This window comes from Bradyrhizobium shewense (assembly GCF_900094605.1).
GTDB classification, from domain to species: domain Bacteria; phylum Pseudomonadota; class Alphaproteobacteria; order Rhizobiales; family Xanthobacteraceae; genus Bradyrhizobium; species Bradyrhizobium shewense.
The window spans coordinates 229,376-284,686 of record NZ_FMAI01000009.1 but is presented as its reverse complement, the minus strand read 5'-3'; the positions used below and the strand labels follow the sequence as shown (position 1 = coordinate 284,686).

The 55,311-nt window shown below is 63.5% G+C and carries 53 protein-coding genes and 2 pseudogenes (2 of these 55 only partly in view); 32 read left to right on the top strand and 23 right to left on the bottom strand.

The window, feature by feature from the left end:
- Together GA0061098_RS19580 and GA0061098_RS19575 are read right to left on the bottom strand one after the other, a co-directional pair.
- Positions 1-242: the beginning of an acyl-CoA dehydrogenase family protein gene (locus tag GA0061098_RS19580; protein ID WP_091959443.1), read on the bottom strand. Its footprint begins 1,048 nt before the window's first position; only the first 242 of its 1,290 coding nucleotides appear in the window; it begins with the start codon at positions 240-242; the stop codon falls past the left edge of the window.
- A 12-nt stretch (positions 243-254) separates the two neighbouring features.
- Positions 255-1,052 (bottom strand): alpha/beta fold hydrolase, encoded by a 798-nt coding sequence (locus GA0061098_RS19575; RefSeq protein ID WP_245323433.1) that lies wholly within the window; start codon positions 1,050-1,052, stop codon positions 255-257.
- Positions 1,053-1,265: 213 nt separating this feature from the next.
- Here GA0061098_RS19575 and GA0061098_RS19570 point away from each other — a divergent pair, with 213 nt between their 5' ends.
- The 4 genes from GA0061098_RS19570 to GA0061098_RS19555 all read left to right on the top strand — a co-directional run bounded on the left by GA0061098_RS19570 (position 1,266) and on the right by GA0061098_RS19555 (position 6,664).
- Positions 1,266-2,027, top strand: a complete 762-nt coding sequence (locus tag GA0061098_RS19570) for an SDR family NAD(P)-dependent oxidoreductase (RefSeq protein WP_091959433.1) — start codon at positions 1,266-1,268, stop codon at positions 2,025-2,027.
- Positions 2,028-2,070: 43 nt separating this feature from the next.
- Positions 2,071-2,907, top strand: a complete 837-nt coding sequence (locus tag GA0061098_RS19565) for an enoyl-CoA hydratase family protein (protein WP_091959430.1) — start codon at positions 2,071-2,073, stop codon at positions 2,905-2,907.
- A 99-nt stretch (positions 2,908-3,006) separates the two neighbouring features.
- Positions 3,007-5,358, top strand: a complete 2,352-nt coding sequence (locus GA0061098_RS19560) for a bifunctional salicylyl-CoA 5-hydroxylase/oxidoreductase (RefSeq protein ID WP_091959425.1) — start codon at positions 3,007-3,009, stop codon at positions 5,356-5,358.
- A gap of 55 nt (positions 5,359-5,413) precedes the next feature.
- Positions 5,414-6,664 carry a flavin-dependent oxidoreductase gene (locus tag GA0061098_RS19555; RefSeq protein ID WP_091959423.1) on the top strand — a complete coding sequence of 417 codons (1,251 nt, stop codon included), beginning with the start codon at positions 5,414-5,416 and terminating at the stop codon, positions 6,662-6,664.
- A gap of 9 nt (positions 6,665-6,673) precedes the next feature.
- On the opposite strand, the gene GA0061098_RS19550 is transcribed toward GA0061098_RS19555, so the two are convergent.
- Positions 6,674-7,129, bottom strand: coding sequence for a cupin domain-containing protein (locus tag GA0061098_RS19550; RefSeq protein WP_091959420.1), 456 nt, complete (start codon positions 7,127-7,129; stop codon positions 6,674-6,676).
- A gap of 28 nt (positions 7,130-7,157) precedes the next feature.
- Complete coding sequence (locus tag GA0061098_RS19545) at positions 7,158-8,333, bottom strand: ABC transporter substrate-binding protein (protein WP_091959417.1); 1,176 nt, start codon at positions 8,331-8,333, stop codon at positions 7,158-7,160.
- Positions 8,334-8,585: 252 nt separating this feature from the next.
- On the opposite strand from GA0061098_RS19545, the gene GA0061098_RS19540 reads away from it, so the two are divergent.
- The 3 genes from GA0061098_RS19540 (at position 8,586) to GA0061098_RS19530 (ending at position 11,413) form a co-directional block, all read left to right on the top strand.
- Positions 8,586-9,104, top strand: coding sequence for a MarR family winged helix-turn-helix transcriptional regulator (locus GA0061098_RS19540; RefSeq protein WP_165637473.1), 519 nt, complete (start codon positions 8,586-8,588; stop codon positions 9,102-9,104).
- Positions 9,105-9,241: 137 nt separating this feature from the next.
- A complete protein-coding gene (locus GA0061098_RS19535; RefSeq protein WP_091959414.1) occupies positions 9,242-10,933 on the top strand; it encodes a benzoate-CoA ligase family protein in 1,692 nt (563 codons plus the stop codon).
- 21 nt (positions 10,934-10,954) lie between these two features.
- A complete protein-coding gene (locus tag GA0061098_RS19530) occupies positions 10,955-11,413 on the top strand; it encodes a RidA family protein (RefSeq protein WP_091959599.1) in 459 nt (152 codons plus the stop codon).
- Between the two features lie 38 nt (positions 11,414-11,451).
- Here GA0061098_RS19530 and GA0061098_RS19525 read toward each other — a convergent pair whose 3' ends face one another.
- The gene (locus GA0061098_RS19525; RefSeq protein WP_091959411.1) at positions 11,452-12,180 is read right to left on the bottom strand and encodes a CBS domain-containing protein; all 729 of its coding nucleotides are present in this window, start codon (positions 12,178-12,180) and stop codon (positions 11,452-11,454) included.
- A gap of 211 nt (positions 12,181-12,391) precedes the next feature.
- On the opposite strand from GA0061098_RS19525, the gene GA0061098_RS19520 reads away from it, so the two are divergent.
- The gene (locus tag GA0061098_RS19520) at positions 12,392-14,245 is read left to right on the top strand and encodes a PHA/PHB synthase family protein (protein WP_091959408.1); all 1,854 of its coding nucleotides are present in this window, start codon (positions 12,392-12,394) and stop codon (positions 14,243-14,245) included.
- On the opposite strand, the gene GA0061098_RS19515 is transcribed toward GA0061098_RS19520, so the two are convergent.
- Both GA0061098_RS19515 and GA0061098_RS19510 read right to left on the bottom strand, forming a co-directional pair.
- Positions 14,242-15,213 carry a CHAD domain-containing protein gene (locus GA0061098_RS19515; RefSeq protein WP_091959405.1) on the bottom strand — a complete coding sequence of 324 codons (972 nt, stop codon included), beginning with the start codon at positions 15,211-15,213 and terminating at the stop codon, positions 14,242-14,244. The genes GA0061098_RS19520 and GA0061098_RS19515 overlap by 4 nt on opposite strands.
- A gap of 25 nt (positions 15,214-15,238) precedes the next feature.
- Entirely contained in the window at positions 15,239-16,771 is a 1,533-nt protein-coding gene (locus tag GA0061098_RS19510; RefSeq protein ID WP_091959402.1) for a bifunctional aminoglycoside phosphotransferase/ATP-binding protein, read from the bottom strand.
- A 194-nt stretch (positions 16,772-16,965) separates the two neighbouring features.
- Here GA0061098_RS19510 and GA0061098_RS19505 point away from each other — a divergent pair, with 194 nt between their 5' ends.
- Positions 16,966-17,805, top strand: coding sequence for a universal stress protein (locus GA0061098_RS19505; protein WP_091959399.1), 840 nt, complete (start codon positions 16,966-16,968; stop codon positions 17,803-17,805).
- 66 nt (positions 17,806-17,871) lie between these two features.
- Positions 17,872-20,565, top strand: coding sequence for a bifunctional acetate--CoA ligase family protein/GNAT family N-acetyltransferase (locus GA0061098_RS19500; RefSeq protein ID WP_091959394.1), 2,694 nt, complete (start codon positions 17,872-17,874; stop codon positions 20,563-20,565).
- 11 nt (positions 20,566-20,576) lie between these two features.
- Here the strand turns inward: GA0061098_RS19500 and GA0061098_RS19495 are convergent, their stop codons facing one another.
- Both GA0061098_RS19495 and GA0061098_RS19490 read right to left on the bottom strand, forming a co-directional pair.
- Complete coding sequence (locus tag GA0061098_RS19495) at positions 20,577-21,065, bottom strand: phage holin family protein (RefSeq protein ID WP_018319253.1); 489 nt, start codon at positions 21,063-21,065, stop codon at positions 20,577-20,579.
- Positions 21,066-21,341 carry a hypothetical protein gene (locus GA0061098_RS19490; RefSeq protein WP_091959391.1) on the bottom strand — a complete coding sequence of 92 codons (276 nt, stop codon included), beginning with the start codon at positions 21,339-21,341 and terminating at the stop codon, positions 21,066-21,068.
- A 174-nt stretch (positions 21,342-21,515) separates the two neighbouring features.
- Here GA0061098_RS19490 and GA0061098_RS19485 point away from each other — a divergent pair, with 174 nt between their 5' ends.
- Genes GA0061098_RS19485 through GA0061098_RS19475 form a run of 3 tightly spaced genes read left to right on the top strand, consistent with a single transcriptional unit; the run spans position 21,516 to position 24,529 of the window.
- On the top strand, positions 21,516-22,652 hold the full coding sequence (locus GA0061098_RS19485) for an ABC transporter permease (RefSeq protein WP_091959388.1): 1,137 nt from the start codon (positions 21,516-21,518) through the stop codon (positions 22,650-22,652).
- 2 nt (positions 22,653-22,654) lie between these two features.
- Positions 22,655-23,422: an ABC transporter ATP-binding protein gene (locus tag GA0061098_RS19480; protein ID WP_165637472.1), complete on the top strand. Its 768-nt coding sequence runs from the start codon at positions 22,655-22,657 to the stop codon at positions 23,420-23,422.
- 3 nt (positions 23,423-23,425) lie between these two features.
- Entirely contained in the window at positions 23,426-24,529 is a 1,104-nt protein-coding gene (locus GA0061098_RS19475; RefSeq protein WP_091959382.1) for an ABC-type transport auxiliary lipoprotein family protein, read from the top strand.
- Between the two features lie 6 nt (positions 24,530-24,535).
- Here GA0061098_RS19475 and GA0061098_RS19470 read toward each other — a convergent pair whose 3' ends face one another.
- Positions 24,536-24,853: a c-type cytochrome gene (locus GA0061098_RS19470; RefSeq protein ID WP_091959379.1), complete on the bottom strand. Its 318-nt coding sequence runs from the start codon at positions 24,851-24,853 to the stop codon at positions 24,536-24,538.
- Between the two features lie 154 nt (positions 24,854-25,007).
- On the opposite strand from GA0061098_RS19470, the gene GA0061098_RS19465 reads away from it, so the two are divergent.
- Positions 25,008-25,721 (top strand): helix-turn-helix domain-containing protein, encoded by a 714-nt coding sequence (locus GA0061098_RS19465; RefSeq protein WP_091959376.1) that lies wholly within the window; start codon positions 25,008-25,010, stop codon positions 25,719-25,721.
- A 262-nt stretch (positions 25,722-25,983) separates the two neighbouring features.
- Complete coding sequence (locus tag GA0061098_RS19460) at positions 25,984-26,712, top strand: Crp/Fnr family transcriptional regulator (RefSeq protein ID WP_091959373.1); 729 nt, start codon at positions 25,984-25,986, stop codon at positions 26,710-26,712.
- Here GA0061098_RS19460 and GA0061098_RS19455 read toward each other — a convergent pair.
- Complete coding sequence (locus GA0061098_RS19455) at positions 26,709-27,485, bottom strand: cyclase family protein (RefSeq protein WP_091959596.1); 777 nt, start codon at positions 27,483-27,485, stop codon at positions 26,709-26,711. The two genes, GA0061098_RS19460 and GA0061098_RS19455, sit on opposite strands and share 4 nt — an antisense overlap.
- Positions 27,486-27,777: 292 nt before the next feature.
- Here GA0061098_RS19455 and GA0061098_RS19450 point away from each other — a divergent pair, with 292 nt between their 5' ends.
- From GA0061098_RS19450 to GA0061098_RS19435, 4 genes are all read left to right on the top strand, one after another.
- Positions 27,778-28,749, top strand: a complete 972-nt coding sequence (locus tag GA0061098_RS19450) for a TRAP transporter substrate-binding protein (RefSeq protein WP_091959369.1) — start codon at positions 27,778-27,780, stop codon at positions 28,747-28,749.
- A 64-nt stretch (positions 28,750-28,813) separates the two neighbouring features.
- Positions 28,814-29,365 carry a TRAP transporter small permease gene (locus GA0061098_RS19445; RefSeq protein WP_091959366.1) on the top strand — a complete coding sequence of 184 codons (552 nt, stop codon included), beginning with the start codon at positions 28,814-28,816 and terminating at the stop codon, positions 29,363-29,365.
- On the top strand, positions 29,356-30,648 hold the full coding sequence (locus tag GA0061098_RS19440; protein ID WP_028142561.1) for a TRAP transporter large permease: 1,293 nt from the start codon (positions 29,356-29,358) through the stop codon (positions 30,646-30,648). The genes GA0061098_RS19445 and GA0061098_RS19440 overlap by 10 nt, the downstream gene beginning before the upstream one ends.
- A gap of 21 nt (positions 30,649-30,669) precedes the next feature.
- Positions 30,670-31,476, top strand: a complete 807-nt coding sequence (locus tag GA0061098_RS19435) for an SDR family NAD(P)-dependent oxidoreductase (RefSeq protein WP_091959363.1) — start codon at positions 30,670-30,672, stop codon at positions 31,474-31,476.
- 13 nt (positions 31,477-31,489) lie between these two features.
- On the opposite strand, the gene GA0061098_RS19430 is transcribed toward GA0061098_RS19435, so the two are convergent.
- The 4 genes from GA0061098_RS19430 to GA0061098_RS19415 are packed head-to-tail and all read right to left on the bottom strand — an operon-like array spanning position 31,490 to position 35,772.
- On the bottom strand, positions 31,490-32,188 hold the full coding sequence (locus GA0061098_RS19430) for a molybdate ABC transporter substrate-binding protein (protein WP_091959361.1): 699 nt from the start codon (positions 32,186-32,188) through the stop codon (positions 31,490-31,492).
- The gene (locus GA0061098_RS19425; protein ID WP_091959358.1) at positions 32,185-34,317 is read right to left on the bottom strand and encodes a xanthine dehydrogenase family protein molybdopterin-binding subunit; all 2,133 of its coding nucleotides are present in this window, start codon (positions 34,315-34,317) and stop codon (positions 32,185-32,187) included. The genes GA0061098_RS19430 and GA0061098_RS19425 overlap by 4 nt, the downstream gene beginning before the upstream one ends.
- The gene (locus GA0061098_RS19420; RefSeq protein ID WP_091959355.1) at positions 34,314-34,784 is read right to left on the bottom strand and encodes a (2Fe-2S)-binding protein; all 471 of its coding nucleotides are present in this window, start codon (positions 34,782-34,784) and stop codon (positions 34,314-34,316) included. Before GA0061098_RS19420 ends, GA0061098_RS19425 begins: the two co-directional genes overlap by 4 nt.
- 13 nt (positions 34,785-34,797) lie before the next feature.
- The gene (locus GA0061098_RS19415; protein WP_165637471.1) at positions 34,798-35,772 is read right to left on the bottom strand and encodes a tripartite tricarboxylate transporter substrate binding protein; all 975 of its coding nucleotides are present in this window, start codon (positions 35,770-35,772) and stop codon (positions 34,798-34,800) included.
- Between the two features lie 235 nt (positions 35,773-36,007).
- Between GA0061098_RS19415 and GA0061098_RS19410 the strand changes: the two genes are divergently transcribed.
- Entirely contained in the window at positions 36,008-38,110 is a 2,103-nt protein-coding gene (locus tag GA0061098_RS19410) for a molybdopterin oxidoreductase family protein (protein WP_091959352.1), read from the top strand.
- Here the strand turns inward: GA0061098_RS19410 and GA0061098_RS19405 are convergent.
- Complete coding sequence (locus GA0061098_RS19405) at positions 38,107-39,492, bottom strand: caspase family protein (protein ID WP_208610662.1); 1,386 nt, start codon at positions 39,490-39,492, stop codon at positions 38,107-38,109. The genes GA0061098_RS19410 and GA0061098_RS19405 overlap by 4 nt on opposite strands.
- Before the next feature lie 168 nt (positions 39,493-39,660).
- Between GA0061098_RS19405 and GA0061098_RS19400 the strand changes: the two genes are divergently transcribed.
- The gene (locus GA0061098_RS19400) at positions 39,661-40,443 is read left to right on the top strand and encodes an enoyl-CoA hydratase/isomerase family protein (protein WP_091959348.1); all 783 of its coding nucleotides are present in this window, start codon (positions 39,661-39,663) and stop codon (positions 40,441-40,443) included.
- A 35-nt stretch (positions 40,444-40,478) separates the two neighbouring features.
- On the opposite strand, the gene GA0061098_RS19395 is transcribed toward GA0061098_RS19400, so the two are convergent.
- Positions 40,479-41,780 carry a hypothetical protein gene (locus GA0061098_RS19395; RefSeq protein ID WP_165637470.1) on the bottom strand — a complete coding sequence of 434 codons (1,302 nt, stop codon included), beginning with the start codon at positions 41,778-41,780 and terminating at the stop codon, positions 40,479-40,481.
- A gap of 1,405 nt (positions 41,781-43,185) precedes the next feature.
- Here GA0061098_RS19395 and GA0061098_RS19385 point away from each other — a divergent pair.
- The 3 genes and pseudogenes from GA0061098_RS19385 to GA0061098_RS19375 form a co-directional block, all read left to right on the top strand.
- The gene (locus GA0061098_RS19385; RefSeq protein WP_091959337.1) at positions 43,186-43,503 is read left to right on the top strand and encodes a DUF736 domain-containing protein; all 318 of its coding nucleotides are present in this window, start codon (positions 43,186-43,188) and stop codon (positions 43,501-43,503) included.
- Between the two features lie 358 nt (positions 43,504-43,861).
- A complete protein-coding gene (locus GA0061098_RS19380) occupies positions 43,862-44,497 on the top strand; it encodes a LysE family translocator (RefSeq protein WP_091959333.1) in 636 nt (211 codons plus the stop codon).
- A 38-nt stretch (positions 44,498-44,535) separates the two neighbouring features.
- Positions 44,536-44,640 (top strand): annotated as a pseudogene (locus GA0061098_RS19375) (DUF736 family protein); the annotation flags it as partial.
- Positions 44,641-44,705: 65 nt separating this feature from the next.
- Here GA0061098_RS19375 and GA0061098_RS19370 read toward each other — a convergent pair.
- Complete coding sequence (locus GA0061098_RS19370) at positions 44,706-44,933, bottom strand: helix-turn-helix domain-containing protein (RefSeq protein WP_091959329.1); 228 nt, start codon at positions 44,931-44,933, stop codon at positions 44,706-44,708.
- Between the two features lie 209 nt (positions 44,934-45,142).
- Between GA0061098_RS19370 and GA0061098_RS46180 the strand changes: the two genes are divergently transcribed.
- From GA0061098_RS46180 to GA0061098_RS19355, 3 genes and pseudogenes are all read left to right on the top strand, one after another.
- A complete protein-coding gene (locus GA0061098_RS46180; protein ID WP_091959584.1) occupies positions 45,143-45,415 on the top strand; it encodes a DUF2285 domain-containing protein in 273 nt (90 codons plus the stop codon).
- 127 nt (positions 45,416-45,542) lie between these two features.
- Positions 45,543-46,043, top strand: a pseudogene (locus GA0061098_RS19360) (TraB/TrbI/VirB10 family type IV secretion system protein); the annotation flags it as partial.
- 8 nt (positions 46,044-46,051) lie between these two features.
- Positions 46,052-46,294: a DUF2274 domain-containing protein gene (locus GA0061098_RS19355; RefSeq protein ID WP_091959580.1), complete on the top strand. Its 243-nt coding sequence runs from the start codon at positions 46,052-46,054 to the stop codon at positions 46,292-46,294.
- Here GA0061098_RS19355 and GA0061098_RS19350 read toward each other — a convergent pair.
- From GA0061098_RS19350 to GA0061098_RS46170, 5 genes are all read right to left on the bottom strand, one after another.
- A complete protein-coding gene (locus GA0061098_RS19350) occupies positions 46,267-47,226 on the bottom strand; it encodes a LysR family transcriptional regulator (protein ID WP_091959326.1) in 960 nt (319 codons plus the stop codon). The two genes, GA0061098_RS19355 and GA0061098_RS19350, sit on opposite strands and share 28 nt — an antisense overlap.
- 192 nt (positions 47,227-47,418) lie before the next feature.
- The gene (locus tag GA0061098_RS19345) at positions 47,419-48,279 is read right to left on the bottom strand and encodes an ABC transporter permease (RefSeq protein ID WP_091959324.1); all 861 of its coding nucleotides are present in this window, start codon (positions 48,277-48,279) and stop codon (positions 47,419-47,421) included.
- The gene (locus GA0061098_RS19340) at positions 48,279-49,139 is read right to left on the bottom strand and encodes an ABC transporter permease (RefSeq protein ID WP_091959320.1); all 861 of its coding nucleotides are present in this window, start codon (positions 49,137-49,139) and stop codon (positions 48,279-48,281) included. Before GA0061098_RS19340 ends, GA0061098_RS19345 begins: the two co-directional genes overlap by 1 nt.
- Before the next feature lie 3 nt (positions 49,140-49,142).
- Positions 49,143-49,838: an ABC transporter ATP-binding protein gene (locus tag GA0061098_RS46995; protein ID WP_283807997.1), complete on the bottom strand. Its 696-nt coding sequence runs from the start codon at positions 49,836-49,838 to the stop codon at positions 49,143-49,145.
- Entirely contained in the window at positions 49,750-50,286 is a 537-nt protein-coding gene (locus tag GA0061098_RS46170) for an ABC transporter ATP-binding protein (protein WP_283807998.1), read from the bottom strand. Before GA0061098_RS46170 ends, GA0061098_RS46995 begins: the two co-directional genes overlap by 89 nt.
- A 153-nt stretch (positions 50,287-50,439) precedes the next feature.
- Between GA0061098_RS46170 and GA0061098_RS19330 the strand changes: the two genes are divergently transcribed.
- The 5 genes from GA0061098_RS19330 to GA0061098_RS19310 all read left to right on the top strand — a co-directional run.
- The gene (locus GA0061098_RS19330; RefSeq protein ID WP_091959316.1) at positions 50,440-51,126 is read left to right on the top strand and encodes a GntR family transcriptional regulator; all 687 of its coding nucleotides are present in this window, start codon (positions 50,440-50,442) and stop codon (positions 51,124-51,126) included.
- A 120-nt stretch (positions 51,127-51,246) separates the two neighbouring features.
- Positions 51,247-52,593: an aspartate aminotransferase family protein gene (locus tag GA0061098_RS19325; RefSeq protein ID WP_091959313.1), complete on the top strand. Its 1,347-nt coding sequence runs from the start codon at positions 51,247-51,249 to the stop codon at positions 52,591-52,593.
- Positions 52,590-54,323, top strand: coding sequence for an acetolactate synthase catalytic subunit (locus GA0061098_RS19320; RefSeq protein ID WP_091959309.1), 1,734 nt, complete (start codon positions 52,590-52,592; stop codon positions 54,321-54,323). The genes GA0061098_RS19325 and GA0061098_RS19320 overlap by 4 nt, the downstream gene beginning before the upstream one ends.
- Positions 54,323-54,697, top strand: a complete 375-nt coding sequence (locus tag GA0061098_RS43895) for a hypothetical protein (protein WP_129590893.1) — start codon at positions 54,323-54,325, stop codon at positions 54,695-54,697. The genes GA0061098_RS19320 and GA0061098_RS43895 overlap by 1 nt, the downstream gene beginning before the upstream one ends.
- Positions 54,694-55,311: the 5' portion of an extracellular solute-binding protein gene (locus tag GA0061098_RS19310; protein ID WP_245323432.1), read on the top strand. It continues 135 nt past the right edge of the window; 618 of the gene's 753 nt are visible here — the first part of the coding sequence; it begins with the start codon at positions 54,694-54,696; its stop codon lies beyond the right edge, outside the window. The genes GA0061098_RS43895 and GA0061098_RS19310 overlap by 4 nt, the downstream gene beginning before the upstream one ends.

Below are 55,311 nucleotides of genomic sequence, written 5' to 3'. Positions count from 1 at the left end.
TTGGGAACGGCAATGCCGAGCAGGCCGACGCGGTGCAGGTCGCGATAATTCTCGATCGGAAAGGTCGCCTCGCGATCGTAAGTGGCGGCGCGAGCGGCGAACACGGTTTGGCCGATCTCCCTTGCGCGGGTGATGATGCCGGCCTGCTCGTCGCTGAGGCGGAATGCAACGGGATCGAAGATCGGCGCATCCAGTGCAACCTTGTCGGTCGTGCCGATCGTCTTGCTGACTTGCATGGTCATTGCGCAGTCACCTTACGCTTTGGTCGCGAGAGAGTTCAGGAACCGGCCGAGGGCCTCGTCAAAGGCCTCGGGGCGCTCGAGGTTGGCGAGATGGCCAACGCCGGCGAGCTCGACATATTCGGACGAGGGAATGTAGCTCGCCGTCTTTGCCATCATCGGCGCAGGCGCATTGTTGTCCTTGGATCCCGACAGCAGCAGCGTGGGGACGGAGATGTCCTTGAGTGTGCTGCGCTGGTCAAAGCCGATGAGAGCCAGCATCATGGCGCGATAACTTGCCTCGGGCACGCTTGCCATGCATTCGCGTGCGAGCTCCATCCCGTTCGGATCGGGATCGTCGCCGACAAGCTCCTTCACCAACGAGGGCGCCAGCGACTTCATCGTCTCCCCGCGATCGAGCGGCCCGAGCCGCGCCGCGATGAACGATTTCTGCCAGTCGCCATCGGCCTTGCCGAAGGCTGGGCTGGTCTGCGCCAGCACGACCGCGCGTGCCAGCTTTGGAGACTGCACCAGCCACTTCTGCACGATCATGCCGCCGATCGAGTGACCGACCAGAACGGGTTTGGCTGCGCCGAGTTGTTCGATGAATTGCTGGAGCGCCTCAGCCAGGGCAGCGATGCTGACGCTGGCGAGCGGTGCCGATCTGCCGTAACCCGGCATATCCCATGCGATTGCGCGGAAGCGGTCACCGAACGTGGCAAGTTGCCGCCGCCAGGCCCGCGCTGCGCCGCCGATGCCATGCAGGAAAATTAGAGATGTCGCATTCGGATCGCCCGCGGCTTCGTAGGCGAAGCGTCCGTCCTTTGTTATCATTGGCGCAGGCTGCGACACGCGACATCCTTTTGCTTGGCCCTTGATGCTAACAGGCCTGTGGGGGATGGGAAGCGATAATTTTATACTTAAAGCAATTTTCGGGCCGCCTGCTCGTGCCGTGACGTTTGCCGTGGCGAGCGCCGCTTTCGTTGCAAAAATTTGAAGGTTAAAATATATCAGAGGAACGATCATCGGATTTGAGGGAGCCAGCGCATGTCCGGATTGCCGCACTCGCCGCACGCACTGGTGACCGGTGGTGGCCGCGGCATCGGCCGCGCGATCGCGGCGTCTCTTGTCGGTGCCGGGGCCATCGTGACGGTGCTTGGCCGGAATGCGGCGAGCCTCGCAGAGGCGGTCGACGCCGGCGCCGCGCATTTTGCGGCCGTCGCCGATGTTTCGGACGAAACGTCGTTGAAGGCCGCTATTAGCGAGGCCAGCGCGCGGCAGCCGATTGATATCCTGATTGCCAATGCAGGCAGCGCCGAATCGGCGCCATTCGCGAAGTCGGACGCCGCTCTTTTTGCGCGCATGATGGATGTCAATTTCATGGGCGTGGTTCACGCCGTCCGTGCCGTGCTGCCGGGCATGAAAGATCGTCCCTATGGCCGTATTGTCGCGGTCGCGTCGACGGCGGGGCTGAAGGGCTATGCCTATGTCAGCGCATACAGCGCGGCCAAGCATGCCGTGATCGGTCTGGTGCGTTCCCTTGCCATCGAGATGGCCGGAAGCAATGTCACCGTGAACGCGGTGTGTCCCGGCTTTACCGACACCGATCTCGTCGCCGGCAGCATCGAGAACATCATGAACAAGACGGGGCGTAGTCGCGAGCAGGCGATCGCAGAGTTCGCGAAACACAATCCGCAAGGACGCCTGATCGCGCCTCAGGAAGTGGCAGACGCGGTTCTCTGGTTGTGCGGCGACGGTGCCGGCGCGATCACCGGGCAGGCGATTGCCGTGGCCGGGGGCGAGGTCTAGCCTGAATGGCGCAGGCGCCGAACAAGGAAGCCAAGGAGATCGCATGAGCAGACCAGCAAATCCCGTCACCATTCCGCTCGCGGACTATTCGCCGCAGCACTTCGTGCTGGCGGTGGTCGACGGCGTCGCGACGGTCACGCTCAACCGGCCCGAACGAAAGAATCCGCTGACGTTCGAAAGCTACCGGGAACTGACCGATTTCTTCCGCGCTTGCGCCTTCGACGACGAGGTCAAATCCATCGTCGTCACCGGCGCCGGCGGCAATTTCTCGTCCGGTGGTGACGTGTTCGAGATCATCGGCCCGCTGGTGAAGATGGACACCAAGGGGCTGACGGCCTTCACGCGGATGACCGGCGATCTCGTCAAGGCGATGCGGGCCTGCCCGCAGCCGATCATAGCCGCGGTCGAGGGCATCTGTGCCGGGGCCGGTGCGATCGTCGCCATGGCCTCGGACATGCGCCTCGCAGCGAGCGGGACCAAGGTTGCTTTCCTGTTCAACAAGGTGGGCCTTGCCGGTTGCGACATGGGCGCCTGCGCGATCCTGCCGCGGATCATCGGGCAGTCCCGCGCCTCCGAGCTGCTCTACACCGGCCGGTTCATGACCGCGGAGGAGGGTGAGCGCTGGGGCTTCTTCAGCCGCATCGTGACGTCGGAGCAGGTGCTGCCCCAGGCGCAGGTCCTGGCCAAGCAGATCGCGGAAGGGCCGACCTTCGCCAACACCATGACCAAGCGGATGCTGGCGATGGAATGGGCCATGTCGGTGGAGGAGGCGATCGAGGCGGAAGCCGTTGCCCAGGCCCTGTGCATGACCACGGCCGATTTCGAGCGCGCCTTCGAGGCCTTCGCCAACAAGGTCAAGCCGGTATTCAGGGGCGACTAAACGGCGTCTTTGTCCGAGCCGGCCAGCAACGGGGGGACTTGCGCGAAATTATTTTAGGCTTAAAATAGTTTCATGGCCGGGTGAATTGGCGAGGCTCCCATGAAAGTCGCGATCATCGGTGGCGGACCTGCGGGTCTCTACGCTGCGATCCTGCTCAAGAAGCAGCGCCCGGGCGCCGACATCACGGTGTATGAGCGCAATCGGGCCGACGACACCTTCGGCTTCGGCGTGGTCTTCTCCGATGCCACGCTGGACAATTTCGAAAGACACGATCTGCCGAGCTACCGTCGTATCACCCAGGAGTTCGCATACTGGGACGACATCGCCGTGCATTTCCGCGGCACGGTCCACCGAGTCGGCGGTAACGGCTTTTGCGGCTGCTCGCGGCGCAAGCTGCTCCTGATCCTTCAGGAGCGGGCCCGCGAGCTTGGCGTCGTCCTGCATTTCGAAGTGGATGTCGACGACGAATCCCGCTTCGCCGATGCCGAGCTCGTCCTGATCGCCGACGGCATCAACAGCCGCTTCCGCGAGAAATACATCGATCATTTCCAGCCGGAGGTCGACCTCCGCTCCAACAAGTTCGCCTGGATGGGCTCGACCAAGCCGCTCGATGCCTTCACCTTCATCTTCCAGGAGACCGAGTGGGGGCCGTTCATCGCCCACGCCTATCAGTATGAGGCCGGACACTCGACCTGGATCTTCGAGACCGATCCGCAGACGTTCGAACGCGCCGGGCTGAGGGGGTTGGACGAGACGCAGTCCGCCGCGCGGATGGCCGAGATTTTTGGCTGGTTCCTCGATGGACATAAGCTGCTCATCAACCGTTCGATGTGGCGCAATTTCCCGATGATCCGCAGCAAGCGCTGGGTCAAGGATAACATGGTGCTGCTCGGCGATGCCAAGGCGAGCGCGCATTTTTCGATCGGCTCCGGCACCAAGCTCGCGATGGAAGACGCGATTGCGCTGGCCGAAGCCATGCAGAACGCGCCGAGCACCAAGGCGGCACTCGATCTCTACGAGCACGGCCGCCGTGAGGAGGTCGAGAAGACGCAGCATGCTGCCGACGTCTCGCTGGTCTGGTTCGAGCATGTCGACCGCTTCTGGGATTTTGATCCCGTGCAGTTCGCCTTCGGTGTGATGACGCGCTCGAAGGCGATCACCTATGACAATCTGAAGCTCCGCGCGCCCGATTTCGTGGCTGAAGTCGAGAAGTCATTTGCCAAACAAGTTCGCGACAGCGGCTTTGACGTCGACACCAAAAAGCCGGCGGTGCCGTTGTTCCAGCCGTTCCGTCTGCGCGAGATGGAGATCGCCAACCGCGCCGTCATGTCGCCGATGTGCATGTATTCGGCCAAGGAGGGCGTGCCGACCGACTTCCACCTCGTGCACTACGGATCGCGCGCGATCGGTGGCGCCGGCCTGATCTTCACGGAGATGACCTGCGTCAGCCGCGATGCCCGCATCACGCCCGGCTGCGCCGGCCTGTGGAACGACGAGCAGGAAGCGGCGTGGCGGCGCATCGTGGACTTCGTCCACGGCAATTCGGCCGCAAAGATCTGCCTCCAGTTGGGCCACGCCGGCCGCAAGGGCGCGACCAAGCTGATGTGGGACGGCATGGATCGCCCGCTGGACGAAGGCGGCTGGGACGTGTTCTCCGCATCGCCACTACCCTATTTTCCCGACAGCCAGGTGCCGCGCGAGCTCGATCGCGCCGGCATGAACGCGGCGAGGGACGCTTTCGTTGCGTCGGCTGAGCGCGGCGAGCGCTGCGGCTTCGACATGTTGGAGCTGCATTGTGCCCATGGCTATCTGCTCGCCAGCTTCATCTCGCCGCTGACGAACACCAGGACGGACGAATACGGCGGCTCGCTCGAAAACCGTCTGCGTTTCCCGCGCGAGATCTTCGAGGCGCTCCGCGCGGTCTGGCCGTCGCACAAGCCGATGTCGGTACGTATCTCCGCGACCGACTGGGCTGACGGCGGCATCACCGGCGACGACGCGGTGGCGGTTGCGCGCGCTTTCGCCGAGGCTGGTGTCGATCTCGTCGACGTCTCGACGGGACAGACCGTCCGCGATGCGCAGCCGATCTACGGCCGCATGTTCCAGACGCCGTTCTCGGATCAGGTCCGCAACGAGGCGCGCGTCGCCACGATGTGCGTCGGCAACATCACGACCGCGGACCAGGCCAACACCATCCTGGCTGCTGGCCGGGCGGATCTCGTGGCGCTTGGGCGGCCGCATCTGGTCGATCCGTTCTTCACCATGAGGGCGGCGGCCTGGTACGGGGCAAAGGACGCGTTCTGCCCGCCGCAATATCTGCCCGGAATGGATCAGATTTTCCGCAACAGTGTCCGCGACCGGCAGGATCTGGATGAGCTGCGCATTAAGGCTAAGCCCAAGACCCGGGCCGAGCTCAAGGCGGAGGCGACAAAGCCGCTTGCGGCGGAGTAACCGCCCGTGCGACGTTAACCTCATTGCCTGGCATGTTTCGAGTGGAGTAAGGGCGATGAAGGCGATTATCGTCGGTGGCGGTATCGGTGGCCTCACCACGGCGCTGATGCTGCGTTCGCGTGGCATCGGATGCGAAATCTTCGAGCAGGCTGATACCATTCGTGAGCTCGGCGTCGGCATCAATACGCTGCCGCATGCCATGCGCGAGCTCGCCGGACTCGGCTTGCTCCAGAAGCTCGACGATGTCGCGATCCGCACCGATCAGCTCTATTACCTCAACCGCCATGGCCAGGAGGTCTGGCGCGAAGCCCGCGGCATCGACGCCGGTCACGACGTGCCCCAATTCTCGATTCATCGCGGCCGGCTTCAGGGCGTCATCCACAGCGCCGTCGAGGAGCGGCTCGGGCACGAGGCGATTCACACCGGCTGCCGCCTCGGCGCCTTCACGCAGGACGAGGGCGGCGTCACCGCTTACTTCTTCGATCGTGCCGGCGCGCATGTCCACACGGCGCGCGGCGACATCCTGATCGGCGCCGATGGCATCCATTCGCGCGTTCGCGACACGCTGTTCCCGAGCGAGGGGCCGCCGTGCTGGAACGGCCTGATGCTGTGGCGCGGTGCGCGAGACTGGCCGCTGTTCCTCACCGGCAAATCCATGATCGTGGCCGGCGGCCTCAACGCCAAGGTGGTGATCTATCCGATCGCGGAGGGATCGAGCCCGGCGAGCCGCCTGACCAACTGGGCCGTGCTGGTGAAGGTGGGCGAGGGCAATGCGCCACCGCCTCGGAAGGAAGACTGGTCGCGGCCGGGCCGCCGCGAGGAGTTGATGCCGCACGTCGCCCGCTTCTCGGTGCCCTATCTCGACGTGAAAAGCCTGATCTCGGCGACGCCCGAATTCTACGAATATCCGACCTGTGACCGCGATCCCTTGCCCTATTGGTCGTCGGGACGCGTCACACTGCTCGGCGACGCCGCGCATCCGATGTATCCGGTCGGCTCCAATGGCGCCTCGCAGGCGATCCTCGATGCGCGTTGCCTTGCGGACGCGCTAGTGCGTGCCGAGCATCCGCGCCAGGCGCTGCTCGAATACGAGAAGAAGCGCCTGCCGATGACGGCGGATATCGTGCGCTCCAACCGGCGCGGCGGCCCTGAGGGCGTCATCGACGCCGTCGAGCAGCTCGCGCCGGATGGATTCGACAATGTCGACAACGTGCTGAGCTATTCCCAGCGCGAGGCCATCGTGCGCGGCTACGCGACCAAGGCAGGCTTCGCCGCCGTGCCGGGGCTTGCGGCGGTGCGCGCCTGACGCGCGCCGCTAGCCGCCGGGAGGCGGCGGCAGGAAGTGGATGTTGAACTCGGCCGCCATCGCCACCACGTCCTCCGGCTTCTGCTCCTTCATGTTGTGAAGGCCCCAGAACAGGTCGAACAGTTTTCTGGTCGGCGACACCCAGAACAGCACTTTTGCGGTCTGCTCCGACTTGTTGAAGATGCCGTGCGGCACACCCATGCCGAGGCGGATCAGGTCGCCGGCGGTGGCCTGCGACTCCGAATTGCCCAACATGAAGTCGAGCTTGCCCTCCAGCATGTAGAGATATTCATCTTGGTCGGGATGAATGTGCGGCGGCACGAACGTGCCCGGCGGCAAGGTCGCGTGCCAGGAGAAACTGTGCTCGGTCTTGCTCTTCGGCACGTAGGTTTGACCGAGGATGTTCCAGGAAATGCCCTGGATTCCCTCGTTGGCCCGCGTGATGCCGGTGATTTCGCTGCTCATTGAAGTCCTCCCGTAACCCGTCGCGGCTTTAGTTCGCCGCCTTACAGTCCTTGGCGTAGCGGTCGCCGTAATTCTCGAAGACCTTCTGCATGATCTCCGTCTGGAACTTGCCGTCCGGACGCTTGGCGACCTTGGTCAGATAAAAATCCTGGATCGGATAGCCGTTGGTGTTGAACTTGAAGGTGCCGCGCAGCGAGGTGAAGTCGGCCTTCTTCAGCGCGGCCTGGACGGCATCCTTGTTCGACAGGTCGCCCTTCACGGCCTTGACCGCGCTGTCGATCAGCATCGCGGCGTCGTAGGCCTGGAAGGCGTAGGTGCCGGGCACGACGTTATAGGCGGCTTCATAGGACGCGACGAACTTCTTGTTCTGGGGATTGTCGAGATTGGGCGCCCAGTTGGCGCCGCCGAACATGCCGACGGCCGCGTCCTGCTGCGCCGGCAAGGTCGATTCATCCACCGTAAACGCCGAGAGCACCGGAATGCTGTCGGCGAGGCCGGCCTGCCGGTATTGCTTGACGAGATTGACGCCGAGGCCGCCGGGCATGAACGTGAAGAGCGCATCGGGCTTCTGCGAGGAGATCTTGGAAAGCTCCGGCTGGAAGTCCAGCGTGTTCAGCGGCATGTAGGATTCCTCGACGATCTCGCCCTTGTAGTCGAGCTTGAAGCCCGCCACCGAATCCTTGCCGGCCTGATAGTTCGGCACCATCAGATACATGCGCTTGTAGCCCCGATCCTGCGCGACCTTGCCGAGGATCTCGTGCACCTGATCGTTCTGATACGAGGTCACATAGAAGAACGGGTTGCAGTCCTTGCCGGCAAAGGTCGACGGGCCCGCGTTGGGGCTGATCAGAAAGGTCTTCGATTCCGTCACGGGCCGGTGGATCGCCTGCAGGATGTTGGAGAAGATCGGGCCGATCACGAAGTCGACCTTGTCGCGTTCCAGCAGACCCTTGACCTTGGTCACCGCCGCGTCCGGCTTCAGTTCGTCATCGACTACGACGACCTCGACGTCACGGCCGCCCATCTTGCTGCCGAGGTCCTTTACTGCGAGCGCAAAGCCGTCGCGAACCTGCTGGCCAAGCGCGGCGGCTGGTCCTGACAGGGTCACGATCACCCCGAGCTTGATCTTCTCCTGGGCGAGGGCGGGGGTCACGGCGGTGCCGAGCAGCAGGGCAGTTGCGGCCAAGGTCAATTGCGTCTTCATGATCTGTCCCCCGTGACATCAGGGCTTGCGCTGCAAGCCGCGTACTCTGATCCAAGCTTATGCCGATGATGGCGGCCGCGGCAAGCAGCGCTCAAAGTGTCGCCATCCTGCGGGCAGCGGTGCATGCAAGCGGCGCGCCAATTATTTGAAGCCTAAAGAAATTGGCGTGCGGTCGATTGTTGCAGCTTTGGACTTGCGGCCGGCGTCGATTTATTTGAAGCTCAAAATGTTGGGGAATCCGTGCCGGCGCCAATGCCCGCCGAGAGTGAACGCACCGAGATGCTCGATTCCGAGACCAAGGCCGTCGAAACGCCGGAAGACCATGCCGACGAGCTTCGGCTGTGGCTGCGCCTTCTGACCTGCACGACCCTGATCGAGGGCGAGGTTCGCGGTCGGCTGCGGCAGCGGTTCGACGTCACGCTGCCCCGCTTCGATCTGATGGCTCAGCTCGACAAGGCGCCTGACGGTATGACGCTGTCCGATGTCTCCAAGCGCATGATGGTGTCGAACGGAAATGTGACCGGTCTCGTCGAGCGCCTCGTGGAATCCGGCCATCTCGATCGTCGTACCTCGGAGACGGATCGCCGGGTCCAGGTGATCCGCCTCACGAAACTCGGTCGCGCCGAGTTCCGCAAGATGGCTGCGGAGCACGAGACCTGGATCGCCGATCTCTTCGCCGAACTCTCGCCAAAGGATGTGCGCGAATTGATGCGGCTGCTCGCCAAGACCAAGGCGTCGGCGCAGAAATCGGCCGCGCGCCGCCGGCCGTAAGAACCGCCGCCCAACCCCTTTTGCCGCAGGAAAAAGCACGGGGTGCCCAAAATCCGCTATTGCGCCAAATTGTTTTAAGCCTAAAATGTTTCCCAGATCGTGCTGCCGGGTGCAATCCATGCTGAAAGGAGCGTGCGATGGCCAACGCCGCCAAGATTCAAGTGTCGGGCTCGCATGACGGCAACGCCGCGACGGCCCATTTCGATACGTTTGCGCGGCAGCATCTGCCGCCACGCGAGCTCTGGCCGGAGTTCATCTTCACGCGGCCGGAGCTGCGCTATCCGCCGCGATTGAACTGCGTCAGTTATTTCCTCGATCGCTGGGTCGAGCAGGGACATGGCGAGGCTCCCTGCGTCGTCAGTCCCGCCGTCAGTTACACCTATCGCGAGCTGCAAGCGCTGGTGAACCGCATCGCCAACGTGCTGGTCGGCAAGCTCGGTCTCATCCCCGGCGGGCGTGTGCTATTGCGCTCGGCCAACAACCCGATGATGGTCGCGACCTATCTCGCAGTCATCAAGGCCGGTGGCATTGTCGTGGCCACGATGCCGCTCTTGCGCGCCAAGGAGCTGTCCTATCCGATCCAGAAGGCGGAGATTGCGCTGGCGCTGTGCGACGGAAAGCTCGCCGAGGAAATGGAGAAGGCAAAAGCTGCGGCGTCGAATCTCAAGCGAGTTGTTTATTGGGGCAATGGCGCGGCGGACTCGCTCGAAGCGCTCAGCGCCGACGCGAGCCCGGAGTTCAAGGCCATCGATACCGCCTCCGACGACGTCTGTCTGATCGCCTTCACCTCCGGCACGACAGGCGATCCCAAGGGCACCATGCATTTCCATCGCGACATGCTCGCGGTGTGTGACGGCTACGCACGTAACATCTTGCGGGCGGAGCAGAACGATCGCTTCGTCGGCTCGGCGCCGCTCGCGTTCACCTTCGGCTTCGGCGGTGTGCTGTTTCCGATGCATATCGGCGCCTCTTTCGTGGTGCTGGAGAAGACGACGCCGGACGATATCCTGACGGCGATCGAGCAATACAAGACCACGGTCTGCTTCACGGCGCCGACCGCTTACCGGGCGATGATCGGCAAGCTACCTGGCCGCGACATCTCCTCGCTTCGCAAATGTGTTTCGGCGGGCGAGACGCTGCCCAAGCCGACCTTCGACGCCTGGCTCAAGGCGACGGGGATCAAGCTGATGGACGGCATTGGCTCGACTGAATTGCTGCACATCTTCATCAGCGCGACCGAGGAGGAGATCCGCCCCGGCGCAACGGGCAAGCCCGTGCCGGGCTATGAGGCCAAGATCGTCGACGATGACGGCCACGACGTGCCGCCGGGCACGATGGGAAACCTCGCGGTGCGCGGCCCGACAGGTTGCCGCTATCTCGCCGACGAGCGGCAGCGCAAATACGTCAGGAACGGCTGGAACATCACCGGCGACACCTACCTGATGGATAGTGACGGCTATTTCTGGTACCAGTCGCGCTCCGACGACATGATCGTGTCGGCCGGCTACAATATCGCGGGCACCGATGTCGAGGCGGCGCTGCTCACGCATCCGGCGGTCGCCGAGTGCGGCGTGGTCGGCGCCCCCGACGAGGCGCGCGGCATGATCGTGAAGGCCTATGTCGTCGCGACGCCCGGCGTGACGCCGGACGCTCAGCTCGTGACCGAGTTGCAGGAGCATGTCAAACGCGAGATCGCGCCGTACAAATATCCGCGTGCCATCGAATTCGTGACACAACTCCCCAAGACCGAGACCGGAAAATTGAAGCGCTTTGCCCTGCGGCAACTGGCGCAGGCTGCCGCAACGTCCTCAGGCGTCGCGGCGGAATGAGAAGAGGATGAAGAATTGTCCGTGACGACGCCGAAAGGCCCGCAACTCGCGGTGCTGCCGACAGCAGCCGAGGATGACACCCGTTCGCGGGTGCAGGTGCTCCAGCCGTCGGGGTGGCCGATGCCGAAGGGCTATGCCAATGGCATGGCCGCTGAGGGGCGCATCGTCGTCACCGGCGGGGTGATCGGCTGGGATGCCGAAGAGCGTCTTGCCGACGGCTTTGTCGCGCAGGTGGGTCAGACCTTGAGCAACATCGCCGCGATCCTGGCCGAGGCAGGCGCGAGGCCCGAGCACCTCGTGCGGTTGACCTGGTATGTCGTCGACATGGACGAGTACCTGTCCAGCCTGAAGGAGCTCGGTAAGATCTACCGTGCCATCTTCGGCGCAAATTACCCGGCGATGGCGCTGGTGCAGGTGGTGCGCCTCGTGGAGAAGGCGGCGCGCGTCGAGATCGAGGCCACCGCCGTCATTCCGCGCTGAATCGCGTCTGGTTCAGCTCGCCTTGTCAACTTGCCTTGCTAGCTTGCCTTGGCGAGCTCGTCGTCCTCGGGCGAGTTCAGATAGATGCCCGACATGGTGTCGACCCAGCACAGATGGTCGTGCACCTTCTTCACGCCGTCGACGTTCTCCGCGGCGACCATCGCGGCCTGCCGCGTGCGCTCTTCGGTGATGACGCCGCTGAGGTGAACGATGCCGTCGCGGACGATGACGTTCAGCCCGAACGGGCACCAGTCGTTCTTCTCCATGGTGTCGATGATGCGGCTGCGAATGTGGTCGTCATCCGCCGTCGGATCACGCACTTCGCGGGCGAGCCCCGCCACCGCCTGCAGCAGATTGGCGCGGGATACGATCCCGACGACCTTGTCGCCGCGCACCACCGGAAGCCGCTTCACGTTGTTCCGCTCCATGAGGTCGACGATCTCCGGGAGCGCCGTGTCCTCCGTGATGGTTACGGGCGAGTCGGTCATCACTTCCGCGACCTTGCGGCCATGCTCATGGACAAAATCACTGGCCGACTTGCCCGGACCGAGGATAAATCGCAGCCAGCGTCCGCGCTTGCGCCCAGTGCCGATTTCGCTGCGGCGGATGAAATCTCCTTCCGACACGACGCCGACCAGCTTGCCGGTATCGTCGACCACCGTGAGACCGCTGACATGCCGCTTCAGCATGATATTTGCCGCCTCTACGATGCTTGTGTCGGGGGTAACCGAGATGACCGACCGGGTCATGATCTGGTGGGCGCGCATGGACAACTCCGCTGGCTTGTCGAAATTCGATGCGCGAAAACTAGCTCGGACATCAGGGTGCGGTTTGACTCAGGTCAATCGGACGAAGCCGGTCCATCCTGATTAAGCAATCCTGATCCGCGCCCTGGATTTGATGCAGCTCAACGCCTCTGTGAAGCCTCGCCATATCCTGCTGCCGACGTAGACCAGAAGCCCTCGGGAACATTGACCCATGAGCGTCGTGCAGATCTTTCCACGGGCCGAAGAGCCGGCGGCGCAGGCTCTTCCCGTCAATCCCGTCGCTGCTCCCGAAGCCTCGTTGGTGAGCCCCGAAACTCCCGCAGGAGCGCCTGCCGCCGCCGATCCTCCGCCTGCATTGGAGCCATATCCGCTCGACCGCGCGTTTCACGCGATGCTGGCGCGATTCACAGGCGGGATTTCGCCGCTGGCCTTGTCGCTGGCCTGGCTCGACTGGAGCTCGCATCTGGCTGCGGCGCCGCAGCGCCAGCTGGAAATGTCCCGCAACATCCTGCGTGACGCCGGCCGGTTGGCCGAAGCCGTCGCCCACGCGGCGTCACCGGAGCAAAAGCCGTGGTCTGTGATCCAGCCGCAGGGACGCGATCGCCGCTTCAGTGGACCGCAATGGGAGACCGCGCCGTTCAATCTGCTGGCGCAGGCGTTTCTGCTCGGAGAGCGCTGGTGGCACGATGCCACGACCGGCGTGCGCGGCGTGTCGCACGCAAATCAGGCCATCGTCGAGTTCTCGATGCGCCAGACGCTCGACATGCTGGCGCCGTCGAATTTCGCGGCGACCAATCCGAAGGTGCTGGAGAAGGCGTTCCAGAGTGGCGGCGAGAATTTCGTTTTCGGATGGCAAAACTGGTGCAGCGACCTGATGCGCCTGCTCTCCACGTCGAAAGCGGCGGACGGCGAGCAGTTTTTGGTCGGCAAGTCGGTGGCGGCTTCGCCCGGCAAGGTCGTCTACCGTAACGAGCTGATCGAGCTGATCCAGTACCACCCGACCACGGCGCAGGTGCGACCAGAGCCGATCCTGATCGTGCCGGCCTGGATCATGAAGTACTACATCCTCGATCTCTCGCCGCAGAACTCGCTGGTCAAATATCTGACCGGTCAGGGTTTCACCGTGTTCGCGATCTCCTGGCGCAACCCGGATGCGACGGATCGGGACCTCGCCTTCGACGACTATCGCAGGCTGGGGGTCATGGCGGCGCTGGACATGGTCGGCCGCGTTATGCCGGGTCGGAAGACCCATGCGCTCGGCTATTGTCTGGGAGGTACATTGCTGTCGATCGCTGCCGCCGCGATGGAGCGCGACGGTGACAAGCGCCTTGGCACCGTTACTCTCCTTGCCGCCCAGACAGACTTCACCGAGGCCGGAGAGCTGACGCTCTTCATCAACGAGAGCCAGGTCGCCTTTCTCGAAGACATGATGTGGCAGCGCGGTTACCTCGACACGACCCAGATGGCCGGCGCCTTTCAGCTGCTGCGCTCCAACGAGTTGATCTGGTCGCGGCTGTCGCACGACTATCTGATGGGCGAGGGCGCGCCGCTGAACGATCTGATGGCGTGGAACGCGGACGCAACGCGGCTGCCTTATCGCATGCATTCGGAATATCTGCGAAAGCTGTTCCTCGACAACGATCTGGCCGGCGGGCGCTATCACGTCGGCGGCAGGAACGTTTCGCTGTCCGATATTCACGCCCCGATGTTCGTGGTCGGCACGCTGGCCGATCACGTGGCGCCGTGGCGATCGGTCTACAAGATTCACTATCAGGTCGATGCCGACGTGACGTTCCTGTTGACCAGCGGCGGTCACAATGCGGGCGTCGTCGCGCCCCCCGACGAGCCCGGCCACAGCTATCAAGTGCTGAGCAAGGCCGAGGACGCGCCCTATGTCGGTGCGGACGAATGGCTGAAGCTGGCTCCGCGCGTCCAGGGGTCGTGGTGGCCGGAATGGATCAAATGGCTGGCGGCGCGCTCCGGTGCGCCCGGCGATCCTCCGCCGATCGGACTTGGAGACGCTCCCGACCTGCCCGATGCGCCGGGGGACTACGTCCACACTTAAACCTCCGGCTCGGAATTCGGTGCGAGGTCCGAGGAGCGGAAGGGTTTGGTCTTGTCCAGTTTGCGGTAGGCCGTTGACGCCGTCCGCAACAGCTTCTCTTCGCGCTTGCGGTTGCGAAATCGATTGCCGGCATCGAGGCCGGCGCCGTTCAATGAGGCCGCCAACGCTCGTCCCCGTGCATCGTCGTTCAATCGTCCGAGCGACCGTTGCGCCTTGCGCAATTTCTTGAGGATCGATTTCTGTTTCGTCAGCGATTCCTCGGCGAACAGGTCCTGGAGCGACTCGATCGAATAGGTCAGCCGCTTGTTGAGAATCCGCAGCTTGTGTCGTTTCTCGACGTCGAGCTCGCGGAGTTTTCGCGCCTTCTTGAGCAGCGTCGTCTCCCACTCGGTCAGCCGCTCCGTGGCGTGATCGGCGAGCGTGCAGCGGCGCAATCGCATGGCTTCCTTGCTGCGCTGGGTCGACCAGGGGCCGCTCTCGATCCAGATCGAGGTCTGCTCGACAAGGCGGCGACACCGCGCGGATTGCAGCGCGCGCGCCAGCAGGCGGTGGCTCTCGGCGCGCTTTTCGTCCCAATGCTGAAGCTCGGCGACCACCGCAAGGTCGTTGCCACTCTCGGCGACGATTCGCTCGATCGCCACGTCGAGGTCCCGCACCATGCCGAGCTGACCGTTCAGCCATTTCAGTTCGGCCCAGACCTTCGGGCGCAGGGCGTCGTCGACCATCGGCGAGAAGAAGCGGATGGCAGTTCGCAGATGCGTCAACGCGATCCGGATCTGATGCAGCGGGTCGGGATCGCCGCGGCAGGTGCCGTCATGCTGGGCGAGCACGGCATCGAGGTGACGGCGCGCGATGATGCGGAACGCGGTGTCGCAGGCCATGCCGGGGCTGAGGCGGCCGGGCAGGGCATTGCGCCGCACCGCCGGCGTGGCGCGAGCGGCCGTCGAGGTCGTGGTAGGTCGCGCCATGTTTGCCCGCGCCAATCAGATTGCCCTATTTGCCTTCAGCGATCGCGTCCCGGCAGTTCTGGAGCGTCTGCTGTTGCGTCCCGGATGCATCGATGGTCGCCCAGCCGACGTGACCGATATTATAGTGCTCTTGCTGCGCAGCAACCTCTTGCGTGGCGTCGGATGCGTCTCCCCGGCGGCTTCCGATCCGCATCTGCCGGGTCGCGAGGTCCGCAACCAGAAACAGGCCGTTCAGGGGCACATTGCGCTCCCGCGCCAGTGCGGCGATCGCGTCCCGTTCGTCCTCGCGGGCGAATACGCCGTCGATGATCGCCGAATGGCCCTGCGCCAGCACCCGCCGGGCGTGCTGAGCCAGCGTGTCGTAGACGCGAGCGGCGTGCTCCGGCGTGTAGGCGGACGGCGGCAGGCGGTGCGTGTCCTCGACCCCGAACATCTGCTTGCGGACGAGGTCGCTGCGCAGCACGACGGCCCCCGGGGGCGGTGCGACGACGGGCGCGAGCGCATTCGCCAGGACGGTCTTGCCGGTGCCTGACAGGCCGCCGACCGCAATCAGGCGCGGAGCGGCGGGATGGATCAGCATCCCCGCGAGCTCAAAATAACGCTGCGCCTCATCCAGGATACCGGGGTTATCGGAATGCGGCGGCTTCAGCCGTGCCAGGGCCACCTGGGCGCGGATCGCCGCCCGGATGGACATGAACAGCGGCAGGGCCGAGAGGGCGTCGAGATTGTCGGCCGGCGTCGCAGCGAGATAGCGGTTCAGGACGATGTTGGCGGCAGCTGGCTGATCGTAGCGCAACAGGTCCATCAGAGTGAATGCGAGATCGTAGAGCACGTCGACGGTTGCGATCCGCGCATCGAACTCGATGGCATCGAACAGCACCGGCCGGTCGTCGAGCAGAACGATGTTTGCGAGATGCAGATCGCCATGGCAGCGGCGCACGAAGCCCTGACAGCCGCGCGCTGCAAGCAGCGGACGAACACGCAGGAACGCTTCGTGGGAGGCTTTGCCGAGCTTTTCGACGTCTGCCGCGTTGAAATGACCGCCGACCCGCAGACCGTGACTGTTGCCGTCGATCAGCGCGGGGATGGAGGCGACCCATGCTTCGCCGTTCGCGCGTGTCGCCGCGCCGTGGGAAGCCACGATCGCGTCGGCGGCAGCCGAAGCAAGGGCCGCATTCAGCGGGCCGGCCTTTGCCAGATGATCGAGCGTCCGGTTTTCGTCGAAGCGCGCCATCTCGACCGCATATTCGACCGGCTGGCCCTGTCCGTCGACCTTCAACGATCCGTCCGCCTCCTCGGTGATCGCGACGACCCGGTGGTAGATCTGTGGCGCCAGCGGCCGGTTGATCCGGATTTCCTCCTCGCAGGCCGCCTTACGTTTCTCGAGCGTCGAATAGTCGAGGAAGGGAAATTGCACAGCCCGCTTGATCTTCAGCGCTCGCTTGCCTTCGAGAAAGACCGAAGCTGCGTGCGTGTCGACCCGCTTCACGCCCGGATGCCTGCCCGAATCGGAGAGCGCCGCAAAGATCCGGTCCTGGGTCGCAGAATCGTCTGTCATTCCCGCTGGCACATCCAGATGCGTCGGAAGGCGGCCGGTCCGCCGACCAAGGTAACCCTTAGCAGCAGATCGCGGCCAGTCCTTGACGTCGGTTAACACCTGTTACTGGTGAACTGGACGAGGTTCCCTTGGCTTGACCAGGATCAAGCATCCGGACGAACGCGGGCGTATTCTGACGCCCAAGGAGAATCCCGATGCCCATCAAGGATGTCTTTCTGCCGCTTGTCGGCCAGCCCCGCGGACCGGCGCTGATTGCGATCGAGAAATGTGTGGCCGTCGCCGCCGACCTCGGCGCCAGGATCACGGCGCTCGCGCTCGAGGAAGACGTTTTCGAGAGGCCGAAGGTGATGCTGCCTCATGATCGCGATTCCGCGGAGGCCGGCAGTTCGCGTGAGGCGGACGACACGCAGCAGCTCCTCAATGCCTTCACCAATGCGGCCTCCCGCGCCAACATCCGCGCCCAGAGCCGAACGGGCAAGGTGCCGGCTGACCAGATCGCGGCGATCCTGGCCGAGCATGCCCGCTTCAGCGATCTCACGCTGTTTCCCGTGAAGCCGCACGACAGCCGAACGGAGCACATCATCGAAACTCTCCTGTTCGAATCCGGGCGGTCGCTGCTGCTCTGCCCGGAGCAGCATGCGGAGCAGTTGCGGCCGGAATTCGAGAACGTCATGATCGCCTGGGATCATTCTGCCCGCGCTGCGCGTGCGGTCGGAGACGCATTGCCGATTCTTCAGGCTGCCACCTCGGTCCGCGTGGTGACGGTAGTGGAGGACAAGGCTGACGCGGTGGTGCGATCTGGCGCGGCTCTCGTCGACCATCTCAGGGAACACGGGGTCTATGCTTCGTTCGAAACGGTGACCGGCAACGGCAGCTCGATCGGCAAGGTACTGGGAAGCTGGGCGAATTCCCATGGCATGGATGCGATCGTGATGGGCGCCTACCATCATTCACGCCTGAACGAGATCGTGTGGGGCGGTGTGACAAAGACCGTCATTGGCCAGCCACCGTGCTGGGTTATGATCTCGCACTAGGCTCGCCATTTTCCCGGCTTGATCGTCAACCATCGGAACCGCCGCTGACCCGGCGCATTTGCTTTCATGTCAACCTATCGCCTCAACAATCTGCTGGCGCCGCGTTCAGTTGCGCTCGTCGGCGCGAGCGCCCGTCCGGTCTCCGTCGGACGCGCCGTTCTGGAGAACATTCACAAGGCCGAATTCAAGGGGCGGTTCGGCCTGGTCAATCCACGCCATGCCGAAATCGGCGGCGTCGCGGCGGTGAAAAATCTGGACGGGTTGGACTTCGTGCCCGAGCTCGTGGTCATCACCGCGCCGGCGCGTGAGATTCCCGGTATCATCGACCAGGCCGGCCGTCGCGGATCGGCAGGCGCGCTGATCGTCTCCGCCGGGCTCGGCCACGGACCGGGATCTCTGCACGAGGCTGCAATCGCGGCGGCCCGCAAATACGGCATGCGGCTGATCGGACCGAACTGCCTCGGCATCATGATGCCCGGGGTCAGTCTGAATGCCAGCTTTGCCGCGCACATGCCCGGGGCGGGCAGCCTCGCGCTGATCTCGCAATCGGGCGCGATCGCTGCCGGCATGGTCGACTGGGCTGCGCAGCGCGGCGTCGGCTTTTCCGGCATCGTCTCGATCGGCGATCAGATCGATGTCGATATCGCCGATCTGCTCGACTATTTCGCGATGGATCACAAGACCCGCGCGATCCTGCTCTACATCGAATCCATCAAGGACGCGCGCAAGTTCATGTCGGCAGCACGTGCCGCCGCGCGCGTGAAGCCTGTCGTCGTGGTGAAATCCGGCCGCATGGCGCAGGGCGCAAAGGCGGCCGCCACGCATACCGGCGCGCTCGCCGGCGCCGACGCGGTCTACGACGCGGCCTTCCGTCGCGCGGGTGTCCTGCGGGTCTCCGATCTGCGTGAGCTGTTCGATTGCGCCGAGACACTCGGCCGCGTCGAGTCGCCGACGGGAAAGCGTCTCGCCATCCTGACCAACGGTGGCGGCATCGGCGTCCTCGCCGTCGATCGCTTGGTCGAACTCGGCGGAATTCCGGCGACCATCTCTGCGGAGGCGCGCAAGACGCTGGATGCGGTCCTGCCGCCGACCTGGTCCGGTGCAAATCCCGTCGACATCGTGGGCGATGCTGACGCCTCGCGCTACGCGGCGGCGCTGGAGGTGCTGCTGGCCGATCGCGACAATGATGCGGTCCTGGTCCTCAACGTGCAAACGGCGATCGCCTCGGCCGCCGAGATCGCCACGACCGTGACTGAGATCGTCGGCAAATATCGCGAGCAGCACCGCCGATGGGCCAAGCCCGTATTGGCGGCCTGGGTCGGGGCCGATCAGCACATCATTCAGGCCCTCTCCGGTGCCGGCGTGCCGAACTATCCGACCGAGGACGACGCCGTGCGCGGCTTCATGCATCTGGTCCGGCACCGCGAAGTGGTGGAGGAGCTGAGCCAGGTTCCCCCCGCGATGCCCGATACGTTCGTGCCGGATGCCCGGGGCGCGAGGCAGATCGTCACCGCCGCGATCGCCGATGGCCGTGAGTGGCTCGAGCCGGTCGAGATCAAGCACCTGCTCGAAGCTTACGACATCGCGATGGTGCCGACCTATGCAGCGACCGATGTCGAGCAGGCGGTGGCCTATGCGAAGGAAATCTTCGCGCAGGGCGGCACCGTGGTGCTGAAGATCATGTCGCGGGACATCATCCACAAATCCGATGTCGGTGGCGTCGTGCTCAATCTGACGACGCCGGAGGCCGTGCGAGCGGCCACCTCCGACATTCTCGCCCGGGCGAGAAAGCTGCGGCCCGAGGCCCGCATCGGCGGGGTCATCGTCCAGGCGATGGTCGTCAAGGCGAAGGCGCGCGAGCTGATCCTGGGCCTCGCCGACGATCCCACCTTCGGCACCGTCGTGGTGTTCGGCCGTGGCGGCACGGCGGTGGAGATCATCAACGACAAGGCGCTGGCGCTGCCGCCGCTGGACTTGCAGCTCGCCCGCGATTTGATCGACCGCACGCGCGTGTCGCGCCTGCTAAAGGCCTATCGTGATGTGCCGGCGGTCAAGCAGGACGCCGTCGCCATGGTGCTGGTCAAGCTGGCGCAGATGGCGGCCGACATTCCCGAGATCCGCGAATTCGACATCAATCCGCTGCTGGCGGACGAAACCGGCGTGACCGCGGTTGACGCCCGCGTCGCGGTCGGGCCGCCGCAACGAAAGTTTGTCGGCTCAGGCCCGGCCAATTTCGCCGTTCGCGCCTATCCGTCGCAATGGGAGCGCCGCCTCAAGCTCAAGGACGACTGGCGCATCTTCGTGCGGCCCATGCGCCCCGAGGACGAGCCGACCATCCACGAATTCCTGCGTCACGTCACGCCGCACGACCTTCGCCTGCGCTTCTTCGCGCCGATGAAGGAGTTCACCCACGAGTTCATCGCGCGCCTGACCCAGCTCGATTATGCGCGCGCGATGGCCTTCATTGCCTTCGACGAGGCCACCGGCGAAATGGTCGGAGTGGTCCGGCTCCATTCGGATTCGATCTACGAGAGCGGCGAATACGCGATCCTGCTCCGGTCCGATCTCAAGGGCAGGGGGCTCGGCTGGGCCCTCATGCAGCTCATCATCAACTACGCCAAGTCGGAAGGGCTGAAAGTCATATCGGGCGACGTGCTCAAGGAGAACACCGTGATGCTCGAAATGTGCCGGCAGCTCGGCTTCGAGGTCAAGCCCGATCCGGCCGAGCCCGATATCTGCGACGTCAAGTTAAAGCTCTGAGCGCGCCTGCTTCAGGAGCGCGCTTCAGCCGAATTCGCTGAGGCGGACGTCTTGGAGGACGTCCGCAGGTTCCTGATGATGATCGCGATCAGCGGCACCAGCACCGGCACGATCGTGCTGAGCGGATGATGCACCGCGCCCGACACCTGGGCCTGGAGCGCGCGCGCCTCGAGCTGGAGGGCTTCGATGGAGGTGTCGTGAATTTCGTTGGCAAGCTCGATATCGCGGCCTGACGGAGCGCGGCCGGCGATCGCGAACAGAGCGGCCGCGATGGCGAAATTGACGGCGCCGAGGATGGCCGCCGCGGCAATCGCGCTCCAGATCTGCACCAGCGCGAAATAGGCCGACAGCTCCAGCATCAGAAGCCCGAACGCCGCGATCAGCGCCGCAAAGGCACGCAAGCCGAGGCCAACAAGCAGATGGCGCAGCCTGATGTCCGCGATGATCCTGTCGGTGCGCCACAGCGCACGCAGATGTTTGACCACATTCTCGGTATTCACCTAATGTCTCCTCAGCATGAAGCCGATAACGACGCCGAGCGCGAAGGCGGAGGCGAGCGACGTGATCGGACGCTCCGCAATGAGACCCTGAAGCTGCGCCTGCTCTTCGTTCACGGTCTCGCCGAGCTCGGTCAGCGCGGCACGGATCTGATCGGCGAGCGCCTCGGCGCGGTCCTTCGAGCTCTCGAACAACTCCTCGCCGGAGGTACTCAGCAAGCTTGTGACGTCAACCTTCAGCGCCCGCAATTCTTCGCTCATCCTGTCGCTGTCGAACATGGACTGGTATCCCCATTGAATGGAAGCGAGCCTAAGGCTCGCCTACGCGATCGCGCTTGATTTGCCTCAAGCGTTGGCCACGGTGCGGGTCTTGAGACAGGTCAAGCCGGCCGCCATATGCTGGCCTAGAAATACCGTCTGAATGGGGACCGGTTGTCCCGATGAGGTGGAAGCGTGAACCACGAACCGCTGTTGCTCGCGACGCCGTCCGGCGACGCGCTGAACCTGCGCCCTGAAGGGCCCTGGACCGCCGCGAATGTGGTCACGCTGGAGACATTGTCCCGCTCGGTTGGTGCCGACGTCGATCGCTCGCGCGTCGTCACCCTGGACATGTCGGGCGTCAGTGCGCTCGACACGCTCGGTGCCTGGGTCCTGGAAAAATTGTCGCGCAGGGCCGCAACATCGGGCAGGTCGGCCGAATTCGTCGGCGTCGCCGATCATTTCAGCGGGCTGCTGGATGAGGTGCGCCAGGTCAACCGCCACACGCCGGCCCCGACGGCTGCGCCCAATCCGGTGCTGGCGAGGCTGGGCGACCTCGGCAAGTCCACGGCCGACGCGCGGGAAGACGTCACGATCTTCCTCCAGATGCTCGGCGCATTGTTCATGGCCGTGATAGGCGTGCTGCGCCGGCCGCGTTCGCTGCGGCTGACCTCGCTGGTTTATCAGCTCTACCGCATCGGGTGGCAGGCGATCCCCATCGTCGCGCTGATCACCTTCCTGATCGGCGCCATCATCGCCCAGCAGGGCTTCTTCCATTTCCGCAGGTTCGGCGCTGAGTCCTACACCGTCGACATGGTCGGCATCCTGGTGCTGCGCGAGCTCGGCGTGCTGATCGTCGCCATCATGGTCGCGGGACGGTCGGGAAGCGCCTACACCGCCGAGCTCGGCTCGATGAAAATGCGCGAGGAGATCGACGCGCTCTCGACCATGGGGCTCGATCCCGTCGAAATCCTGATCCTGCCGCGCGTTGCGGCCCTGGTCATTGCGCTGCCGATCCTCACCTTCATCGGATCGGTCGCCGCGCTCTATGGCGGCGGTCTCGTCGCGCAGTTCTATGGCGACATGGGGCCGGCGATCTACATCGCGCGGCTGCACGAGGCGATCTCCGTCACCCATTTCGAGGTGGGCATCCTGAAAGCGCCGTTCATGGCGCTGGTGATCGGGATCGTCGCCTGCAGCGAGGGCTTGCGGGTCAAGGGCAGCGCGGAGTCGCTCGGGCGGCAGACCACGACGTCGGTGGTGAAGTCGATCTTCCTGGTGATCGTCCTCGACGGCCTGTTCGCGATCTTCTTTGCCTCGATCGGAATGTGACGATGGACGTATCGCAGGACGAGTTCGCGATCCGCGTCCGTGATCTCGTGGTCGGATTCGGCCGCCAGACCGTGCTCGACCATTTGTCGCTCGACGTTCGCCGTGGTGAGATCCTCGGGCTGGTGGGGGCGTCCGGCGGCGGCAAGTCGGTGCTGATGCGCACCATCATCGGCCTCATCCCGCGCCAGGGCGGGACCATCGAGGTCATGGGCCAGCCCACCGGCGGCCACGGCCGCGGCGCAGCCACGACATGGGGCATCCTGTTCCAGCAAGGCGCGCTGTTCTCCTCGCTGGCGGTCCGCCAGAACGTCCAGTTTCCCTTACGCGAAAATCTCGTCCTGTCGCAGGAGCTGATGGACGAGATCGCGATCGCCAAGCTCGAGATGGTCGGCTTGCGGGCCCAGGACGCCGACAAATATCCGGCGGAGCTGTCGGGCGGCATGACCAAGCGCGTGGCGCTGGCGCGCGCGCTCGCGCTCGATCCGCCGATCCTGTTCCTGGACGAGCCGACCTCCGGCCTCGATCCGATCGCCGCCGGCGATTTCGACGCGCTGATCACGACGCTGCAAAAGACGCTGGGGCTGACCGTGTTCATGGTGACCCATGACCTTGCCAGCCTGACCACGGTCTGCGACCGCGTCGCCGCGCTGGCCGACGGCAAGATCGTGGCGATCGGCCCGATGCGCGAATTGCTGCAATCCGAGCATCCCTGGGTGCGCGCCTATTTCCACGGCAAGCGCTCGCAGATGCTGCAACACGAGATGAGATGAGACATGGAAACCCGCGCTCCCTACGTGCTGATCGGCAGTTTCGTGCTGGCCGCGATCCTCGCGGTGTTCGGCTTCGTCTATTGGCTGAACAACACCGGCGGCATCGGGCCGCGCACGAACTACCAGGTGCAATTCCAGGGGCCGGTCCCTGGCCTCCTGGTCGGCGCCGGCGTGCTGTTCAACGGCATCCGTGTCGGAGAGGTGACCCAGCTCGGGCTCGCGCCTGACAGCCCGCGCTTCGTCAATGCGACGATCTCGGTTGCGACCGCCACCCCCGTGCGTTCCGACACCAGGGTCGGTCTTGAATTCCAGGGCCTGACCGGCGTGCCGGTGGTGACCTTGGAGGGCGGCGCGATCGTCGCCAAAGCAGGCGAGCCCCTGACCTTGATCGCGGAGGCCGGTGCCGGCCAGAGCATGACGCAGGCGGCGCGCGATGCGCTGCGGCGGGTCGACACGGTGCTTCAGGACAATTCCGGCCCGCTGAAGGACACCATCGCGAATTTCAAGACGTTCTCCGACGGCCTGGCGCGCAATACCGGCAAGCTCGACGGCATCATTGCGGGCCTGGAGAAGATGACCGGCGGCGGGACGCCCGCGCAGAAAATCACCTACGACCTGCGCACGCCGAAGAATCTCGGGCCGGCCGGCAAGACGCTCTCCGCCTCCCTGGCCATTCCCGAGCCGAGCGCGGTCGCAATGCTGCAGACCCAGCGCATGCTGTTCGCGCCCGTCGGGGACAGACCGGGCTTTGCGGATTTCCTCTGGGCCGACAGCATTCCGAAACTGGTGCAGGCCCGCCTGATCGACAGTTTTGAGAATTACGACATCGCCCACGCCCCGCTACGCACGAGCGACCTCGGTCAGGCGGATTACCAGCTCCTGATCGACGTCAGGCGCTTTCGGATCGCCACGGAGGGCGAGACACGGGTGGAGATCGAACTGTCGGCGCGGATCGTCGACAAGAACGGCAAGGTGGTGGCATCGCGCCTGGTCGAGACCAGCGAAAAGCTCGACAAGGTCGAGCCGGCCGCTGCAGTCGCCGCCTTCGATGCAGCCTTTGCCCGCATCGCCAAGGAGCTGATCGGGTGGAGCGTGCAGGCAGTGTGACGCCGTCTATTCCAGCGTCTTCAGGTAGGACAGGAGATCGTGGATCTGGTCCGGACTGAGCTCGAAGACCGGCATGTCGTCGTGACCGGTGTAGATCCCTTCGGCCAGCGCCTCACCAAGGGTCTCGATCGGATAACGCTGGTGCAGCGTGCGCAGCGGAGGCGCGCCCTCGAGCGGGCTGCGGGAGATGCGGTCGATCGCGTGACAGCGTGCGCAATTGGCCAGTGCGAAGGCCTTGCCGCGTTGTTCGGCGGTCGGGGCCGCCAGCGCTGGCGTCATCAGAAGCAGCCCGATCAGGCCGTGACGCAGGGCGGCTTGCAGCATGGAAAGTGATCCCGTCGAACTGCTGGAAGCAGAATATGACGGGGATGCCACTCAGATTTGATCTCTGTCAATTGGCTTTGGCGCAGTGCAGTAAAATGCACCCGCGCGGTGGACTCGGCCCGGTGTCGGGAGCAGCCGGCGCGGGGAGCGGTGGATGAAGCCTTCCGTGGTCACGATTGAGCCGAACGGGCATTTTTGCAGCGATTGCGCCATACGCGGAGCGGCGGTTTGTTCGTCGCTGGATGCGGCCGAGCTCAGGGAATTCGAGCATCTCGGACGCCGCGTTCATTTTGACTCCGGCGAGACCGTGTTCTCCGAGGAGGACATGACGACCTCATTCTACAACGTCCTCGAAGGCGTCATGCGGCTATACAAGCTGCTGCCCGACGGCCGGCGGCAGATCGTCGGTTTTGCCTTGCCCGGCGATTTCCTGGGGATGAACATCTCCGGCCGGCACAATTTTTCGGCCGATGCGATCGGCGCGGTGACCGTGTGCCAGTTTGCCAAAGCGCCCTTCGGCCGCTTCATCGAGGACCGGCCGCAGCTGCTCAGGCGGATCAACGAGCTGGCCATCCGCGAATTGAGCCAGGCCCGCGACCATATGGTCCTGCTCGGCCGCCGCTCGGCCGACGAGAAGGTCGCGACCTTCCTGCTCGGCTGGCGTGAACGGCAGGTCGCGCTCAAGGGGCTGTCCGACACGGTCCCGCTTCCGATGAGCCGTCAGGACATCGCCGACTATCTCGGCCTGACCATCGAAACCGTCAGTCGCACCTTCACCAAGCTGGAGCGTCACGGCGTGATCGAGATCATTCACGGCGGCATCAGCCTGCTCGATCCTGCCCGTGCCGAGGCGCTGGCCGCAGCCTGATAGCGCGTCCGCAGACGCGCCAACAGCCGACGCTCGGCCGGCTTGGCCTTCGCCAGCGCCTCAACGCAAGCGCGGCTTGCGCTGCCTGCAACTCTGCATCGACCGGACCGCATCGGCGCAGCCTTCGGATGCAGGCTTTCGGCTTGAACGCGGCCTTTTCGCGGCATTTGCCACAAAACGCGCGGGTGCTTTCCGGTTGAAAAGCCTGATAACGTTGACTACGCAGGAACTCAGTGCCTCGCAGTCTTAGGAGCCCCGCGGCGTGCCTCAGGACAAGACCGGCGACCCCCGACAGTCGGCGGGCAACAAACTATCGGTCCTGCGCAAGCATCCGATCTTCGCGGATCTGGAGCCGGACGCGCTCGATCAGCTCTGCCGCTATGCCAAGCACACCACGGTGAAGCGCGGCGCGACGATCGCTGCCAAGGGCGATCCCGGCAACAATCTGTTCGCGGTGATCACGGGGACAGTGAAGATTTCCTCCTCGTCGCCCGACGGACGGAACGCCATTCTCAATCTGATCGGTCCCGGAGAAATCTTCGGCGAGATCGCGGTGCTCGACGGTGCTCCCCGGTCGGCCGATGCGACCGCCAACACCAATTGCGAGCTCTACATCATCGATCGCCGGGACTTCCTGCCGTTCGTGAAGAGCCAGCCGGCGCTGGCGATGAAATTCATCGAGCTGCTCTGCGCCCGTCTGCGCTGGACCAGCCAGCAGGTCGAACAGGTCATCCTCCAGAATCTGCCGGGCCGGTTGGCGAGCGCACTGCTCGGTCTCACCGAGGAGCGCAAGTTCGACTCCGGCAGCGGCACGCTCGCCATCACGCAGCAGGAGATCAGCGAGATGGTGGGGATGACGCGCGAGAGCATCAACAAGCAATTGCGCGCCTGGGCCGGCCGCAACTGGGTTCGCCTCGAGCACGGCGCCATCGTCGTGCTCGATACTGAGGCATTGCGCGAACTCGTCGAAAGCGGCCTCGACGGCAACTAACCGTCGATGATGGCGACCGCGCGGGTCCAGCCCGCGGAGGCGCGTTCGATCTTGACCGGAAAGCATGAGACCGTGAAGCCGGTCGGGGGCAGCTGGTCGAGATTGTGCAGTTTCTCGAGATGGCAATAGCCGATGTGCCGTCCCGCCTTATGGCCCTCCCAGATCAGGCCGGCATCTTTTGTTTCGGCATATTTCTTCGCGGTGTAGAGGAACGGCGCGTCCCAGCTCCAACCGTCGGTGCCGGTCAGCCGCACGCCGCGTTCGAGCAGATACATGGTGGCTTCATAGCCCATGCCGCAGCCGGAATTGACGTAGTCGGCGTTGCCGAATTTGGCGCCGGCGCTGGTGTTGACGACCACGATCTCCAGCGGCGACAGCGTGTGCCCGATGCGCTTCAGCTCCGTCTCGACATCGTCCGCGCTCGCGACGTAGCCGTCGGGCAGATGCCGGAAGTCGAGCTTCACGCCGGGCTGAAAGCACCATTCCAGCGGCACCTCGTCGATCGTCCATGACCGCTCGCCGCGGTTCATGGTCGGATGGAAGTGCCAGGGCGCATCGAGATGCGTGCCGTTATGGGTCGACAGCGAGACCTGCTCGACGGCCCAGCCCTGGCCATCGGGCAAATCCTGCGCCTTGAGGCCGTCGAAAAACTGCAGCATGCGCGGCAGGCCCTGCTGGTGATCGATGTATTGGATGGTCGGATGGTTGCCCGGCGGATCGGCCGTCACGTCGTTTCTGAGCGGCACCGAGATATCGATCAGCTTCCGCGGCATGGGCATTCCTTCGAAATAGTCCGCTGTTTCGGACATCTTGAGGGGCCTCTCCTGGTCGGGTCAAGTCACGTGCCGGCGACGCAAGCCGTCCCGCCGGCTTCCACAACGAGGCGAATTGCGCCAGATTGATCGATGCAACTGCTGCATCGATCAATGCCGGATTTGGCTTGGACATGGAATGCCGCGCGCCCTAGGGACGACATTGGCGCTTGACTTCACACCTGAAGGGGAGCGACCCAAGGCGGCCTGCAGCCTGCCGGCAACGACATAATCAACCCAGGAGGAAGCCCAGATGAAGACACTCACCGGTATCGTCGCAGCCGTTGCATTGGTGCTCTCAGCGCCCCTGGCGACTGCCCGCGATTTCCGCTCCGCCGACGTGCACCCCGCCGATTATCCGACCGTCGAGGCCGTCAAGTTCATGGGCAAGCAGCTCGCGGCGGCGAGCGGCGGCAAGCTCGGCGTGAAGGTGTTTCCGAACGGCGCCCTGGGCTCCGAGAAGGACACCATCGAGCAACTCAAGATCGGCGCGCTCGACATGATGCGGATCAACGCATCGCCGCTCAACAACTTCGTGCCGGAAACCATCGCATTGTGCCTGCCGTTCGTCTTCCGCGACACCCAGCATATGCGCACGGTTCTCGACGGGCCGATCGGCGATGAGATCCTGGCGGCGATGGAGCCCGCAGGCCTGGTCGGCCTTGCCTATTACGACAGCGGCGCCCGGTCCATCTACACCGTGAAGGCGCCGGTCAAGTCGCTCGCGGACCTGAAGGGTCTGAAGATTCGCGTTCAGCAGTCCGATTTGTGGGTCGGCATGATCCAGAGCCTCGGCGCCAACCCGACGCCGATGCCGTATGGCGAGGTCTATACCGCGCTCAAGACCGGCCTGGTGGATGCAGCCGAAAACAACTGGCCCTCCTACGAGTCGTCGCGCCATTTCGAGGCCGCCAAATTCTACAACATCACCGAGCACTCCCTGGCGCCCGAAGTTCTGGTGATGTCCAAGAAGGTCTGGGACACGCTGAGCAAGGAGGACCAGGCCATGGTCCGCAAGGCGGCCAAGGAGTCGGTGCCCGTCATGCGCAAGCTCTGGGACGAGCGTGAGCAGGCGTCCCGCAAGACGGTCGAGGCCGCCGGCGTTCAGGTCGTGACGATCGCCAACAAGGCGGAATTCGTCGACGCGATGAAGCCGGTGTACCAGAAGTTCGCCGGCGACGAGAAGCTGCAGGGCCTCGTCAAGCGTATCCAGGACACGAAGTAACACCACAGCGTCGGGTCCGGCGTCGCCGCCAAGGCGACCCGGACCCTCGCAAGGAGGCGCGGGAATGACAGACCCACACGTCGCAGATCACGAGCAGGGGGCAGTCGTGGCACGCCCGGCGACCGGCTTGCTGTCGCGCGTCAATGCCGTCGTCGCGCGCGCGGGCATGTATTTGTCCGTGAGCGGGCTGCTCCTCATCGTCACCGTCGTGTTCTACCAGGTGTTCGGTCGTTACGTGCTCAATTCGAGCCCGACCTGGACGGAGAACCTTGCGCTGGTTCTCATCCTGTATGTCACGCTGATCGGCGCCGCCGTCGGCGTGCGCGATGCCGGACACATCGGGATGGACAGCCTTCTGGTGATGCTGCCCGATCACGCGCGCGAGAAGATCGAGCTCGTCATCCACGTCCTGGTGGCCGCGTTTGGCGTCGCGATGGCCTATAACGGCTGGATTCTCGGCGCATCCGTGGGGACCGTGAAGATCCCCAATCTCGGCCTGCCCGAGGTCATCCGCTACGTCCCGTTGATCGCCTCCGGCGTCCTGATTGTCTCCTTTTCAATCGAGCACATCATTGCTCTCTTGCGCGGCGAAGAGGTCGTCCCCTCATGGAACTGATCATCCTCGGCGCGACGTTTTTCGGCTTCCTGATCCTCGGCGTCCCGGTTGCCTTCGCCATCGGTCTCTCGGCGATCTGCACCATCCTCTACGAGGGTCTGCCGGTCGCCGTCATCTTCCAGCAGATGATGTCGGGGATGAACATCTTCTCGTTCCTTGCCATCCCGTTCTTCGTCTTCAGCGGTGAGCTGATGCTGCATGGCGGCGTCGCCGACAAGATCGTGCAGCTCGCCAAGAATCTCGTCGGGCACATCCGCGGCGGGCTCGGCATGTCGAACGTGGTCGCCTGCACCCTGTTCGGCGGCGTCTCCGGATCGCCCGTGGCCGACGTGTCGGCGATGGGCGCGGTGATGATCCCGATGATGAAGAAGGAGGGGTTCGACACCGACTATGCCGTCAATGTCACGACCCACGCCTCGCTGGTGGGCGCGCTGATGCCGACCAGCCATAATATGATCATTTATGCCCTGGCAGCCGGGGGCAAGGTATCGATCGGCGCGCTGATCGCCGCGGGCCTCCTGCCGGCAATCGTGTTGATGGCGTGCATGCTGGTCGCCGCTTATGGCGTTGCCGTGAAGCGCGGCTATCCGGCCGGCAAGTTCCCGGGCTGGGCCGAGGTTTTCCGCTCGCTCGCGGCCGCGCTGCCGGGCCTTTTGATCGTCGGCATCATCCTGGCAGGCATCCTGTCCGGCGTCTTCACGGCTACCGAATCTGCAGCCGTCGCGGTCACCTACACGATGCTGCTGACGTTCTTCATCTACCGCACCATGACCTGGAGCAACTTCCTGCGCGCCGCCGCCAAGGCGGTGAAGACGACGGGCGTGGTGCTGCTGCTGATCGGTGTCTCCACCATGTTCCAGTACCTGATGGGGCTCTACGAGGTAGCCGACCTCGCCGGCGACCTGATGAGCAAGGTCTCTACGCAGCCCTGGGTCATCTTCCTGCTCATCAACGTCATCCTGTTCGTGCTCGGCACGTTCATGGACATGGCCGCGACCATTCTGATCTGCACCCCGATCTTCCTGCCGATCGCGATGAAGGCGGGCATGGATCCGGTGCAGTTCGGCATGCTGATGCTGATCAATTGCGCCCTCGGGCTGAACACCCCGCCGGTCGGAACCACGCAGTTCGTCGGTTGCGCCATTGGCGGCATTTCGGTGGGCGCGGTGATGCGCACCATCCTGCCGTTCTACGCCGCGCTGATCGCAGCACTGATGTTCGTGACCTACGTCCCTGCATTCTCGCTGTGGCTGCCCCGCCTGCTCATGGGTTACAAGGGCTAGCAGCTACAGGAGAAGCTATCAGTGACCGACTATCGCAAGCTCTTTGATCTCACCGGCAAGACGGCCGTGGTGCTCGGCGCCGCATCGGGCATCGGCAAATCGTCGGCCGAGGCGCTGGCCGGGTTAGGGGCCCGCGTCGTCTGCGCCGATCGCGCGCTTGACGCCGCGGAGGCGACCGCCGCCGGCATTCGCGACAAGGGCGGCTGGGCCGAAGCAGCCAGCTGTGACGCCGCGAGCGCTGCGGACGTCAGTGCGTTGGCTAAAAGCGTGATGCAGAAATTCACGCGGCTCGACATCGCGGTGACGACACCCGGGCTCAACATCCGCAAGACCATCCTCGACTACACCGAGGAGGATCTCGACCGTGTCCTCAACCTCAACGTCAAGGGCACGGTGTGGTTCTTCCAGGCCTTCGGCCGCATCATGGTCGCGCAAAAGGGCGGCAGCATCATCGCCTGCTCGTCGGTGCGCGCGGTGACCATCGAGCCGGGCCTCGGCGTCTACGGCTCGACCAAGGCGGCGATCCGCCTGCTGGTGAAGGGCTTTGCCTCCGAGGTCGGCCATGCCGGCGTGCGCGTCAACGCGATCGCGCCGAGCATCGCCGAAACCGCGCTGACCGGCCCGTTCAAGCAGCGGCCTGACATCTATAATCTCTACGCCGGCCATACCGTGTTCAACCGCTGGAGCAGCGCCGACGAGGTCGCGACCGCCGTGGCCTATCTCGCTTCGGACGCCGCGAGCTATGTCAGCGGCAGCACGATGTTCGTCGATGGCGGCTGGACCGCCGTCGACGGCCCGCCGACAGGCCTCACCCAGCTGCACAAATAGGGCGTCATCGGCTCTAGCCGGTAAAGCCGGCGCGCCGGCGCAGGTCCTTCCGATCTGCGCCGGTCAGCAACGCGATCAGCGCCGCCGCCTCTTTCGGATGCGCTGCCCGCGCTGTCACGCCGGCCGTGTACATCGTCACGAGTTCGCAGCCGGGCGGCAGCGCCCCTGACAGTGCAATGCCGTCTGTCGCGATGATCTCGGTCGCCTGCGTGCATCCGATCGGCCGCGTCGCCGCGGACGCCGCGAGCTCCCGCATCGCCGTTGCGCCGTTCGGAAATATCTTGAGGCGCGATGCCACCTCATAGGCGATGCCGAGCTGGTCCAGCACTTTTGCGAAATGCTGTCCCGCGGTCGAGGCCTTGGTGTCAGGGACGTAGATCGCATCGGCGCTGCGTAGTACCTCGCGCAGATCGGCCTCGGTCTTCACCGTCACCTTGGCATCGCGGCTCCGGACCGCCAGCGCGGTCTCGACTCGGCCGACATCCGTGATCGAGGGGGGGACGACGAGCTTCTCCTCGGCCAGCCTCGCAAGCAGTGCCTGCGTCAGGATCACAAGATCGGCCGGCGTGCTCGCGCGCAGCTTGTCCGCCATCACGCCGACCGCGCCAAACTCGCCGTCGATACCGAGGCCGGTTTGCGCCTTGAAAGCCTCGGTGACGCCGCGCACCAGGCCTTGTGCCGCGCCTCCGCTCAAAACGTTCACTGTCGTCAAGGCGCACGCTCCATCGCTGCAATGATCTTGTCGCGCGTGATCGGCAGGTCGCGCACGCGGACGCCGAGGCAATCATACACCGCATTCGCGATCGCCGCCGTCACCGGACCGTGGGCCGCTTCGCCGGCGCCGACGGGCTCGATCTCCGGCCGCTGGATGATCTCGACATCGACTGCCGGTACCTCGCTGAAGGTCAGGATCGGATAGTCGGTCCAGGAGGTCGAAGTGATGCCGGTGCGGTCGAACCGCACGCGCTCCTTCAGCACCCAGCTCGTGGCCTGGATCGCGCCGCCCTCGATCTGGTTGATCACGCCGTCCGGATTGATGGCCTCGCCGACATCAACTGCCAGCGTCAGCCGTCTCACGCGGATATCGTCGTCGCTCTCGATCTCGGCAATCGCGGCGCAATAGGCGCCCATGTTCTTGTAGCGGGCAAAGCCGACGCCGTGACCGAGGCCCGATCGCCGCTGCGGCTTCCATCCGGCACGTCGCGCCGCAGCGCTGATGACATCGCGCGCCCGTTCGTCACGCAGATGCCGCAGGCGGAATGCGATCGGATCTTCGCCACGCAGGGCAGCGATCTCGTCGAGCAGGGACTCGATGGCGAACACGTTGCCTTGGCCGCCCAGCGTCCGCAACGCCGAGGTCCGCACCGGCATGGTCAGCAGCCGGTGGCTCGTGATCGTCCAGGCCGGGAAGTCATAAAGCGGAACGGAGTTGCGGTCACCGCCGCCGCCATTGGCGGCCGGCGGGTTGGTCGAGATCATGCGGGGATAGGGATTGGCGATCTCGGTTGCCGCGAGCAGCGCCGGCTGCGCCGCGCGTCCCGGCCGTGCCGCATGGCCGTTGCTCCAGATCGCGTGGCGCCAGCCGGCGATCTCGTTGCCTGCGTCGAGATCGGCCTCGATCTCGACGGCCATCGCCGCCCCAAAGGGCGCATGGGACATCTCGTCGTGGCGTGACCATTGCACCCGAACCGGACGGCCATCGGCCGCCTTCGCCAGCAACACCGCATCGAGCGCGACGTCGTCGGCCGCGTTGTGCCCGTAGCAGCCGGCGCCCTCGATGTGCTCGACGACGATGTTCTCCGCGGGCAGCTTGAGGACGATCGCGAGATCGGCGCGCAGCAGGTAGACGCCCTGGCTGTGCGTCCAGACATGGACATGGTCACTATCCCATCGGGCGATGGCGCAGGACGGGGCGATCGAGGCGTGGGCGATGTAGGGGCGGGTGTATTGCCGGCGGAGTGTTTGGGCGGGCTTGTCCGCCGGCCCCGCCGCCTTGGTGTCGATGACGGTGGTCTCGACCGGTTGGCTCTTCAAAAAGCCCGCCAGATCGTCTTCGTCCGGCAGCGGTTCGCCGGGCGACCATGTCGCGCCCTTGCGCAGAGCCTTGAGGGCCGCGTCCGCCGCTGCCTCGTTGTCGGCGACCACACCGGCAAAGCCGCCGTCGCGGACGATCGCAACGAGGCCGGGGACCGCGCGTGCAGCCTCCTTATTAAGCGCGATCAGTCTGGCGCCCGAGATATCCGGCCGCAGCACGCGTCCGTGCATAAGGCCCGGCAGCGCAAGGTCGTGGATGAAACGCGGCCGCGCGAACACCTTGTCGGGAATGTCGACACGCTGGACCGAATGTCCGGCGACGGTGCGCCTGGCGGCACTCTTCGCTGTCGGGCCTGCGGCGGCGTCGTGGTCGAGCGAGACTTCGTCCATCAACTCCCAATAGCTGGTCCTGACATTGCCGGGACCCGAGATGGTGCCATCATCGATATCGAGCCGCGACGCATCGACGCCGAGACGTTCCGATGCCGCGCGAAGGAAGCGCTGGCGCACCTCGGCACAGACCTGGCGCAGCGCGCGGCCGGACTGCTGGATCGAGAGACTGCCCGAGGTGACGCCTTCGTTCGGGCTCGTCGCCGTCGAGGCACGGATCATCTCGATCCGGACGATCTCGACATCGAGCTCGTCCGCCGCGATCTGCGCCAGCGCCGTGACGATGCCCTGGCCGATCTCGACCTTGCCGGGCGAGATTGCCACACGGCCGTGATCGGTGAACCGCACCCATGACGACAGCCTGGGATTGGCCGCGAGGCTGACCGGCAGTTTTGGGGCAGGGGACGACGTGCTCACGAGGCCGCCATCTCTGCCGCCGCACGCAGGACGGCGCGGACCATGCGGTTGTGCGACCCGCAGCGGCACAGATTGCGATCCAGTGCGGCTCTGACCTCGGCCTCCGTCGGGGACGGATTGCGCTTCAGCAGCGCCGCCGCGCTGACGAGAATTCCCGCGACGCAATAGCCGCATTGCATCGCCTGTTCGGCGATGAAGGCGCGTTGCAGCGGGTGCGGCTGCTCCACTGTCCCGAGGCCTTCCACCGTGACGACGTCCTTGTCAGCGACCGACCACATCGGCATTTCGCAGGAAGCCATCGCACGGCCATCGACCATGACGTAACAGGCGCCGCACTCACCGGCACCGCAGCCGAAATGCGCACCTGTGGCGCCGAGCCGGCCGCGCAGAAGATCGAGCAGCGTCCGGTCGGGATCGGCGTCCACGGCGATCGCCGCGCCGTTGAGGCGGAATTGAATGGAGGGCATGAGCAGTACGGCCTCAGGACTTGTCGAATTTCTTGACGACGTCGGCCCATTTCTCGATGTCGCCGCGCAGGAATTTGTCGAACTGTTCCGGCGTCATCGACATGGGCACGGCGCCCTGTTCTGTCCAGAGCTTGACGATGTCGGGCCGCTTCACCATTGCGTCGACGGCTGCATTGAGCTTGTCGATCACGGGCTTGGGTGTTCCCGCGGGCGCCATCAGGCCGAGCCAGATCGTGGCCTCATAGCCTGCTACACCGGCTTCACCTGATGTCGGCACGTTCGGCAGCACGGCTGAGCGCTGCTTGCCCGTGGTTGCGAGCGCGCGGACTTGATTTTCGGCGATGTTCGGCGCCATCGCCGGCACCGCGTCGATCATCATCTGCACCTGTCCTCCGATCACGCCGCTGCGCGCCTCACCGCTGTTGCGATAGGGAACGTGCACGACATCGATGCCGGCCATGGCTTTGAACAGCTCGCCGGCCATGTGGTAGGGCGTGCCCTGGCCCGAGGAAGCGTAATTCAGCTTGCCCGGCTGCGCCTTGGCGAGCGTGATGAACTCGGCCAGCGTCTTCGCCGGGACCTGCGGGTTCACCACGATGACGAGATCGGAATAATTCACTGGCGCGATCGGCGCGAGGTCGCGCATCAGCTCGTATTTGCGTTTGTCCGCCGTCAGCAGCGATTCATTCGCGGTCTGGGTGTTGGACATCATCAGCAGCGTGTAGCCGTCGGCCGGCGACTTCACAGCTTCCACGGTGCCGATGACGCCGCCGGCGCCGGTGCGGTTCTCGACCACGAAGGGCTGACCAAAACTCTCCTGGAGCACGTTGCCGATCAGCCGGGCGGCGACGTCGGCCGGCCCGCCCGCGCCGAACGGCACGACGATACGGACCGAATGGGTGGGATAATCCTGCGCGAATGAGGGGGCTGCGGAGAATGCGGCAACCAGGCCGGCCGCCAATGCCAGCACGGATCTTCGGGCGATCATGCCCACCTCCCTGATATCGTTCTTGTTGGCCGGCACTGTAGCGGCAGGGAATGCGGACTGTCGACGGCTCACAAAGCCGATTGTGTCACGGGAATATCGGGCGGTTTTCGGTGTGACCGCGCCGCCTTCGCGCTTGCAGCAGGAACCCGCGGCGCGCGCGCTTTGAGCAAATCGCATGGGCCGTGCCGGATAAATGCGCTCGGCTGGCTGGTATTTTGGTGTTACGAACTGGGACATGAACCAGCACGCCAAGATCGAAACCAAGATCGAAATCCGCCATTCGACCTGTCCGCATGATTGCCCCTCGGCCTGTGCCCTCGATGTCGAGGTGATCGAAGGCCGCAGCATCGGCCGTGTCCGCGGTTCGAAAAAGCAGACCTACACGGCCGGCGTCGTCTGCGCCAAGGTCGCCCGCTACGCCGAGCGCATCCATCACCCCGAGCGGGTCATGTTTCCGATGCGCCGCATTGGGCCGAAGGGCTCGGGGCAATTCGCGCGCATCTCCTGGGATGAGGCGCTGGACGAGATCGGGCATCGCTTCAATCAGGCCGAGCGCGAGTTCGGCGCGGAATCGATCTGGCCTTATTATTACGCCGGCACGATGGGTCTCGTGATGCGCGACGGCCTTAATCGTCTCACGCATGTGAAGAAATATTCGCGCTTTTATCAGACCATCTGCGCCAATGTCGCGCGCATCGGCTTTGCGATCGGCACCGGCAAGATCGCCGGCGTCGACCCGCGCGAGATGGCGCTGTCCGACCTCGTCGTGATCTGGGGCACCAACCCCGTCAACACCCAGGTCAACGTGATGACGCACGCCTCCCGTGCGCGCAAGGAGCGCGGTGCGAAAATTGCGGCGGTCGACATCTACGACAACGACACCATGAAGCAGGCTGACATCAAGATCATCCTGCGCCCCGGCACCGACGGCGCCTTTGCCTGCGGCGTCATGCACGTCCTGTTCCGCGACGGCTACGCCGACCGCGCCTACATGGACCAATACACCGACTGCCCCGCCGAGCTCGAAGCGCATCTGAAGACGCGCACGCCGGAATGGGCGTCCGCGATTTCAGGCGTGCCGGTGGCCGAAATCGAAGCCTTCGCGAAAGCGGTTGGCGAGACCAAGCGCACCTTCTTCCGCTTCGGCTACGGCTTTACGCGCAGCCGCAACGGTGCCACGCAGATGCACGCGGCAAATTGCATTCCCGCGGTGACCGGCGCCTGGCAATATGAAGGCGGCGGCGCCTTCTTCAACAATTACGCGCTGTGGCATTTCAACGAATCCATCATCGAGGGCCACGACGCCATCGACCCGAGCATTCGCGCGCTCGACCAGTCCAAGATCGGCCGTATCCTCACCGGCGATGCCGAGGCCCTGCGCGGCAAGGGGCCGGTCAAGGCAATGCTGATCCAGAACACCAATCCGATGACGGTGGCGCCGGAGCAGGCGCTGGTCCGGCAGGGCTTTGCGCGCGAGGACCTGTTCGTCGCGGTGCACGAGCAGTTCATGACCGAGACGGCGCAAATGGCCGACATCGTGCTGCCGGCCACCATGTTCATGGAGCATGATGATCTCTATTACGGCGGCGGCCACCAGCACATCTCGGTCGGTCCCAAGCTGATCGACCCGCCCGGCGAATGCCGCTCCAACCATGAGGTGTTGCAGGCGCTGGCGCCGCGGCTCGGTGCCAGGCATCAGGGTTTCGAGATGACGCCGCGCGAACTGATCGACGCGACCTTGAGGCTGAGCAACCACGGCGACATCGGCGGCCTCGAAGCCGACATCTGGCGCGACCTGCAACCGGACTTCCGCACTTCGCATTATCTCGACGGCTTTGCCCATGCGGACGGGAAATTCCACTTCAAAGCCGATTGGGCGCATCCGCCGTTCGGCGTGACCATGGGCGATGTCGACAAGATGCCGGCGTTGCCGGACCATTGGGCGGTGATCGAGCAGCCCGACCAGGCCCATCCGTTCCGGCTTGCGACCAGCCCCTCGCGCAGCTTCCTCAACACCACCTTCAACGAGACGCCGTCCTCGCAGGCGCGCGAGGGCAAGGCGAGCGTGATGATCCATCCGCTGGATGCCGCCGCGCTCGACATCGCCGACGGCGATGCGGTGACGCTCGGCAATAGCCGCGGCGAGACCACGCTGGTGGCGGCGCTGTTCGACGGCGTGCAGCGCGGCGTCCTGATCGCGGAGTCCGTTCACCCCAACAAGAACCACATCGGCGGCCGCGGCATCAACATGCTGACGGGAGCCGAAGCCGTGGCGCCGATCGGCGGGGCCGCGTTCCACGACAACAAGGTCTGGATCAAAAAGGCGCTCGTCGCTTAAGGCACGCACTCCCAGACACCGTAGCCTGCGAACTCCTTCGCGATATCAGGGTTCATCGACTTCGCCTGCGTGATATCGGTGGCACCGTCGCCGCCGCTCTTGCGGGTGGCGATGCCGCGGCCGAACAGCGACGATGAGGAGCGCGGGTTGCGCTGGATCGCGTCGGTGTAGTCCTTGATCGCCTCGGCGGTCCGGCCGAGCTTGAGGTTGACGAGCCCGCGGCTGTCGAGTGCATCGCTCAATCCGGGATCGATCTGGAGCGCAAGATTGCAGTCGGCGAGCGCGCCCTGCAGATCGCCGGTCGCGGCGCGCGTCCAGCAGCGGTTGTTGAGCGCCTCGCCATCCCCAGGATTGCGACGAATCACGACGTCGAAATCCTGCATGGCGAGCGCGTAGGCGCGCTTGATCGCGTAGACTTGGCCGCGCTTGTAGCGCGAGGCGACGTCATTGGCATTCGCCGCGATCTTGCGGCTGAGATCGGCGATGACGGGATCCCTGGCGAGATCGTCCGCGCTCGGGGGCGGCTCTGCTTGCGGTGCCTCGCAGACCGGTTTCTGCGGCTCAGGTTTCTGAGGCTCCGGCTTGGTCGGGTCGCCGATCTTGTTGTCGGGCGGCTGCGTCACCGAACCTGCGAACGAGAATTCCGTGGTCAGCGAGGACGACAGCCACGGCACCTGCTCGCGCTTGGTGGCGGCGACGACGCCGTTCTTGGTGTTGGTCAGGGCCTGCTCGGCGCTGATGTTCGGCGCACGCATCTCGCGCAGCAGTTCGGCGACGAACAGGCCGTGCTCGGTCTTGCTGCTGGCCGCGACCGCACCGAGCGCGGCGGAGTAGAGCACGAGCGAATTGCTCGGCGCGATCGCCGGCGCAAGGCCCGCCGAATAGCGGCGGAAACGTCGCTCGAACGGGTTGCGGCGCGAGGCGTCGATCAGCGCGATCTTGATCGCGGCACCGCGCGTGTTCATTTCGGCGAGGATGCTGTCGAGGCTGAAGCCGTCGCGCGCCACGTCCGGCTCGGTCCAGATCTGGGCGTCGACCGGGAGCAAATAGGTCTGCCGGTTGGACTGGATGGCAAAACGGTCGAAGAAGATCAGCGCCACCGCGCCGCGTTCGATCCGGGCATAGAAGCGATCCAGCACCTGCCGCATGGCGTCGGCCGTGAGATTACTCTGCCGGTCGACGACGAAGCCGTCGCGCTTCAATTCTTCAGTGACGTCCTGGGCGTCGTTGGCGACGTCGTTCAGCACGAACTCGGGATATCTCGCGTTGCCGATCACCAGCGCCAGTTTCGCGGCATCGGCCGCGTGGCTTGCGGGCGCTGTGCTCAGCGCGAGCAAGCCTGTCAGCAATGAAATCATCGCGGCGCGCATGAAATGGCTCATCGGTGATCAAAATCTCCAGTCAGGATAGCGGCCGTCACCCGCAATTCAATCGCCAGGCGAATTTGCGCCCACACGCTATGGTGACACGGCGTTGCAGATTGCTCTTGCGCGCGCCGCCCGTCCTGCCGCAAATGGCTGCAAAACGGATGGCAAGGAAGCGAGCGTACCATGACCGACACCACAGCAATCATCACAGAGAAGCGCGGGCAGGCGTTCTGGATCACCATCAACCGGCCGGAGAAACGTAACGCGCTGAACGGCGAGGTCATCGCCGGCATCACCAAAGGCTATCGCGACGCGCATGACGACAAGGACGTCCGCGTCATCGTGCTGACGGGCGCGGGCGACAAGGCGTTCTGCGCGGGCGCCGATCTGCAGAATTCCGGCGCAGCTTTCGCGATGGATCATTCCAAACCAAATGTCGACTATGCCGATCTGTTACGTTTGTCACAGAACGCCACCAAACCGGCGATTGCGCGGGTCGGCGGCGTTTGCATGGCCGGCGGGATGGGCCTGCTCTGCATGACCGACATGGCGGTCGCGGCCGATCACGTCGTCTTCGGCCTGCCGGAGGTGAAGGTCGGCGTGTTCCCGATGCAGGTGCTGAGCCTGCTGCAGACCATCGCGCCGCCGCGCCTCGTCAACGAATGGGCACTCACCGGCGAGCCGTTCGATGCGAAGGCGGCGCTGGGCGCGGGCCTGCTCAACTACGTCGTGCCCACCGCCGAGCTCGATGCCAAGGTCGACTGGCTGATCGGCCGCATCGTCGACAAATCGCCGACCGCGATCCGCCGCGGTAAATACGCCATGCGCGCCATCGCCTCGATGTCGTTCGACGAGAGCATCGCCTACACCGAAAGCCAGATCGCGTTGCTCGCAATGACCGAGGATGCAAAGGAAGGCCTGAAGGCCTTCAGCGAGAAACGCGAGCCTGTCTGGACGGGCAAATAGACGATCATTACCGTGCTGCGGGTGAGGCGCTGTCTCTATTCCGAGGCGCGATTGGCATTTAGTCGAACAAGGAGTGATCTTGCCCGCTCCTCACGGCGCTTCTTGGTAGCCGCGATCAACTGCTTGCCGGTGCGCTTGGCGTACGTTGGCAGTTGGCGGCTGGACCTGTGACGGCCCGCGGCTCGCAATTCCGCATCCGTAAGATCGCTGTCGGCACCTTCGGTGAAGCCTCCGTGCCGGAAGGAGGTAAAGGAAAGTTCCTGACGAAGGTCGGCCTCTTGGACGATCTTCTTCACAACACTCCGCAAATAGCGTAGGTCCTTGCGTGGCGTAATCCATGGAAGTGGGATTGCCGAGCTACGATGGGCATGAGTGCGCCGGAATACCAGGCCCGGCAGCGAAGTCTTCTTAATCTCGTCGAGCTCGGCCGTAAGTTCAGGAAAAAGAGGGACGCCCGTTTCGTCAAACAGCGGCCACCAAGCCTCTTCTCCGTTCTTAGGATGCACAATCCTAACACTATTTGGCCGCTCGACAGGTCGGTAGTGCGAGATATCAAAGGCGCCAAACAGGTGCTGCTCGCGCTGTAGCCATTCCCATGACAATAACGCAGCCGTTGCGATCGAGCGGTAGTCAAGCCTCTTCGCGGCAACCCTGAAGGCGACGAGTTCATCCCAAGTTGCGGTTGGCGTGGGCCGTATCGGCTGGCCGGGCGCCCGGTGCTTCAGTCCCATCCGTGAAAATGGATTGCTAGCTGGTACCAGTTTTTCTTGAGCGCGCTGGCCAACGAACCAGGCGCGTCGGCAGCTCGCCATGGCTACATTTGCGTAGCGACGACGCTCGCGGACGACGACCTCTCCATTATTCCTCATAATTTTTACGACGAGCAGCTTTCCATAAACCGCGTCGACAAAGGCCTTCGTGAAATCGGACAATTGCTTCGACCCAACGCGGCTTCCATCTTTCAATTCGTGATTGGCGAAGAGTGCGAGGCTTTTAGTGTACTGACGCTGCGTGGTGCTTTCGAGTTCACTCCACTTCTGGTGAGCTTGGTAGATGCTGATGAGCCAATCGAATGTGCCGGATTCAGGAATAACCGGGGTCATATCGCTTAAACCCCGTGAGCGCCAACTCTCAAATGCGGGTAGGAGGATTTTCTCAACCCGCTCGACGGCACGGAGATAATCCGTCCCCAAAGCCTCAGGCATTAACTCGCAGCCCTGCCTGCGCGCCCAGGTTGGCGGGGCAAAATAATAGGCTACCCTGTTATTCGCCAACAGCTTTCGTTGACAATATCGAGGCAGTTTTGGTGCGGAATGAACTGAGATCATACCAGACATAAGAGGTCCTCCCGTTCCCTGGGACCCCCTGTTCGAATAGGTGCTGCGAAGTGGTCCATTGCCGACTTTGACCAGACCGGCTGCCGCAGCCGTCCAGTTCCGCGACAGCTAGCTGGAGGCGGCGCGTCTCCCCGCCGGATCGCGCGCGCGAGTTCGATGGTGTCTTCAAAATCCAGATAGGCGGCCGCCATATCCGCTCTCATCATTGCGGGCCAAGTTCCGGCGGGTGGATAGCGAGCAGGTATCGCGGCTCGCGGCGAAAATGAGCGGTCTGATCTCACTGGTGTCTAACAAGAGCTGTGAACGATGACGTCGAATCTGGAGGATCTGGATTGACCTCTACTCGTGAGCGCTGGGGCGCAACTGCGACGGTTCCTAAGCAGGCTTATATGTTCAAAGAGGTATCTCCTCTACTGAGCAGTGCGGCCTAGTGGAAATCGGCCAGAATGGCGCACGGAAAGGATGGCCTAGCGCGCCATAATCGAGAAGAAGCAGTTTAATCGGCGAGACGCCGAAGCGGACGTGGTTTGGCATTCCTGTAGCCGAGGGACCACTAGCAGGCAGTCAACTGCTTTCGATGAATCATCAAGGGACCTTCCGACAGATTCGCCGGCAAACTTGTATTGAAGACATCCGAGCGCTAACCGGTGTCCGAATTTGGATTTCGCGCGGCGCCAACCGGCGCTTTTGTCGGTGCAGGACAGTTTCGAGCATGGCTCGTCCGCTCGCTTTTCGATGCTCCGGTGCCTGAGCTCTTGCATCAGCGGCACGGCATGGGCGCGCCGACTGTTTTCGCGAAGACCCGCCCTTGGAGTGGGTCGCGGTGGTGGAGAAATGCCTCGACCGGTTCTTACAGCCGCCACTCACGAGCGATGAGGCTTCGTTGCATCATTGATCAAGCAAACGCGCGGCTCATTGTGTTGAACGAGGGATCGTCGAGCTTGAGCGAGAGGTAACCCGCCCCTTCTCCTCGGAGGGCACTAATCTCTGTCTGGTCCACACAGTTGCGGTGGGCGGCGCGCCGCGCTTGATCAATCTTTCCGGCACGATACCGCCCTTTGCGGCAGATTGTTTCTTCGTGCGTCGAACCGTACTGCCCTCGTGTTCAGATCAGCCAAGTCTTCTCCCTAAGATTGCGGTTCGGCACGCGGACGCACGTGGCCTCGTTGATGGCTTGATCTGGCCGAAGACCGGCTTCGCCTCGATCGTCTGAGCCGCAACGCCGTTTATGCGACTTTCTTCCCCTGGGCTTCGCCCATTCCTCGCGAGACAAGAAGGTCGCCACAACGAACGTCCTCTGCTGCGCTCCGGCCCGCGAGCGGGTGCGTCGCCGATCGTCTTCGGCCCTTGATCGCCATCGAGGCCGCGGTGGTCGCGGGCTTCGAAACACAACAGGAGAGGTGAAATGGCTAACATCGGTTCATTCAAGAAGGTCGGCAACGATTTCCAAGGCGAGATCATCACCCTGAGCCTGCAGGTCAGGGGTGTCCGCATCGCCGAGATCAACCGCTCCAACGACGACGCACCCAGTCATCGCATCTTTCTTGGCCGGGCGGAGGTCGGGGCAGCTTGGTCGAAGCGCTCTGAACAGGGACGCGACTACCTCTCCCTCAAGCTCGACGACCCCTCTTTCATCGCGCCGATCTACGCGAACCTGTTCGACGACGAAGGTGGCGAGGGCTACACCCTGCTCTGGTCGCGGCCCCGCAAGGACGGCGAGTAGGACGGTCCACCAAGCCTCGCCCGATCTCTGCTCGGGCGGGGCTTCATTCTGGCGGCCGGCATCTCAAGATTCGCAAATTGAACCGGAAGGCAAAGCAAAGCGCTTAATGGAGCGCTCAATCTGAAGGCACGGGCCGCGTGGCCGCGCGCCGGTTGGGCGGCGGTGACGGGTATCCGCGTCCGGCGCTCGCCGCGCCTCCGGCTCGGCTCGCGACAAGGAAGCCCACGTCTCAATAGTAGGCTGTCAAGGGGGTGCCCGACATGGTTGGGAGGGCCAGATCGACGCTCGTGGTCTGTTGCAGACAAACCGCAAGTCTGAAAGATTTCCATCCGACTCACTAGCTGATTGGGGAACGGACATGACTGAAGCGACCATCCTGGCGTTCGCGGTCGTCGCATTCATAGGCATCGCGACGCCAGGACCGACGGTCCTCTTGGCGCTATCGAACGGATCAAGGTTCGGAGTTCGACGAGCAATTCCCGGAATGTGCGGGGCGGTGCTGTCAGACTTTGTCCTCATCGGCGCAGCTGCTCTCGGTCTCGGGGCCCTCCTGGCTGCGTCAGAGTTCTGGTTCAATGTCGTGAAGTGGATCGGTGTTGGCTACCTCGCCTTCCTAGGCGTTGCGCTGTTGAGGTCTAGTGGTTCAGCAGCGGCTGCCTTGGATCGGAAATCGTATTCCGCAGATGTCGCGGCAGCCGATATCTTCGCTCGCTGCTTCTTTGTCGCCGCAACGAATCCGAAGGGCTATCTATTCTTCTCAGCGTTCCTCCCACAATTCATTGACTTAGCCAGGCCACAATTCGCCCAATACGCCACGTTGGCAATTGTGTTCGCGACGATAGACTTCGTCGTCATGTTCGCCTACGCCAGCTTCGGCTCGCAAGCAGCGAAATTCCTGCGTTCTACCGCATCGATTTGGCTGGATCGTCTTTGCGGCGGAGTATTTCTCGCCCTCGCCGGAGCCATGGCGGTCTATCGACGTGCTACGAACTGAGATGGTGCCTCTTTCTGGCACACTCTTCGAACCACTTGCTAGACGCCCCCTCGTTTAATGCGCCGATCTTCGCGAACCTGTTCGATGATGAGGACGGCGAAGGGTACACCCTGCTTTGGTCGCGGCCGCGCAAGAACGGCGATCGGACGCCCGACCAAGCCCGGTCCGGTCCGCCGGGCGGAGCGCTTCGCGGCTGGCCTGAGCGGGCTTACGATTTGCTAAGCCGCGCAACTTTTTTGAGCAGGTCCCCCGGTTCGACCCCTAATGCTTCAGCAATTTGCCCGAGCACGGTAACACTTGCTGATACGTCGCAGCGCTCGATGGCACCGACGTAACGCGCGCTTAAACCCGCGCGCTCGGCCAGCTCCTCCTGCGTCATTTGCAGATCGTGGCGTTTCCGACGCAGGTTCACAGCCATGATCTCTTTGAGATCCATGGCGATATGGGAACTGAGCCGGAACGATCGTTCTAGGAACGATCGTTCCTATTCGTATTCAAACATGCTATCGACTGTGGCAGCGCTACGTGCGCGACCGAACTCGGTCGCCGATCTACCGAACGAATATCCAGGATTCCAACGGGCAACGGAGTCTGGATTGCGACCAAACCATGGCGTAGCTTATAGGCATTCTAAAAGCGGGTATGATGCAGAAGCCACCCCTAGATCCAGACGTAGCTGACAACGCGCCGAACGAGCCGGCGTTGACGGCCTATGACGAACAGCATGTCGTCACGTACGTTCGCCTGCTGCAGGCCGAAGGTGAGGGTGCGGACTGGCGCGAAGTGGCTCGAGTGGTCTTGCATATGGACCCAGAGCGAGAGCCGGATCGTGCGCGGCGTGCATATCAGAGTCATCTTGCACGCGCCAAATGGGTGACTGAGCAGGGGCGCTTGTTACGCGGCACTGGCTCCAAATAGAAGAAAATCGCCGGCAGACGACTTGCAGCCAGAACTATTTTCTTTTGCTGATGGGTGGTCATTCCGGGGCACCACGTGGTGCCAAACTAGGGGCTTCCTACAACCGCTTGGTTCATACCTATTGCGCCGCATCATCGCGCAAGTGACGGAGAGCGTCTACGACACGCCGACTGGTCGCTTCCGACTTATCCCGCAGGGGGCACGGCTGATAGGTACTTACGATAGCCAAATCGCATTTGGGCAGTCGCGTGTGCTTCTGGTCTGGACCAGACTGATCATGCCGAACGGCCGGTCCATCGTGCTGGAGCGGCCGCCGGGAGCCGATGCTGCAGGCTATTCGGGCCTTGAGGACGAGGTCGACAACCACTGGAAGGAGTTGTTGGGCTCGGCGGCGCTCTCGACTCTACTCGCCGTCGGCACGGAGGTGAATTCTGGAAGCGAAGTGAACAACGGCAACGCCGACATTATTCAGGCGCTACGACGGGGAGCAGGGGACTCCCTCAATCAAACAGGTCAGCAGATAGTGCGGCGTAATCTCAATATTCAACCAACGTTGACGATCCGTCCGGGTTTCCCCGTCCGTGTGATAGTCAATCGTGATCTCGTTCTCGAGCCATACAGGGGGTGATGACATTGATAGCTAAGCTCAAAATCGGAGCGCTACCCGACGACAAGCCCGTTAAGCTCAGTTTTGAACTTCCGGCCTCCGTCCATCGAGACTTGGTTGCGTATGCGAAAGCCCTTGCAGGCGAATCCGGACAACCCGTCTCCGATCCAGGTAAGCTGATCGCGCCGATGCTGGCGCGGTTCATGGCAACAGACCGCGGATTTGCAAAGCTACGGCGCACCCGTCATTCTCCGACGGATGGGCAGGAGTAGCGCTCGGCCAGCAGCTTGAGGAACTGCTTCAGGGCGGGGTTTTCGTTATTTGCCCGCCATTCCGCGAAAAAGTCCAGATGGCTCGCGCCGGATCCGTCGCCCAATTCGCGATAGGTCAATCCGGCGAAATGCGCGCCGATGTCTGATTCCGTGACAAGACTGACGCCGAGTCCCATGCTGGTCAGACTCTTGATGATGCCTCGGCCCACATCGTGTCGTTCGATCTTGGGTCTGTCTTCCGGAACCACGAGCTTCGAAATCAGGAGATCTTCGAGTTCGCGTCCAGGGTCATGCTGGCTGATGAGAATGGTTTCGTGTCGCAAATCTGTCCATAGGACGTACTCGCGTGTGGCTAAGGCATGATCCTCGGGCAATGAAATCAGAATCTGTTCGCTCCAGAGTGACAGGACATTATCGTCTGAGTAGGTCTGGCGTCCCGGGCAGATAATGATATCAACTGTTCCGTCTCGAAGCGCATTCATCAAGCGAATTCGCGAGCGTTCAACTGTCGCTAGCGCGATCTGGGGAAAGCGCTCCCTGAACTCGATCAGAGTGTCGCGCAGGTTTCCTGCGGAGATAGAGGTGCAGAAGCCTATCGAAACACGCCCGGCTTTCCCGTGCCCGTTAGATCTTGCCGTTTCTACGAGCGCGTCAATCTGCTCCAGGACCAAGTTTGCGATCTTCAGAAAGCCTCGGCCCGCAAAGGTGGGCGTTACTCCGCCAGCAGAGCGCTCGAATAATGTGGCTCCAATTAGATATTCAAGCTGACTGATCGAGCGGCTCAAGACTGAATGTCGAACCGAGAGCATGTCCGCAGCGCGACGAAGACTTCCGCAGTCATTGGCAGCCACGGCAAAGCGAAGATGCTGCAATTCGACCGCCGCGGTCCTTGACGCGTTTCGTAGCTTGTCCGTTTTGCCCATCTCCGACATTCTCTGAAAAAGCCGACGCAGTGTGCCGCGTTCGGTGCGTGTTCCGCTCTTAGCTCTCCAAGAAAAAATCGACCTCGTCAGACGCGGATTTCACTCCGATCCCACTTCATGAGCATGTACTCGAGCTCGACGAATTCCCCGATTTCGCGGGAGGCGAGCTCGGGGCACGCTCGCGTACAGGCGTCTCAAGAGCTAGCTCCCGCTATTCTCACTACGCGACCGAAGCCACTCGACCCCTCCCATCAGGGCGAGCGACACAACGATCATCACCGTCGACGCCGCGGCAATGATAGGCGTCAAATTGTAGTCAATATCCTCGAAGAGCTTTCGCGTGATGGTCTTGCCCTCCACACCGGAGATGAAAAAGGCGACCGTCGCCTCGTCGAAAGAAGCGAGAAAGGCGAAGACCGCTCCGGCCGCAACCCCAGGAGCGATGTTGGGCAGCACCACATGCCAGAATGCCTGGGCGCGGGACGCTCCGCAATTCAAGGCGGCGAGTTCGAGAGCAGGATCGATCCGCTGCAGAGCAGCGGACACCGTCAGCATAACATAGGGAACCGAGAGCATCGTGTGGGCGATGGCGAAGCCGACAAAGTTGCCTGTAAGACCGAGCGGCGCGAAGACGAGGTAGAGCGCAACGGCCAGCACGATATGGGGAACGATCAACGGCGCCAAGGTGAGTGCCTGCAGGGCACGGATACCCGGAAGATTGCCACGCACGACTGCGAAGGAGGCCAGCGTGCCGATCACCGTCGCCGACGCGGTCGTCGCCAGCGCGATCCGAAGGCTGAACCAAGTCGCGCTCATCCAATCCGCACTGTCGAAGTAGGCCCGATACCATTTTAGAGTGAGCCCCTGCGGCGGAAACTGGATATAGGAGGCATGGCCCAAGGACATCGGAATGACAATCAGAGTCGGCAACAATAGGAAGACTAACACGAAGCTGGCGAACCCGTTCAGGAGCCATCGACCGATAGCTGGCGAGAACGCTGGATTAGACGGCGATGCGGATTGGGACGTCCTTTCGGAGCTCGTTTCAAGCAAGGTCGACATCAGGCACCCTTTCCGAAGCGCAGGAACCGCCTGAACACGCCGACGAGGCCAAGTGTCACCAAGAGCAGAACACCGGCCAAAGCCCCGGCGAAAGGCCAGTTGAGTAAGTCGGTGGTCTGCTGGCCGATCAAGGTCGCGATGGTCAGGTTCTGCGGGCCGCCCACCAAGGCCGGTGTGACGTAGAAGCCAAGCGACAGGATGAAGACCATGATCGCCCCCGCATAGACGCCGGGCAGACTGAGCGGCAGCGTGACGGCCAAGAAACTCGTCCAGTGGCCGGCGCCGAGATTCCTCGCCGCGCGATCGAGCTCAGGGGCGATCGAGCGCAGGGAGGAGAAGATCGGCAAAATCATGTAGGGCATGAGTACATGCGTCATCGCGACGATGACCGCCCCCTCGGTGTAGATCAGCTTCAGCGGCTGACTGATCAGCCCCCAGTTCAGCAGCGTGTTGTTGACGATGCCCGTCCTTTGCAGCAGCACAATCCAGGCATAAGAGCGGACGAGCACGCTGGTCCAAAGCGGAATCAGCACGCAGGCCGCAACCAGCATCGCGGCGCGGCCGCTGAGCCGCGACATCACCAGTGCCAGGGGATAGCCGAGCAGAAAGGCCAGAAGCGTAACGATCGTGGCCGTCTGCACAGTGCGCAGGAGAATTCGCAGGAAGATCGGCTCCTGGGCGATGCGCAGATAGTGTTCCGCCGTCGGCGCCGGCGTGAAGATGCTGCCCATCAGCAGATTCGCGACCGGCAGGAGAAAGGCCAGTCCGAGCAGCAGGACGAGTGGCAGCACGAGAGCGAGCGAGGCGGGGCGGGAGAGCTGGCCTGCCACCGAATGTTCAGAGATCGTCGTGTTCGCCATGGTTCAGACCTCGCCCGCGAAGACACGAACGGTGGTTGGGTCCAGCCGCACGAACGTCCGCCCGCGTGGCGGGACGCCGCTTTCGAGGTGAGACGACGGAATCTGGACCTGGAGCTGCGTTCCGTCTTCCGTCCGAACGATCAGCGTTCGATGCGCCCCCAGGAAGATTGAGGTCTCGATTTCGCACGCTATGGCCCGCTCGCTTTCCTCCGTCGGGCTCAGACTCTCGGGCCTCGCTGCGATTCGCACGGAGCGCCCGACGGTAATATCCTCGTGCCCGCCGATTTGAGACTGAGCGACATTCAACGTTTGTCCCGAGACCGCGATGTCGATGCGGCGATCGCCGAGCCCAGTTACGACCCCGTTGAGGAAGTTCATCTTGCCGATGAAGTCGGCGACGAAGCTGCTGATGGGCTTGTGATAGAGCGAGACCGGACTGCCGAGTTGCTGAATGCGCCCCTTGTCCATGACTGCGATCCGGTCGGACATCGTCAGCGCCTCTTCCTGATCATGCGTCACGTAGATGATCGTGACGCCCAAGCTGGCATGCAGCGTCTTGATTTCGATCTGAAGTTCTTCGCGCAGCTTCTTGTCGAGGGCGCCGAGCGGTTCATCCATGAGAAGGACGGGCGGCTGGAAAACCAAGGCCCGTGCCACCGCTACACGCTGCTGCTGACCGCCCGAAAGCTGGGCGGGCATGCGGCCACCATAATTCTGAAGGCCGGACACGCGAGAGCGCCTGCTGGACCAGAGGAGCGATCTCGGCCTTGCTCAAGCCGCGCATCTTGAGCGGAAACGCGACGTTCTGTGCCACGCTCATGTGCGGGAACAGGGCATAGCGCTGGAAGACCATGCCGATGCCGCGCTTGTCGGGGGAAACATGGGTCAGATCCCGGCTGCCCAAGGTGATCGACCCCGAACTCGGCACCTCGAATCCTGCGAGCATCATCAACAGCGTCGTTTTGCCCGAGCCGGAGGGGCCGAGCAGCGATAGGAATTCCCCGGCCTCAACGTGGAGATCGACACCATCGACGCCGACGATCGGTCCGAACCGTTTCGAAACACCTTGGATGGCGATGGCCTCGCCCTTGCGTGAGTTCAGGCTCTGGGGCCTGCTTGAGCCATCGCTGCTGGACATTGCGATCATGATCACCTTTTTGCCCCCTGTTCGCCCGCCGCTAACAGTCGCGCTACCCTACATTTTGATATTTGATGCATCATTATGGGATTGTCAACTGAATGGGACTGGCGGCGGTCGGGAACCAACGCTATTTGGTGCATCACGCAACACGAGGATTTCATGTCGGAGCGTCTGCTCGCCGGCGTCGTCACACCTATTGCCCGGCAATCCTATCTCGGAGAACTCACCTATGAGCGCCTGAAGGAGATCATCGTCTCCGGCGCGTTCCCGCCGAACGAGAAGCTCACGGTGCGGTCGGTCGCTGCCGCGCTCGGGGTCAGCACGACTCCAGCACGGGATGCGATCAACCGGCTTCTGTCGGAGGGAGCTCTCATCAATGAAGGTCCCAAGACGGTCGTCCTGCCGTCTTTGACGTTTGAAGCGCTTGACGAGATCACTGCCACACGGCTCGCTCTCGAAGGCTTGGCCGCCGAGCGATCCGTTCTAGCTGTAGCTCCCGCCGATATTGCGGTGCTTGAACAGATGCAGGTGGCGATTAACGCCGGCTTGGATGCTGCCGATTATCGCGAGGTTCTTAAGGTCAACCGCGAATTTCATTTCCTGATCTACCGAATGTCAGGTTGGCCGCGGCTGGTCGCGATGATCGAATCCCTTTGGCTGCGCGTCGGCCCCTCGTTTAACGAGCTCTACCCGGACTTCGCAACGAACCGGCGAGGCGTCGCAAACCATTTGCTCGCTATGCAGGGTCTGCGCGCCAAAGACGGCGCCAAGGTGAGATCTGCGATGGAACAGGATATCCGTGACGGTTACGTGCGGCTCAAGAATATGATCCGGGCCCGCCGCTAGCCTTGCCTCCAAGGAGAAGGCGGGGTCGATGTGAATATTTGTTGCATCAAATACCATTCCTGTTTATGGATCTCGCCGTCCGCAACGCCTCACGGCTCGGGTGGAGAACAAATGACAGCAATGACGACTGAGGGTCACTCCTCCGTAGGACGTGCTTCGAAGGAAGCGTTCCAGCGAGCACGCAACGTCTTTATCGACGGAACCACGCGGGTGACGATCGAGCGGGATCCCATTCCGCGGTACATGGAGCGGGGCGAAGGCGCCTATTTCGTCGACCTCGACGGGCGCCGCTTCCTGGACCTGAACGGCAATTTCACCACCCTCATCCATGGTCATCGCTTCGCGCCCGTGATTGACGCGGTGACGCGCCAGTTGCAGTCCGGCACCTGTTTCGCGAGCCCAACCCTGGCGGAGATCCGCCTCGCGGAGTTGATCTGCGGGCGCGTCCCTGGCGTCGAGACGATCCGTTTCGTCAATACTGGTTCTGAAGCTGTGATGTTCGCGATCAAGGCCGCACGCGCCTTCACCGGACGCTCTGCGATCGCCAAAATCGAGGGCGCCTATCACGGTGCCTATGATTGGGTCGAAGTCAGCCAGGGGAGCACGCCAAGCAATTGGGGCCAGGCGGCCGCGCCGGCGGCTGTCCCTTACTATCATGGGATGCCAGCGTCAGTTCTGAGCGAGGTGGTGCTGCTCCGTTTCAACGATGTCGAACTCGTGGAACGGCAGATCGCAACCCACGCGGCCCATCTGGCGGCGATTGTGTTCGACCCGATGCCGAGCCGGGCCGGCCTGATTGCTCCGACGGCGGAATTCATATCTGCGATCCAGCGAACTGCAAAACAGCACGGCGTTCTTGTCATTGCCGACGAGGTGTTGAGCTTCCGGCAAGGCTATGAAGGCGCCTCGGCCCGCTACGGCCTGACGCCAGACCTTTTCACATTCGGCAAGATCATCGGTGGCGGCCTCCCTATCGGCGCGATTGCTGGCAGCCGCGAGATCATGAGCGTCTTCGATGCCTCAGCAGGCAAGCCGGCGCTTCCTCAGGGCGGTACCTTCTCCGCCAATCCACTGTCGATGGTTGCTGGTTTCGTGTCGATGACAGCCCTGGATCGTGCTGCCTTCGACCATCTCGAACGGCTGGGCGATCGACTACGCGAACAACTCATGGCCGCGATTGCAAGGCACCACGCGCCTCTCTCGGTTTCCGGCGCCGCCTCTCTCTTCCGGATCCATCCGAAAGCGATCCTACCGCGGGATTTCCGGGAGGCGACGCCGACCGCCGTGCAAGCGCATGTCATGAAAGAGCTCGGCCGCACTTTCGCAGAGAACGGCATCGTTCTTCCTAGTGGCGCGGCAGCTTGCCTCTCCACCCCGATGACGACCGCGGACACCGATCACGTCGCGTCAGTCTTCGACGACTTTCTCGCTAGGCGCAGTGATCTGATCGAAAGCCTCGCAGCATGACCAAGAGCATTCCCAGTGTTGCCCAACTGATCGCCTGTGCCCTGAAGCGCCATGGCGTCGAGGTGATCTTCGGGCAGAGCCTGCCCTCGGCCGTCATCCTCGCCGCCGAGGCCATAGGCATCCGGCAGATCGCTTACCGGCAGGAAAACATGGGCGGCGCAATGGCCGACGGTTACGCACGCGTGTCGGGGCGTGTCTCTGTCGTCGCCGCGCAGAACGGCCCCGCCGCGACCCTCCTCGTGCCGCCCCTGGCGGAAGCGCTGAAGGCGAGCATACCGATTGTCGCGCTGGTCCAGGAGGTCGAACGGCATCAGGTCGACAAGAACGCCTTTCAAGAGCTGGACCACATCGCGCTGTTCGCGTCCTGCGCGAAGTGGACGCGGCGGCTCTCGGGCGCCGATCGCGTCGAGGACTATGTCGACGCGGCATTCATTGCTGCCGCAAGCGGCCGACCCGGCCCGGCCGTGCTGCTCTTGCCGGCAGATCTCCTGCGCGAGGCCGCGACAGCTTCCGCGGTCGCGCGCACCGCGAGCTATGGCAAATTCCCCCTCGACCGCAGCCGCCCGGCCCAAGCCGACATCGAGACTGTCGCCCGCCTGATTGCTGCGGCTCGGCATCCCGTTGTCATGGCCGGGGGCGGCGCCCTCTCGCAGGATGCCCCGGCTGCGCTGGCAAGGCTGCAGGACATCGCCGCCTTGCCCGTCTTCACAACCAACATGGGAAAAGGGGCGGTGAACGAGCGCCATCCCTTGTCCTGTGGCGTGCTCGGCGCCTTGGTGGGGCCGGCCTCACTCGGGCGGCACAGCCGCACGCTGCTCGCCGAGGCCGATCTGATCGTGCAGATCGGCACGCGTAACAACCAGAACGGCACCGACAACTGGCGGCTCGTGCCTCCGACCGCTCGTCTCGTCCAGATAGACATCGACCCGCAAGAAATAGGCCGCAACTACGAAGCGATTCGCCTCGTCGGCGATGCTGCAGAGACGATCGGCGCACTAACGGAGACGCTCTGCGCGATGGACTTGTCCTCGCGCGCACAGGCGCGGTCCGCTCTTGAGTCCCGCATCGCCGAGGCTTGGCGCCGGTTTGAAGCCGCCCGCGCACTGCTCACGCGTCACAACACGAGCCCGATCCGGCCCGAACGCGTGATGGCCGAACTGCAAACGCTGTTGACGCCCGATACGATCGTCGTCGCCGATGCGAGCTATTCCTCAATGTGGATCGTCGGTCAGTTGCGGGGACTGGCGCCGGGCATGCGGTTTTTGACTCCGCGCGGTCTGGCTGGTCTCGGCTGGGGGCTGCCGCTCGCTATCGGCGCGAAGGTCGCGAAGCCAACTGCCCAAGTGGTCGCGCTCGTCGGAGACGGCGGGTTCGCCCATTCCTGGGCGGAACTCGAGACCATGGTGCGGATGGGCATTACGCTGACCGTCGTCGTGCTGAACAACGGCGTTCTTGGCTATCAGAAGGATGCCGAAACGGTGAAGTTCGGAACCTACACCACTGCCTGCCACTTTGCTCCGGTCGATCACGTCGCGATCGCCCGAGCCTGCGGTAGCATCGGCACGCGCGTCGAGACACCTGCGGAGATCCTCCCGGCGCTGCGCGACGCCTTGCAGGGAGAGCGCGCGACCCTGGTCGAGATCACCACCGATTCAGACGCGCACCCGGCGATTTCCCTCTTTGACGGCACGCTCGATCCAGCTGTCGTTCCCGAACGGGAGTTCGTCTGATGGAACGCGCCCGCAGGGTTGGTGTCATCTCCGGCGGCAGCTCAGGCATTGGCGTGGCCCCAGCCGAAGTCATTTTAATGGAAGGCCGGGCGGCCGCTTTGCTCAACTCGCAGCGCCTCCATCTCCAGAAGATGTGGGAGGCTCCTCAAAGCGTTTCGGCCGAGGCATTGGGCGATGGACGATTCGTACCGGAAGGGCCTTATCTGAAGAACGAGCCTGCCGAGCTCGGGAAAACAGCGGTTCATCGATCCGACCAACCTCACCATGTTCACAACGAGCGTACCTGGCTTCACCCGGGATCCAGCCGCGTTCCGCAATTGGGCATCGCTCTCGCCGGCCAAATCAGTGGACATCGAGGGGGTTCCCAAACATGACCAAGCCAAGCGCACGCGGCCGTCGTCACCCCACAGGCGCGGACTTCGTCCGGCAGATCGGGCTGAGCCTACTGCTCACAACTTCGGCGGTGGCTCAGTCAGGCGAGATAGTCGTCGCTACAACCGGCGGCGTCTACGACAGGACACTAAGGGAGATTTGGTTCGAGCCCTTTACCGCGGCAACCGGGATCAAGGTCAGCACCGTCATCGCTACCGATTCCGAGCAGCGGGCGCGCGCCCAGGCCATGGCGAGCGTAGGCCAGGTCACGTGGGATATTATTAACAACGTCGACATCACGGCGGAGTCGAAACAGAATCGATCCTTCACCCGTGACCTTTCGGGCTTTTGCGAGCAGTTCGGGGAGCGCAAAGATCTGGTCGATAAGACTTGCAATCCTGCGGGAGTGCGGATCACGTTCAACGCCACACTCCTCGCCTTCAACGCCGAGCACTTCTCAGGCGCAAAACCTCGAAGCTGGGCGGATTTCTGGGATACTGTCCATTTTCCCGGTCCACGCGCCTTGCCGAGCTTCAACGATCCCTGGCGCGTGTTCGCGGCCGCGCTCCTTGCCGACGGGGTGCCAGCCGACAAGCTCTTCCCGCTCGACGTCGAT

Bases quoted from the DNA above. Each gene is read 5' to 3' on its own strand.
- GA0061098_RS19575 (WP_245323433.1), bottom strand. From the start codon at position 1,052: ATGATAACAAAGGACGGACGCTTCGCCTACGAAGCCGCGGGCGATCCG.
- GA0061098_RS19570 (WP_091959433.1), top strand. From the start codon at position 1,266: ATGTCCGGATTGCCGCACTCGCCGCACGCACTGGTGACCGGTGGTGGC.
- GA0061098_RS19565 (WP_091959430.1), top strand. From the start codon at position 2,071: ATGAGCAGACCAGCAAATCCCGTCACCATTCCGCTCGCGGACTATTCG.
- GA0061098_RS19560 (WP_091959425.1), top strand. From the start codon at position 3,007: ATGAAAGTCGCGATCATCGGTGGCGGACCTGCGGGTCTCTACGCTGCG.
- GA0061098_RS19555 (WP_091959423.1), top strand. From the start codon at position 5,414: ATGAAGGCGATTATCGTCGGTGGCGGTATCGGTGGCCTCACCACGGCG.
- GA0061098_RS19550 (WP_091959420.1), bottom strand. From the start codon at position 7,129: ATGAGCAGCGAAATCACCGGCATCACGCGGGCCAACGAGGGAATCCAG.
- GA0061098_RS19545 (WP_091959417.1), bottom strand. From the start codon at position 8,333: ATGAAGACGCAATTGACCTTGGCCGCAACTGCCCTGCTGCTCGGCACC.
- GA0061098_RS19540 (WP_165637473.1), top strand. From the start codon at position 8,586: ATGCCCGCCGAGAGTGAACGCACCGAGATGCTCGATTCCGAGACCAAG.
- GA0061098_RS19535 (WP_091959414.1), top strand. From the start codon at position 9,242: ATGGCCAACGCCGCCAAGATTCAAGTGTCGGGCTCGCATGACGGCAAC.
- GA0061098_RS19525 (WP_091959411.1), bottom strand. From the start codon at position 12,180: ATGCGCGCCCACCAGATCATGACCCGGTCGGTCATCTCGGTTACCCCC.
- GA0061098_RS19520 (WP_091959408.1), top strand. From the start codon at position 12,392: ATGAGCGTCGTGCAGATCTTTCCACGGGCCGAAGAGCCGGCGGCGCAG.
- GA0061098_RS19515 (WP_091959405.1), bottom strand. From the start codon at position 15,213: ATGGCGCGACCTACCACGACCTCGACGGCCGCTCGCGCCACGCCGGCG.
- GA0061098_RS19510 (WP_091959402.1), bottom strand. From the start codon at position 16,771: ATGACAGACGATTCTGCGACCCAGGACCGGATCTTTGCGGCGCTCTCC.
- GA0061098_RS19505 (WP_091959399.1), top strand. From the start codon at position 16,966: ATGCCCATCAAGGATGTCTTTCTGCCGCTTGTCGGCCAGCCCCGCGGA.
- GA0061098_RS19500 (WP_091959394.1), top strand. From the start codon at position 17,872: ATGTCAACCTATCGCCTCAACAATCTGCTGGCGCCGCGTTCAGTTGCG.
- GA0061098_RS19490 (WP_091959391.1), bottom strand. From the start codon at position 21,341: ATGTTCGACAGCGACAGGATGAGCGAAGAATTGCGGGCGCTGAAGGTT.
- GA0061098_RS19480 (WP_165637472.1), top strand. From the start codon at position 22,655: ATGGACGTATCGCAGGACGAGTTCGCGATCCGCGTCCGTGATCTCGTG.
- GA0061098_RS19475 (WP_091959382.1), top strand. From the start codon at position 23,426: ATGGAAACCCGCGCTCCCTACGTGCTGATCGGCAGTTTCGTGCTGGCC.
- GA0061098_RS19470 (WP_091959379.1), bottom strand. From the start codon at position 24,853: ATGCTGCAAGCCGCCCTGCGTCACGGCCTGATCGGGCTGCTTCTGATG.
- GA0061098_RS19465 (WP_091959376.1), top strand. From the start codon at position 25,008: ATGAAGCCTTCCGTGGTCACGATTGAGCCGAACGGGCATTTTTGCAGC.
- GA0061098_RS19455 (WP_091959596.1), bottom strand. From the start codon at position 27,485: ATGCCGCGGAAGCTGATCGATATCTCGGTGCCGCTCAGAAACGACGTG.
- GA0061098_RS19450 (WP_091959369.1), top strand. From the start codon at position 27,778: ATGAAGACACTCACCGGTATCGTCGCAGCCGTTGCATTGGTGCTCTCA.
- GA0061098_RS19445 (WP_091959366.1), top strand. From the start codon at position 28,814: ATGACAGACCCACACGTCGCAGATCACGAGCAGGGGGCAGTCGTGGCA.
- GA0061098_RS19440 (WP_028142561.1), top strand. From the start codon at position 29,356: ATGGAACTGATCATCCTCGGCGCGACGTTTTTCGGCTTCCTGATCCTC.
- GA0061098_RS19420 (WP_091959355.1), bottom strand. From the start codon at position 34,784: ATGCCCTCCATTCAATTCCGCCTCAACGGCGCGGCGATCGCCGTGGAC.
- GA0061098_RS19415 (WP_165637471.1), bottom strand. From the start codon at position 35,772: ATGATCGCCCGAAGATCCGTGCTGGCATTGGCGGCCGGCCTGGTTGCC.
- GA0061098_RS19410 (WP_091959352.1), top strand. From the start codon at position 36,008: ATGAACCAGCACGCCAAGATCGAAACCAAGATCGAAATCCGCCATTCG.
- GA0061098_RS19405 (WP_208610662.1), bottom strand. From the start codon at position 39,492: ATGAGCCATTTCATGCGCGCCGCGATGATTTCATTGCTGACAGGCTTG.
- GA0061098_RS19400 (WP_091959348.1), top strand. From the start codon at position 39,661: ATGACCGACACCACAGCAATCATCACAGAGAAGCGCGGGCAGGCGTTC.
- GA0061098_RS19395 (WP_165637470.1), bottom strand. From the start codon at position 41,780: ATGTCTGGTATGATCTCAGTTCATTCCGCACCAAAACTGCCTCGATAT.
- GA0061098_RS19385 (WP_091959337.1), top strand. From the start codon at position 43,186: ATGGCTAACATCGGTTCATTCAAGAAGGTCGGCAACGATTTCCAAGGC.
- GA0061098_RS19380 (WP_091959333.1), top strand. From the start codon at position 43,862: ATGACTGAAGCGACCATCCTGGCGTTCGCGGTCGTCGCATTCATAGGC.
- GA0061098_RS19370 (WP_091959329.1), bottom strand. From the start codon at position 44,933: ATGGATCTCAAAGAGATCATGGCTGTGAACCTGCGTCGGAAACGCCAC.
- GA0061098_RS46180 (WP_091959584.1), top strand. From the start codon at position 45,143: ATGCAGAAGCCACCCCTAGATCCAGACGTAGCTGACAACGCGCCGAAC.
- GA0061098_RS19350 (WP_091959326.1), bottom strand. From the start codon at position 47,226: ATGTCGGAGATGGGCAAAACGGACAAGCTACGAAACGCGTCAAGGACC.
- GA0061098_RS19345 (WP_091959324.1), bottom strand. From the start codon at position 48,279: ATGTCGACCTTGCTTGAAACGAGCTCCGAAAGGACGTCCCAATCCGCA.
- GA0061098_RS19340 (WP_091959320.1), bottom strand. From the start codon at position 49,139: ATGGCGAACACGACGATCTCTGAACATTCGGTGGCAGGCCAGCTCTCC.
- GA0061098_RS46995 (WP_283807997.1), bottom strand. From the start codon at position 49,838: ATGCCCGCCCAGCTTTCGGGCGGTCAGCAGCAGCGTGTAGCGGTGGCA.
- GA0061098_RS46170 (WP_283807998.1), bottom strand. From the start codon at position 50,286: ATGATCGCAATGTCCAGCAGCGATGGCTCAAGCAGGCCCCAGAGCCTG.
- GA0061098_RS19330 (WP_091959316.1), top strand. From the start codon at position 50,440: ATGTCGGAGCGTCTGCTCGCCGGCGTCGTCACACCTATTGCCCGGCAA.
- GA0061098_RS19325 (WP_091959313.1), top strand. From the start codon at position 51,247: ATGACGACTGAGGGTCACTCCTCCGTAGGACGTGCTTCGAAGGAAGCG.
- GA0061098_RS19320 (WP_091959309.1), top strand. From the start codon at position 52,590: ATGACCAAGAGCATTCCCAGTGTTGCCCAACTGATCGCCTGTGCCCTG.
- GA0061098_RS43895 (WP_129590893.1), top strand. From the start codon at position 54,323: ATGGAACGCGCCCGCAGGGTTGGTGTCATCTCCGGCGGCAGCTCAGGC.